At 69.2% G+C, this 55841-nt stretch carries 55 protein-coding genes (2 of these 55 cut by a window edge); 41 read left to right on the top strand and 14 right to left on the bottom strand.

The features are described 5' to 3' along the window. The 12 genes from ltnD to BLP95_RS00825 all read left to right on the top strand — a co-directional run. On the top strand, positions 1–107 hold the 3' portion of the coding sequence (gene ltnD, locus BLP95_RS00770) for an L-threonate dehydrogenase (protein ID WP_089676291.1). The gene continues 823 nt to the left of window position 1, outside the view; only the last 107 of its 930 coding nucleotides appear in the window; the start codon falls outside the window, past its left edge; it ends in the stop codon at positions 105–107. 2 nt (positions 108–109) lie between these two features. Beyond that, positions 110–1417 (top strand): 3-oxo-tetronate kinase, encoded by a 1308-nt coding sequence (otnK, locus tag BLP95_RS00775; protein ID WP_089676292.1) that lies wholly within the window; start codon positions 110–112, stop codon positions 1415–1417. Next, positions 1414–2061, top strand: coding sequence for a 3-oxo-tetronate 4-phosphate decarboxylase (gene otnC, locus BLP95_RS00780; protein WP_089676293.1), 648 nt, complete (start codon positions 1414–1416; stop codon positions 2059–2061). The genes otnK and otnC overlap by 4 nt, the downstream gene beginning before the upstream one ends. A gap of 10 nt (positions 2062–2071) precedes the next feature. After that, positions 2072–2869 (top strand): 2-oxo-tetronate isomerase, encoded by a 798-nt coding sequence (gene otnI, locus BLP95_RS00785; RefSeq protein WP_089676294.1) that lies wholly within the window; start codon positions 2072–2074, stop codon positions 2867–2869. 76 nt (positions 2870–2945) lie between these two features. Further along, positions 2946–3908, top strand: coding sequence for a D-erythronate dehydrogenase (gene denD / locus BLP95_RS00790; RefSeq protein ID WP_089676295.1), 963 nt, complete (start codon positions 2946–2948; stop codon positions 3906–3908). A gap of 46 nt (positions 3909–3954) precedes the next feature. Next, complete coding sequence (locus tag BLP95_RS00795) at positions 3955–4947, top strand: TRAP transporter substrate-binding protein (RefSeq protein ID WP_089676296.1); 993 nt, start codon at positions 3955–3957, stop codon at positions 4945–4947. A gap of 62 nt (positions 4948–5009) precedes the next feature. Further along, positions 5010–5558, top strand: coding sequence for a TRAP transporter small permease (locus BLP95_RS00800; RefSeq protein ID WP_089676297.1), 549 nt, complete (start codon positions 5010–5012; stop codon positions 5556–5558). Next, complete coding sequence (locus tag BLP95_RS00805) at positions 5555–6829, top strand: TRAP transporter large permease (protein WP_089676298.1); 1275 nt, start codon at positions 5555–5557, stop codon at positions 6827–6829. The genes BLP95_RS00800 and BLP95_RS00805 overlap by 4 nt, the downstream gene beginning before the upstream one ends. A 28-nt stretch (positions 6830–6857) precedes the next feature. Then, positions 6858–8318, top strand: coding sequence for an aldehyde dehydrogenase family protein (locus BLP95_RS00810; protein WP_089676299.1), 1461 nt, complete (start codon positions 6858–6860; stop codon positions 8316–8318). 26 nt (positions 8319–8344) lie between these two features. Continuing rightward, positions 8345–9223: an NAD(P)-dependent oxidoreductase gene (locus BLP95_RS00815; protein ID WP_089676300.1), complete on the top strand. Its 879-nt coding sequence runs from the start codon at positions 8345–8347 to the stop codon at positions 9221–9223. A gap of 74 nt (positions 9224–9297) precedes the next feature. Next, positions 9298–10149: a DMT family transporter gene (locus BLP95_RS00820; protein WP_245678643.1), complete on the top strand. Its 852-nt coding sequence runs from the start codon at positions 9298–9300 to the stop codon at positions 10147–10149. Between the two features lie 176 nt (positions 10150–10325). Then, complete coding sequence (locus BLP95_RS00825; RefSeq protein ID WP_245678644.1) at positions 10326–11630, top strand: glycosyltransferase; 1305 nt, start codon at positions 10326–10328, stop codon at positions 11628–11630. Here the strand turns inward: BLP95_RS00825 and BLP95_RS00830 are convergent, their stop codons facing one another. The 9 genes from BLP95_RS00830 to glcD form a co-directional block, all read right to left on the bottom strand. Continuing rightward, a complete protein-coding gene (locus tag BLP95_RS00830) occupies positions 11631–12323 on the bottom strand; it encodes a TVP38/TMEM64 family protein (protein ID WP_089676302.1) in 693 nt (230 codons plus the stop codon). Next, entirely contained in the window at positions 12320–13333 is a 1014-nt protein-coding gene (ltaE, locus tag BLP95_RS00835) for a low-specificity L-threonine aldolase (RefSeq protein ID WP_089676303.1), read from the bottom strand. The genes BLP95_RS00830 and ltaE overlap by 4 nt, the downstream gene beginning before the upstream one ends. Before the next feature lie 28 nt (positions 13334–13361). Beyond that, the gene (locus tag BLP95_RS00840) at positions 13362–14201 is read right to left on the bottom strand and encodes a M90 family metallopeptidase (RefSeq protein WP_089676304.1); all 840 of its coding nucleotides are present in this window, start codon (positions 14199–14201) and stop codon (positions 13362–13364) included. 15 nt (positions 14202–14216) lie between these two features. Next, entirely contained in the window at positions 14217–15788 is a 1572-nt protein-coding gene (locus BLP95_RS00845) for a bifunctional GNAT family N-acetyltransferase/carbon-nitrogen hydrolase family protein (protein ID WP_089676305.1), read from the bottom strand. A 37-nt stretch (positions 15789–15825) separates the two neighbouring features. After that, positions 15826–16740: a DMT family transporter gene (locus tag BLP95_RS00850; RefSeq protein ID WP_089676306.1), complete on the bottom strand. Its 915-nt coding sequence runs from the start codon at positions 16738–16740 to the stop codon at positions 15826–15828. A 96-nt stretch (positions 16741–16836) separates the two neighbouring features. Then, positions 16837–17238 (bottom strand): GlcG/HbpS family heme-binding protein, encoded by a 402-nt coding sequence (locus BLP95_RS00855; RefSeq protein ID WP_023004547.1) that lies wholly within the window; start codon positions 17236–17238, stop codon positions 16837–16839. A gap of 63 nt (positions 17239–17301) precedes the next feature. Continuing rightward, the gene (gene glcF, locus BLP95_RS00860) at positions 17302–18534 is read right to left on the bottom strand and encodes a glycolate oxidase subunit GlcF (protein WP_089676307.1); all 1233 of its coding nucleotides are present in this window, start codon (positions 18532–18534) and stop codon (positions 17302–17304) included. A 19-nt stretch (positions 18535–18553) separates the two neighbouring features. Further along, on the bottom strand, positions 18554–19657 hold the full coding sequence (glcE, locus tag BLP95_RS00865) for a glycolate oxidase subunit GlcE (protein WP_089676308.1): 1104 nt from the start codon (positions 19655–19657) through the stop codon (positions 18554–18556). A gap of 24 nt (positions 19658–19681) precedes the next feature. Further along, the gene (glcD, locus tag BLP95_RS00870) at positions 19682–21172 is read right to left on the bottom strand and encodes a glycolate oxidase subunit GlcD (RefSeq protein WP_089676309.1); all 1491 of its coding nucleotides are present in this window, start codon (positions 21170–21172) and stop codon (positions 19682–19684) included. A 254-nt stretch (positions 21173–21426) separates the two neighbouring features. On the opposite strand from glcD, the gene glcC reads away from it, so the two are divergent. Further along, positions 21427–22206 carry a transcriptional regulator GlcC gene (gene glcC, locus BLP95_RS00875; protein ID WP_089676310.1) on the top strand — a complete coding sequence of 260 codons (780 nt, stop codon included), beginning with the start codon at positions 21427–21429 and terminating at the stop codon, positions 22204–22206. A gap of 112 nt (positions 22207–22318) precedes the next feature. Here glcC and BLP95_RS00880 read toward each other — a convergent pair whose 3' ends face one another. Beyond that, positions 22319–24019, bottom strand: a complete 1701-nt coding sequence (locus tag BLP95_RS00880) for an L-lactate permease (protein ID WP_089676311.1) — start codon at positions 24017–24019, stop codon at positions 22319–22321. Positions 24020–24353: 334 nt separating this feature from the next. On the opposite strand from BLP95_RS00880, the gene BLP95_RS00885 reads away from it, so the two are divergent. Together BLP95_RS00885 and BLP95_RS00890 are read left to right on the top strand one after the other, a co-directional pair. Next, positions 24354–25061 carry a glutathione S-transferase family protein gene (locus BLP95_RS00885; protein ID WP_089676312.1) on the top strand — a complete coding sequence of 236 codons (708 nt, stop codon included), beginning with the start codon at positions 24354–24356 and terminating at the stop codon, positions 25059–25061. Positions 25062–25167: 106 nt separating this feature from the next. Continuing rightward, positions 25168–25521: a phasin family protein gene (locus tag BLP95_RS00890; RefSeq protein WP_089676313.1), complete on the top strand. Its 354-nt coding sequence runs from the start codon at positions 25168–25170 to the stop codon at positions 25519–25521. Positions 25522–25604: 83 nt separating this feature from the next. On the opposite strand, the gene BLP95_RS00895 is transcribed toward BLP95_RS00890, so the two are convergent. After that, positions 25605–26246 (bottom strand): phosphoribosyltransferase, encoded by a 642-nt coding sequence (locus tag BLP95_RS00895; RefSeq protein WP_089676314.1) that lies wholly within the window; start codon positions 26244–26246, stop codon positions 25605–25607. Between the two features lie 215 nt (positions 26247–26461). Between BLP95_RS00895 and BLP95_RS00900 the strand changes: the two genes are divergently transcribed. Together BLP95_RS00900 and BLP95_RS00905 are read left to right on the top strand one after the other, a co-directional pair. Continuing rightward, complete coding sequence (locus BLP95_RS00900; RefSeq protein WP_089676315.1) at positions 26462–27313, top strand: hypothetical protein; 852 nt, start codon at positions 26462–26464, stop codon at positions 27311–27313. A 119-nt stretch (positions 27314–27432) separates the two neighbouring features. After that, positions 27433–28884, top strand: coding sequence for a uracil-xanthine permease family protein (locus BLP95_RS00905; RefSeq protein ID WP_089676316.1), 1452 nt, complete (start codon positions 27433–27435; stop codon positions 28882–28884). Positions 28885–29075: 191 nt separating this feature from the next. Here BLP95_RS00905 and uraD read toward each other — a convergent pair whose 3' ends face one another. Continuing rightward, complete coding sequence (gene uraD, locus BLP95_RS00910; RefSeq protein WP_089676317.1) at positions 29076–29609, bottom strand: 2-oxo-4-hydroxy-4-carboxy-5-ureidoimidazoline decarboxylase; 534 nt, start codon at positions 29607–29609, stop codon at positions 29076–29078. 196 nt (positions 29610–29805) lie between these two features. Between uraD and uraH the strand changes: the two genes are divergently transcribed. The 20 genes from uraH to BLP95_RS01010 all read left to right on the top strand — a co-directional run bounded on the left by uraH (position 29806) and on the right by BLP95_RS01010 (position 50155). Then, positions 29806–30159 (top strand): hydroxyisourate hydrolase, encoded by a 354-nt coding sequence (uraH, locus tag BLP95_RS00915; RefSeq protein ID WP_089676318.1) that lies wholly within the window; start codon positions 29806–29808, stop codon positions 30157–30159. A gap of 52 nt (positions 30160–30211) precedes the next feature. After that, complete coding sequence (locus tag BLP95_RS00920) at positions 30212–31417, top strand: urate hydroxylase PuuD (protein ID WP_089676319.1); 1206 nt, start codon at positions 30212–30214, stop codon at positions 31415–31417. A 143-nt stretch (positions 31418–31560) separates the two neighbouring features. Beyond that, the gene (locus tag BLP95_RS00925; protein WP_089676320.1) at positions 31561–32277 is read left to right on the top strand and encodes a GntR family transcriptional regulator; all 717 of its coding nucleotides are present in this window, start codon (positions 31561–31563) and stop codon (positions 32275–32277) included. 118 nt (positions 32278–32395) lie between these two features. Further along, on the top strand, positions 32396–33325 hold the full coding sequence (puuE, locus tag BLP95_RS00930) for an allantoinase PuuE (RefSeq protein ID WP_089676321.1): 930 nt from the start codon (positions 32396–32398) through the stop codon (positions 33323–33325). 199 nt (positions 33326–33524) lie between these two features. After that, complete coding sequence (locus BLP95_RS00935; RefSeq protein ID WP_089676322.1) at positions 33525–34358, top strand: bifunctional allantoicase/(S)-ureidoglycine aminohydrolase; 834 nt, start codon at positions 33525–33527, stop codon at positions 34356–34358. A 172-nt stretch (positions 34359–34530) separates the two neighbouring features. Beyond that, the gene (locus BLP95_RS00940) at positions 34531–35016 is read left to right on the top strand and encodes an ureidoglycolate lyase (RefSeq protein ID WP_089676323.1); all 486 of its coding nucleotides are present in this window, start codon (positions 34531–34533) and stop codon (positions 35014–35016) included. A gap of 177 nt (positions 35017–35193) precedes the next feature. After that, positions 35194–36969 carry a glyoxylate carboligase gene (gene gcl / locus BLP95_RS00945; RefSeq protein WP_089676324.1) on the top strand — a complete coding sequence of 592 codons (1776 nt, stop codon included), beginning with the start codon at positions 35194–35196 and terminating at the stop codon, positions 36967–36969. Positions 36970–36995: 26 nt separating this feature from the next. Beyond that, entirely contained in the window at positions 36996–37775 is a 780-nt protein-coding gene (gene hyi / locus BLP95_RS00950) for a hydroxypyruvate isomerase (protein ID WP_089676325.1), read from the top strand. Positions 37776–37875: 100 nt separating this feature from the next. Next, the gene (locus tag BLP95_RS00955; protein ID WP_089676326.1) at positions 37876–38766 is read left to right on the top strand and encodes a 2-hydroxy-3-oxopropionate reductase; all 891 of its coding nucleotides are present in this window, start codon (positions 37876–37878) and stop codon (positions 38764–38766) included. Positions 38767–39033: 267 nt separating this feature from the next. Next, positions 39034–40374 carry a glycerate kinase type-2 family protein gene (locus tag BLP95_RS00960; RefSeq protein ID WP_089676327.1) on the top strand — a complete coding sequence of 447 codons (1341 nt, stop codon included), beginning with the start codon at positions 39034–39036 and terminating at the stop codon, positions 40372–40374. Beyond that, positions 40371–41855, top strand: coding sequence for a pyruvate kinase (pyk, locus tag BLP95_RS00965; protein WP_089676328.1), 1485 nt, complete (start codon positions 40371–40373; stop codon positions 41853–41855). Before BLP95_RS00960 ends, pyk begins: the two co-directional genes overlap by 4 nt. Next, the gene (locus BLP95_RS00970) at positions 41845–43071 is read left to right on the top strand and encodes an amino acid deaminase (protein ID WP_089676329.1); all 1227 of its coding nucleotides are present in this window, start codon (positions 41845–41847) and stop codon (positions 43069–43071) included. The genes pyk and BLP95_RS00970 overlap by 11 nt, the downstream gene beginning before the upstream one ends. Positions 43072–43165: 94 nt before the next feature. Next, positions 43166–43897, top strand: a complete 732-nt coding sequence (locus BLP95_RS00975; RefSeq protein ID WP_089676330.1) for a GntR family transcriptional regulator — start codon at positions 43166–43168, stop codon at positions 43895–43897. A 146-nt stretch (positions 43898–44043) separates the two neighbouring features. Continuing rightward, on the top strand, positions 44044–44874 hold the full coding sequence (gene modA / locus BLP95_RS00980; RefSeq protein WP_089676331.1) for a molybdate ABC transporter substrate-binding protein: 831 nt from the start codon (positions 44044–44046) through the stop codon (positions 44872–44874). Beyond that, entirely contained in the window at positions 44874–45542 is a 669-nt protein-coding gene (gene modB, locus BLP95_RS00985; RefSeq protein ID WP_023006648.1) for a molybdate ABC transporter permease subunit, read from the top strand. Before modA ends, modB begins: the two co-directional genes overlap by 1 nt. Continuing rightward, on the top strand, positions 45535–46680 hold the full coding sequence (locus BLP95_RS00990) for an ABC transporter ATP-binding protein (protein ID WP_089676332.1): 1146 nt from the start codon (positions 45535–45537) through the stop codon (positions 46678–46680). Before modB ends, BLP95_RS00990 begins: the two co-directional genes overlap by 8 nt. Beyond that, a complete protein-coding gene (locus BLP95_RS00995) occupies positions 46677–47183 on the top strand; it encodes a DUF192 domain-containing protein (RefSeq protein ID WP_089676333.1) in 507 nt (168 codons plus the stop codon). Before BLP95_RS00990 ends, BLP95_RS00995 begins: the two co-directional genes overlap by 4 nt. Positions 47184–47300: 117 nt before the next feature. Next, entirely contained in the window at positions 47301–48311 is a 1011-nt protein-coding gene (locus tag BLP95_RS01000; protein ID WP_089676334.1) for a DctP family TRAP transporter solute-binding subunit, read from the top strand. A gap of 67 nt (positions 48312–48378) precedes the next feature. Then, on the top strand, positions 48379–48858 hold the full coding sequence (locus BLP95_RS01005; protein ID WP_089676335.1) for a TRAP transporter small permease: 480 nt from the start codon (positions 48379–48381) through the stop codon (positions 48856–48858). Further along, positions 48848–50155 carry a TRAP transporter large permease gene (locus tag BLP95_RS01010; protein ID WP_089676336.1) on the top strand — a complete coding sequence of 436 codons (1308 nt, stop codon included), beginning with the start codon at positions 48848–48850 and terminating at the stop codon, positions 50153–50155. Before BLP95_RS01005 ends, BLP95_RS01010 begins: the two co-directional genes overlap by 11 nt. Before the next feature lie 81 nt (positions 50156–50236). Here BLP95_RS01010 and BLP95_RS01015 read toward each other — a convergent pair whose 3' ends face one another. Together BLP95_RS01015 and BLP95_RS01020 are read right to left on the bottom strand one after the other, a co-directional pair. Beyond that, entirely contained in the window at positions 50237–50749 is a 513-nt protein-coding gene (locus BLP95_RS01015; RefSeq protein ID WP_089676337.1) for a macro domain-containing protein, read from the bottom strand. An 11-nt stretch (positions 50750–50760) separates the two neighbouring features. After that, positions 50761–51597, bottom strand: a complete 837-nt coding sequence (locus tag BLP95_RS01020; protein ID WP_089676338.1) for a carbon-nitrogen hydrolase family protein — start codon at positions 51595–51597, stop codon at positions 50761–50763. A 101-nt stretch (positions 51598–51698) separates the two neighbouring features. Here BLP95_RS01020 and BLP95_RS01025 point away from each other — a divergent pair, with 101 nt between their 5' ends. The 4 genes from BLP95_RS01025 to BLP95_RS01040 all read left to right on the top strand — a co-directional run. Next, positions 51699–51941 carry a DUF2798 domain-containing protein gene (locus BLP95_RS01025; protein WP_089676339.1) on the top strand — a complete coding sequence of 81 codons (243 nt, stop codon included), beginning with the start codon at positions 51699–51701 and terminating at the stop codon, positions 51939–51941. A gap of 195 nt (positions 51942–52136) precedes the next feature. Then, positions 52137–53525, top strand: a complete 1389-nt coding sequence (locus BLP95_RS01030) for a KamA family radical SAM protein (RefSeq protein ID WP_089676340.1) — start codon at positions 52137–52139, stop codon at positions 53523–53525. 225 nt (positions 53526–53750) lie between these two features. Next, on the top strand, positions 53751–54728 hold the full coding sequence (locus tag BLP95_RS01035) for a TAXI family TRAP transporter solute-binding subunit (protein ID WP_089676341.1): 978 nt from the start codon (positions 53751–53753) through the stop codon (positions 54726–54728). A 133-nt stretch (positions 54729–54861) separates the two neighbouring features. Then, positions 54862–55841, top strand: partial view of a TRAP transporter permease gene (locus tag BLP95_RS01040; RefSeq protein ID WP_089676342.1) — the beginning only. The gene runs 1615 nt beyond the window's last position; the window shows 980 of its 2595 coding nt (coding positions 1–980); its start codon is at positions 54862–54864; its stop codon lies beyond the right edge, outside the window.

Raw genomic sequence — 55841 nt, forward strand, 5'->3', positions numbered from 1 at the left:
GGGGCGCCGGTTTCGGGCGCGAGGACGATGCCGCGGTGATCAAGGTCTACCAGCGCCTTTCGGGGATCGACCTGCCCGCCGCCGCCAATGATCCGGAGGGGGCCTGACCATGACACTGGTACTTGGCGCCATCGCCGACGACTTCACCGGCGCGACCGACCTGGCCAACAACCTGGTGAGGGCCGGCATGCGTTGCGTGCAGGTGCTGGGCGTTCCCGACGCCTCCGTCGAGCCGTCCGACGTCGATGCCGTGGTGGTCGCCCTGAAGTCACGCTCCACGCCGGCCAAGGAGGCTGTGGTGGAGTCTCTGTCCGCGCTGGAGTGGCTGCAGGCGCATGGTGCTCGACAGATCTTCTTCAAGTACTGCTCGACGTTCGATTCCACGGAGGCCGGCAACATCGGCCCCGTCGCCGATGCCTTGCTGGAGCGACTGGCGAGTGGCCAGACCGTCATGGTGCCCGCCTTTCCCGTCAACGGCCGCACCGTGTACCAGGGACACCTCTTTGTCGGTGACCGGCTGCTCAACGAGAGCGGCATGGAACATCACCCGCTCAATCCCATGACGGATGCGGACCTGGTGCGCTTCCTCGGGCATCAGACGCCCCATCCGGTCGGCCTCGCGTCACGTCATGTCCTGTCGCAGGGGGCTGGCGCCACGCGCGGCCATCTCGATGCCCTGGCCGAGCGGGGAGTCCGTCACGTGATCTGTGACACCCTGGATGAGCAGGATCTCGACGTGCTCGCCGAAGCCGTGGTGGACACCCCGCTGGTGACCGGTGGCTCCGGACTCGGCCAGGCACTGCCCGAGCAGTATCGCCGGCGCGGCTGGCTGGAACCGGTAGCCGACCCGGGTCGCCTGGCCAGGGCGACGGGCAGTGCCCTGGTGCTGTCGGGCAGTTGTTCCCGGGCCACGCTGTCTCAGGTGAAGCACTTCCTGGAACACCATCCCGGCATCTCACTGGACCCGCTGGCCCTGGCGGAGGGAGACGAACACCTGGCCCAGGCGCAGGCCTTTGCACGAGAGCATCTGGCCGCGGGTGGCCCCGTGCTGGTGTATGCCTCCGCCGATCCCGAACGCGTCAAGGCGGCTCAGGCGGCGCTGGGCGTGGCGAGGGCGGGCGAGCTGGTCGAGCACGCCATGGGACAGCTCGCCAGTCGCCTGGTGGCGGAAGGCGTCGGTCGCCTAGTGGTCGCCGGTGGCGAAACTTCCGGTGCGGTGGTGTCGGCGCTGAGGGTGCGCGAGCTTCGCATCGGCGGGCAGATCGACCCGGGGGTGCCCTGGACACAATCGCCGATGATAGACCGCGATGGGGTGCTGTCACTGGCGTTGAAATCCGGAAACTTCGGAGCGGAGGATTTCTTCATTCGTGCCTTCGAGGTATTGGATGCGCTGAGCGCCGGGGAGAGCAGGGCATGAGTCGTCATCACGAGACACGTCTGCGCGAACAGATCGCCACGCTGGGCAGGTCGCTGTTCGACCGAGGGCTCACCATGGGCTCGAGTGGCAACATCAGCGTGCGCCTGGAGGATGGTGGCTGGCTGATGACGCCCACCAATGCCTGCCTGGGGCGCCTGGATCCGGCCGAGATCTCTCGCCTGGGGGGGCAGGGCGAATGGCTGGATGGCCACAAGCCCACCAAGGAACATTTCCTGCACATGGCCATGTATGCCGAGCGGCCCCAATCCCAGGCGATAGTCCATCTGCACTCGACACACTCGGTGGCGGTCTCCTGTCTGCCCGATATCGATCCCTGCGACTGCATTCCCCCGCTGACGGCCTACTATGTGATGCGCGTGGGCAGGCTGCCGCTGGTGCCCTATCACGTGCCTGGCGATCCCACCCTGGGTGACGCGGTGCGCGGCCTGGCCGGCAAACACAGTGCCGTGCTGTTGGCGAACCACGGACCGGTCGTGGCGGGCAAGAGCCTTGAGGCAGCCGTCTATGCCACCGAGGAGCTGGAGGAGACCGCCAAGCTCTTCCTGCTGCTGCATGGCCGCAACCCTCGTGTATTGACGCCCGAGCAGGTGGCCGAGCTGGAAGCCCGTTTTCCCCGCGACTGAGGAGCCCGACATGATTCGCCTGGCGGCCAACCTGAGCATGCTGTTCACCGAACATGATTTCCTGGATCGCTTCACGGCGGCTTCCGAGGCGGGATTTCGTGGCGTGGAGTACCTCTTCCCCTATGACCACTCGCCGGACACCCTGCGGGATGCCCTGCAGGCGAGCCATCTGCAGCAGGTGCTGTTCAACCTGCCGCCGGGTGACTGGGAGGCCGGCGAGCGTGGCCTGGCCAGCCTGCCCGGTCGTGAAGCCGAGTTTCGCGACTCGGTGGTGGAAGCACTGCGCTACGCCGAGGCCCTCGACTGTCCTCGCGTCCATGCGATGGCGGGCCTGCTCCCGGAGGGCGCGGACGAGCCGACCCGTCAGGCGCACCACGCGACCTTTATCGAGAATCTCCGCTTTGCCGCCCGTGAGGCGGCCAGGGTCGGGCGCGAGGTGTTGATCGAGCCGATCAATACGTGCGACATGCCGGGGTTCTTCCTGTCGCGTCAGGCCCAGGCGATGGCGGTGCTGGAAGCGGTGGGTGAATCCAACCTGCGCCTGCAGTTCGACCTCTATCACTGCCAGATCATGGACGGTGACCTGATACGCCACCTCGAGCACCAGTTCGGTGACATCGGCCATGTCCAGATTGCCGGTGTTCCAGAGCGCCATGAGCCGGACCGCGGAGAGGTGCACTATCCCGCCCTCTTCGAGCGCCTGGAGGCGCTGGGCTATGCGGGGTGGATCGGCTGTGAGTATCGGCCCGCCGCCGATACCCGGTCCGGGCTGGCGTGGGGGGAGGCCTTCGGGCTGATGTCGCACTGAGTCCAACCCGACAGGGGCATGTGCCTGTCATCGGTTCTTTCAATCCTTACCACTTCCATCAGAGGACGAAACGGCCATGCATATCGCGGTTACCGGCGCCGCCGGTTTTCTCGGTCAACGCCTGATCCGGCAACTGCTCGATCAAGGAGAGCTGCGCGGGCAGGCCATCACGAGGCTCACGCTGCTTGACCAGGTGGAGGCCGAGGTGCCCGGTGGGTCGCGTGTCGAGGTGGTCAGCCAGGCACGCGACATCACCGCCGCCGGGGCCTTCGACGACATGCTCGATGCACGCCCGGATGTGATCTACCACCTGGCGGCCGTGGTTAGCTCGGCGGCCGAGGCCGATCTCGACCTGGGCCTTGCCGTCAATCTGGATGCCACTCGGGCCCTGCTCGAGGGATGCCGCCAGCGAGATCTGGGGAACACCCGGCTGATCATGGCGAGTTCGGTCGCGGCCTACGGCGGCGAGCTGCCGGAGACGCTCGACGACATGACGGCGCTCCACCCCCAGAACTCCTATGGCACCCAGAAGGCCATGTGCGAGCTGCTGATCAATGACTATAGCCGGCGCGGCCTGGTCGACGGCCTGGTGCTGCGGCTGCCGACCATCGTCATCCGTCCCGGCCGGCCCAATGCGGCCGCCTCAAGTTTCGCCTCCAGCATCATGCGCGAACCCTTGAACGGAGAGGAGGCCATCTGTCCGGTGCCCACCGACCTGGAGCTCTTCGTCATGTCGCCGGGCAAGGTGGTCGAGGCCCTGGTCCACGGCGCCGAGGTCGATGGCGAGGCGGTCGGCCCGTTTCGCGCCTTCATGCTGCCGGGGATCACCGTCAGCGTCGCCGAGATGATCGATGCTCTCCGGGAGGTGGCTGGCTCCCAGGCGGTCGAGCGGATTCGCCACGAGCCGGATACGAAGATCCAGGCCATCGTGGGCAGCTGGCCCACCCGATTCCATACCCGGCGCGCCGATGTGCTGGGCTTCGAGCGCGACAGGGACTTTCGCGACATCCTCCAGGCGTTCCAGGAAGAGCGCCACTGACCCCCGGGGTCACTCAAGCGTGTCCAACCCAACCGAGGTGATAACAATGACAGCTCACTTTGCACGCAAGACGCTTACCACCGCCATCACCGGCGCCAGCCTGGCCTTCCTGGCCCTGAATGCCCAGGCGGCGCAGACCGTCAACCTGGGGCATACCCTGTCGGACAGCTCCCACTACTCCGTGGGCGCCGATGCCTTCAAGGAGACCCTCGAGCGCCTGAGTGATGGCGAGTTCGAGGTGGTCGAGCATACCGCCGGGGCGCTGGGCGGCGAGCGCGCCATGATCGAGGGACTGCAGATCGGTACGGTGGATGTCGTGATCACCTCCACCGGGCCTCTCGGCAACTTCGTGCCGGAGACCTATGTGCTCGATCTGCCGTTCCTGTTCGAGGACTACGACCAGGCACGCTGTGTGCTGGACAGCGAGATCGGCCAGGAACTGCTCGACAAGATGAGCGATCACGACATCGTGGGGCTGGCCTGGTCGGAAAACGGTTTCCGCCACATGACCAACAGCCAGCGCTCCGTCAAGACGCCGGCGGATGCCGAAGGCCTCAAGGTGCGCACCATGGAGAACAAGGTGCATATGGCGGCCTTCGAGCAGATGGGCGTGCATCCGACGCCCATGGCGTTCCCGGAGGTGTTTACCGCGCTGCAGCAGGGCACCGTGGACGGCCAGGAGAACCCGATCACCGTCATCGTGGCCACCAAGTTCTGGGAAGTGCAGGACCACCTGTCACTGACCGGTCACGTCTACTCGCCGGCCGCCGTGCTGGGCTCGCCGATCCTGCTGGACGGTCTCTCCGACGAGGAGCGCGGCTGGTTCGTCGAGGCCGCCCAGGCCGCCGCCGAGGCGACCCGTGAAGAGGTCTCTCGCCTCGAGCGTGAAGGTGTCGCGCTGCTTCGCGAGAACGGCATGACCGTCGAGACCGATATCGACAAGGCTCCCTTCCAGGAGGCGGTGCAGCCGGCCTACGAGATCTACACCGAGCAGTACGGCAGCGAGATGCTGGACCGCATTCGTGCCAGCGACTGCTGACCCGCCATGACGAAAGCCCGGCCCGCCCAGGGCCGGGCGCCCCATAGCGAAAGGTGGCTGTAATGCTGCGACTCTTCCTGCGTCTCGAGCAGCAGACCACGCGTCTGGCGCTGCTCGGCGCTATCGTGATGTTGATCATCTCGGTCAGCCTGGGCTTCTACCAGGTGCTGACCCGTTTCGTGTTCGACGCGCCGTCGACCTGGTCCGAGGTGATCTCGCGTTCCACCATGATCTGGTGCGTCTTCCTCGGCGCGGCCGCCGGGTTTCGTGGTGGTTTCATGATGTCGGTGGAGGTCATCTATCGCCTGCTTCCCCGGCGCAGGCTGATCTGGCTCGAGGCTTTCATCGCGCTGTGCTGTGCCATCGTGCTGGTGGTGCTGATCGTGTTCGGCATCGCCATGATGCTGCGCGTGCGAAGCCAGATGCTCTCAGGCCTCGAGATCTCCATCGCCTGGGCCTATGCCGCCATGCCGGTGGGCTCCGCCTTCGCCCTGATCGCCGTGCTGGCCCGCCTCGTCGCCCAGGCGCTGGGCATCGACCAGATCGGCCCGGTGACAGAAGACACCCTGCAGGAAACGCCCATCGTGGCAGAGAGGAGTGATACCCCATGAATGCTGCCATCGGCCTGTCGCTGATCATCCTGTTTGCCCTGGGCGTGCCGATTGCCGTGTCGATCGTGCTGGCCTCGATCATCGGCATCGAGTTCTTCTCTCGCCTGCCCTTGCTGCTGGTCCCCCAGCAGATGTTTGTCGGCATCGACCACTTCCCGTTGATGGCGATCCCGTTCTTCATCCTGGCCGGTAACCTGATGGCGGCGGGGGGCATCTCCCGTCGGCTGGTCGACCTGGCCAAGTCCATCGTCGGTGGCCTGCAGGGCGGACTGGCCATGACCTGCGTGCTCACCTGCATGATGTTTGCCGCGGTGTCGGGCTCCAGCGTGGCGACGACCTTCGCCATCGGCTCCATCCTGATCCCGGCGATGGTCAAGCATGACTACCCCCGGCCGCTGGCGGCCTCGATCCAGGCCTCCTCGGCCGAGCTGGGCGTGCTGATCCCCCCGTCGATCCCGCTGATCCTCTACGGCGTCAGCACCGATACCTCCATCGGCAAGCTGTTCATCGCGGGTATCGGTCCCGGGCTTCTGATCGGCGGCGCGTTGCTGCTGTTCCTCTATCTGTTCTGCAAGGTCCGGGGCTACGGCCTCAAGGACCGGGAGGACCGGGAGGCCTTCCCGACCGCGTTCAAGCGAGCCTGGGCCGCGATGCTGATGCCGGTGGTGGTGATCGGCGGTATCTATGGTGGGGTGTTCACGCCCACCGAGGCGTCCGCCGTCGCCGTGGTCTACGCCCTGGTGGTGGGCGGGCTGGTCTACCGCGAGCTCAGCTGGGCGGAGCTGGTGCCCATCCTCAAGGAGAGCGTGATCTCCACCGCGGCGGTGATGCTGATCATCTCGGCCGCGGCGCTGTTCAGCTTCCTGATCAGCCGTTCGGGGTTGCCGACCCAGGTGGCGGGGTGGGTCACCCAGGTCTTCGAGAGCCCCTGGACCTTCCTGCTGGCGGTCAACGTCATGCTGCTGGTGATCGGTATGTTCATCGAGACCTCCGCCGCCATCCTGGTGCTCGCGCCCATCTTCACCCCGATCGCGATGCAGTACGGGATCGACCCGGTCCACTTCGGGCTGATCGTGGTGGTCAACCTGGCGCTCGGCATGTTCACCCCGCCGTTGGGCGTGAACCTGTTCGCCGCCTGCGCGGTGGCCAAGCTCTCCATCGACCAGCTGCTGCCCTGGCTGGTGAGGTTTGTGCTGGTGGTGCTGGCCTGTCTGCTGGCCATCACGTATATGCCCTGGATCTCCCTGGGGCTGGTGGATCTGCTCTATTGATATCGTCGACAACAACAAGGAGTGACACATGACGGAACCGCTCGAGTACCCCCGCCCGCAGGCACTGATCGGTGGCGAGTGGGTCACCACGCCGCATACCCTGGAGGTGGAGACGCCGTCCCGTGGCGAGGTCATCACCCGGATTGCCCGCTGCCAGGCCGCCGAGGTGGGGGCGGCCGTTCAGGCGGCGCGCCAGGCCTTCAGCGGTGAACTGGGCGAATGGGCGTCCTGGACGGCACGACGTCGCAGCGAATGGTTGCTGGGGTTCGCCGCCACCATCGAGGCGGATCATGAACGCCTGGCCCGCCTCGAGTGTGCCGACACCGGCAAGCCGATGACCCAGGCGCGGGGGGATATCACCGCCTGCGCGCGCTACTTCCGGTTCTACGGCGGTGCCGCCGACAAGCTGCATGGCGAGACCATCCCGTTCGAGAACGACTTCGCGGTGATGACCCTGCGTGAACCCTATGGGGTCTGTGCGCAGATCATCCCCTGGAACTACCCTGCCCAGATCTTCGGGCGCTGCGTGGCGGCGGCCCTGGCGGCCGGCAACACCGTGGTGCTCAAGCCGGCGGAGGATGCCTGCCTCAGCGTGCTGCGACTGGCGGAGCTGGCGGTGGAGCAGGGGTTGCCAGCGGGAGCACTCAACCTCGTGCCCGGCCTGGGACACGAGGCGGGCGCCGCGCTGTCGGCGCACCCGGACATCGACCACCTGTCGTTCACCGGATCGCCGGAGACGGGCACCCTGGTGACCCAGGCGGCCGCCGAGCACCATGTGCCGGTGACCATGGAGCTGGGGGGCAAGTCGCCCCAGCTGGTGTTCGACGATGCCGACCTCGACGCCGCGCTGCCCTTCCTGGTGCGCGGCATCATCCAGAATGCCGGTCAGACGTGCTCGGCGGGAAGCCGCCTCCTGGTGCAGCGGTCGGTCGCCGACCGGGTGCTGGAACGCCTTGCCGAGCGCTTCTCGGCGTTGCGCTGTGACGTGGGGGAGGCCGACGCCGATTGCGGTCCGCTGATCAACGCCCGGCAGAAGGCCAAGCTGGAGGCACGCCTGGAGGCGGCGGCCCGTGATGGCATCCGGACCCTGGCCCAGGGCCAGATGGCAGAACGTGCGCCGGCAGGGGGCCACTTCGTGATGCCCAGGGTGCTGACCGATATCCCCGCGGGTCACGAGGTATTACGTGAGGAGCTCTTCGGCCCGGTCCTGGCGGTCCAGGTCTTCGAGGACGAGGCCGAGGCGCTCGCGCTTGCCAACGCCACGGACTTCGGCCTCTGTGCCGGCATCTGGACACGCGATGGTGGCCGTCAGCTCCGACTGGCGAAGGGGATCCGCAGCGGTCAGGTCTTCGTCAACAACTATGGGGCCGCCGGCGGCATCGAGCTTCCCTTCGGCGGCGTGGGCCGTTCCGGGCATGGTCGCGAGAAGGGGTTTGAGGGTCTGCGCAGTTACACACGTATCAAGACGGTGGCACTGCACCACGGCTGAATTCACGGACAGGAAAGGAGAAACGCATGGAGAGTCGTCAGCGCATCGGCCTGATCGGAGCGGGCCTGATGGGGCACGGTATCGCCCGCAATATCCTGAAGGCCGGCTATCCCCTGGTCATTCTGGATCACCCCGGCAATCAGCCACTGGACGACCTGCTCTCGGCCGGTGGCACGTTGGCGGCCACACCCCGGGAGGTGGCCGAGCGCTCGGAGGTGGTGATCCTCTGCGTGACGGGCACCCCTCAGGTGGAGAGCGTGCTCTTCGATGCCGATGGCGTATCGGAGGGAGTGCGGCAAGGCACTCTGATCATCGACTGTTCGACGGCCATCCCGAGTGCCACCCGAGCCATCGCCGAGCGCATCGCCGAGGCGGGGGGCTGCTTCATGGATGCCGCCATGACCCGGACGCCGAAGGAAGCCGAGGAGGGAAGGCTGAACCTGATCGTCGGGGCCCCGGAGGCGCTGTTCACGGCGACCCGGCCCCTGCTCGAGACCTTCGCCGAGAACATCGCCCATGCCGGAGAGGTCAGCGCCGGTCATACCCTGAAGCTGCTGCACAACTTCGTCTCCCTGGGCTTCTCGGCGGTGCTCGCCGAGGCGGCCGCGGCCTCTCGCCAGGCAGGCATCGACGATGCCGCGCTGCTCGAGGTGCTGGGCAAGGGCGGGGGCGGCGGCGTGGTGTTCGAACGCCTGCGCCCCTTCATCGAAAGCGGCGACCCCTCCGGCTTCCGCTTCAGCGTGGCCAATGCCACCAAGGACCTGGGCTACTACCACGCCATGACGGAGGCGCTGGGGGCGCGGCGCGACGTCGCGCTGGCGGTGGAGGGGCTATATCGCGGCGTGGAGCCACAGGACCTGCTGGTGCCCGAGGTGATCGGCGTGCTGGCCGATACCCGCTCCTGATGGCGCCTGGGGCTTCATCGGGGCTCTCCCACCGGCAGCAGGGCCTGCTCCTGACCGGTGGCGGGGCCCTTGTCATGTCCCCCGATGCCTTGCTGATCAAGCTCGCCGCGCTGCCCGATGCCGAGATCCTGATGTGGCGAGGCTTCCTTTCCGGGCTGGGCTTCTTCCTGATCGCCCTGGCCCGTCATGGGCGAGGCATCCTGGGCGTCTACCGCCGATGTGGCGGCACCGGCATCGCCGTGGCGCTGCTGTTCAGCCTGACTACCTGCGGCTTTGTGCTGGGCAATCAGTACACCAAGGCCGGCAATGTCCTGATGATCCTTGCCGCCGCGCCCCTGATCGCGGCGCTGTTCTCGCGCCTCATCCTCAACGAGCGGTTGCCGCGGCGTACCTGGCTGGCGATCGGCGCCTGCATGCTGGGTATCGGCATGATCGTGATCGATGATGCCGGCGCGGGCAGCTGGCTCGGCAACGGCTTCGCCCTGATAGCGGCAACGACGCTTGCGCTCAACTTCACGCTTTGCCGACGCCGGCCGGGAATCGACATGAGCCCCATGCTGGTGTTCAACGGGCTGATCGTCGGTAGCGGAGCGTCGCTCGTTCTGCTGCTGGGCAGTGGGCATCTGCCACTGCCTGGTCTACAAAGTGGCGCTTATGTCGTGCTGCTGTGCCTGTTCATCGTGCCGGTCGGTGTCACCCTGCTGCAGCGCGGGCCGCTCTACTTGCCGGCGGCCGAGGTGGGCCTGCTGCTGTTGCTCGAGGTGGTGGTGGGCACGCTGTGGGCCTGGGGCATCCTGGGTGAGCGGCCCAGTGCCGTGGCGCTGTTGGGCGGCGCCCTGGTGCTGGGGACATTGACAGCGAAAGGGTTATACGAGCGGCAGTTGGAATACCAGGCGGCCCGCTCAGTGGGTCGTCCAGGCATTTGACCCTGAGTCGAGAGCCCGCGTGTTGGTCCCTGCTGGTGCGAACCGGATGACTTCCAGGGGACACACGCCATTTCTGTGGTGCGCCGGGCCATGCGGGTCTGCTGTGTCTGCGGTCGTGTGAACGGCTGGCGACGAGGGTTACACTGTCTTCATCCCGAGCAGCGGAGCCCCCGGCCGTGAACGTCATCATGTTTACCAACACCTACCTGCCGATCGTCGGCGGGGTCAGCGAGTCCGTGCAGCGCCTGGCGGTGAGCCTGCGCGAGCTCGGCCACCGGGTGCTGGTGGTGGCGCCGCGCCTGGATGGCCAGGCGGAGACGGAGGAGGGCGTGGTGCGGGTCGCGGCGGTGCAGCACTTCAACGGCAGCGACTTCTCGCTGCCGGTGCCGATTCCCGGCCAGCTCCATGAGGCGGTGGAGGCCTTCGACCCGGACATCGTGCACTCCCATCACCCCTTCCTGCTCGGCGACACCGCGGCACGCACCGCCGAGACCTACGGCCTGCCGCTGGTGTTCACCCACCACACCCTCTACGAGCACTACACCCACTACGTGCCCGGCGACTCGCCGCGCATGCAGCGCTTCGCCGTGGCGCTGGCCACCGAGTACACCCGGCTGTGCGACGAGGTGATCGCGCCCAGCGAGAGCATCCGTCGGCTGCTGATCGAGCGCGGCGCCAACGCGGCGATCAGCGTGGTGCCGAGCGGCGTGGACATGTCTCGCTTCGCCGCCGGCGACGGGCGAGCCTGGCGCGAGCGGCTGGGAATCCCCGAGGAGGCCTGCGTGGTCGGCCACCTGGGGCGGCTGGCCTTCGAGAAGAACCTCGACTTCCTGGCGCGCGCCGTCGGCCTGGCGCTGGAGCGCGACGAGCGCCTCCACTGCCTGGTGGTGGGGGAGGGGGAGGCGCGCCCGGCCATGGAGGCGTGCTTCGATGAGGCCGGCGTCGGCGCGCGGGTGCACTTCACCGGGCGGCTGCAGGGCCAGGCGCTGATCGATGCCTACCACGCCATGGACCTCTTCGCCTTCGCCTCCCACAGCGAGACCCAGGGCATGGTGGTGGCCGAGGCCATGGCCACCGGGTTGCCGGTGGTGGCCCTGGATGCCCCCGGGGTGCGAGAGGTGGTGCGGGACGGCGAGAACGGCTGCCTGCTGGAGGCCGACGATGCCGAGGCGATGGCCGCGGCCCTGGCGGCGCTGGTCGAGCCCGCGGCGCGTGCGCCCCTGGCAGAGGGGGCGGAGCGGACCGCGGCGGCCTTCGACGAGGCGCGTTGTGCCGAGCGCTGTCTCGAGGTCTATCGGCGTGCCATCGCCGCCGGCGGTCCCTTCACTCATGCCGAGGAGGGGGGCTGGGAGCGGGTGCGCCACCGCCTGGGGGCGGAGTGGCAGATGCTCCGCCACCGTGGCCGGGTGCTGGGCAAGCTGGTCCACGCCACCTGGGAGGAGGAGCGCCCCGACTGGTGGCCCGGCGGGCCGGCGAAGTGATCAGCGCCGGCGGCGGTCGGCCCAGCGCTTGAGCGCCACCAGCAGCAGCACCGCCAGCAGCAGGCCACCGGCCCCCCAGGCGAGCTCGCCGCGACTCTCGGCGGTGGCCAGCTCCCCCAGCTGGCTGCCCAGCAGCGTGACCCCGGCGAGCCCGGGGGCGATCCCCAGCGCCGAGCCCACCAGATAGTCGCGCAGGCGCAGGCGAAAGGCGCCGGCCATCATGTTGGTGAGGGTGAAGGGGGCCAGCGGCAGCAGGTTGACGACGGTCATGGTGCGGATGCCGCGCCCGGAGAGGTAGCGCGAGATCCCCTTAAGGCGCTTGCCGCCGTGGCGCAGCAGGGCTTCGCGGCCGATGCGCCGGCCCACCCACCAGGTGACCAGCGAGGCGCCGAGGGTGCCGGCCAGGGCGTAGCCGAAGCCCCACCAGGGGCCGAACAGCAGCCCGGTGGCCCCCACCAGCAGGCTCAGCGGGAACATCACCAGCGACGCCCCGGCGTAGACGGCCATCACCACCAGCAGCGTCCAGGGTGCGTCTCGCCAGCCGGGCGCCGAGGCGGCCAGCGCCCGCAGCGCCTCCAGGGTCAGCACCCCTTCTCGGGCCAGCCACTGCCAGCCCAGCGCCAGGAGCAGCAGCGTCAGCACCACCACCAGCGGCAGCCACAGCGCGGCGGGGGGGCGGCGCGACACCCTCATGCCCGTTGCCGGGCCAGGTAGTCGCCCAGCGCCTCGAGCACCCGCTCGATGGCGTCGTCATCGAGGTCGCGGTGCACCACCAGGCGGGTGGCGTAGAGCAGCTCGACGAGGATCCCGCGCTCGGCGAGCCAGGCGCGCAGCGGGGCGACGTGGCGCTCGGGCACGCGCAGGAACACCATGTTGGTGGCCTGGTAGGCCACCTCGAGCTCGGGCAGCGCGCGGATCCCCTCGGCCAGATGCGCGGCACGGCGGTGGTCGGCGGCAAGGTCGGCCACGTGGTGGTCCAGCGCATGGTGGCAGGCGGCGGCGATGATGCCGGACTGGCGCATGCCGCCGCCCAGCACCTTGCGCCAGCGCCGGGCGCTGTCGATCAGCTCGCGGGAGCCCGCCAGGGCCGAGCCCACCGGGGCGCCGAGCCCCTTGGAGAAGCACAGCGAGACCGAGTCGAAGGGCGCGCAGAGCGCGGCAAGCGGGGTGTCGCTTGCCACCGCGGCATTGAACAGCCGGGCGCCGTCGAGGTGGGTGGCCAGGCCGTGCTCCCGGGCCAGCGCGGTGGCCGCCGCCACGTAGTCGGGGTCGAGGACCTTGCCGCCGATGGTGTTCTCCAGCGCCAGCAGGCGGGTGCGGGCGAAGTGGAAGTCGTCGGGCTTGATCGCCGCGCGGATGCGCTCCAGCGGCAGCGAGCCGTCCTCGGCGTGCTCAAGCGGCTGGGGCTGGATGCCGCCGAGCACCGCGGCACCGCCGCCCTCGTACTTGTAGGTGTGGGCCTGCTGGCCGGCGAGGTATTCGTCGCCGCGCTGGCAGTGGGCGAGCAGGGCGGCCAGGTTGCTCTGGGTGCCGCTGGGGAAGAGCAGGGCGGCGGCCTTGCCGGCGCGTTCGGCCACCGCGGCCTCGAAGCGCGCCACGCTGGGGTCGTCGCCCCAGACGTCGTCGCCCACCGGGGCGGCATGCATGGCGTCGCGCATGGCGGCGCTGGGGCGGGTGACGGTGTCGCTGCGCAGGTCGATCATCGGCGCCTCCTGGGGAACGGGCGGTGGGTCAGTGGCGCTCGGGGTGGGCCGTCAGGGGCCGCAGCTGATACTCGGCCGGCAGGCGGGCCAGCGGGGCCTGGCGGAAGTAGCGGCCGAGCAGTTCGAAGAGCGCCGGGTAGGCATCATGCAACAGGTCGGGGGCGGTGAAGAAGGCCTCGCAGCACACCGCGAAGCACTCGCCGGGATGGGTGGCGGCGTAGTCGTCGATGGGCGTGGCCTCGCCGCGTTCGAGCCGCGCCTGGAGGTCGTCCCACACCGCCATGAACAGCCGGTGCCACTCCCGCGGGTCGATCTCGGCGGGCAGCGGCGGGAAGCCGTCGACGTCCAGCGAGTTGCCCAGGTCGAGCTTGTGGGCGAACTCGTGGATCAGCACGTTGAAGCCCGAGAAGTCGCCGCTCTCCATCAGGTCGGGGAAGGCCACCACCACCGGCCCCTGGTGGGAGGTCTCGCCGGCACGTTCGTCGTCGTACTCGTGCATCACGCCGAACTCGTCCATCTCCTCCACCCGGCGCTGGAAGGCATCGGGCAGCACCAGCACCTCGTGGACGTTGGCGAAGGCCTCATGGTGCTCTTCCTCGGACCAGCCCAGGGTCAGCAGGCCGGCCTGGGCGGCCAGCGCCAGCCGCGCGGGCAGGTCGAAGGGCGTGACCTCGGCGAGCTCGGGGTGCAGGGTGACCCGCTTGGCGTGCAGGAAGCGCCAGGCGCGCCGGCCCAGGCATGCGGCCTCCTCCTCGGCCAGGGCGGCCAGCAGCGGCACGCGCCCACGGGCCTCGGCCCAGGCCGCCTCGGGGAAGGGGTGGCGCGCCGCGAAGCGCTGCTCGCGCCAGCGGCGCAGGCGATCCAGCATCGCTTAGGCGCCTCCTCAGTTCTCGTCGAGGTCGGCCCCGGACTTCCACGACCAGTCGCGCCAGCGCAGGTCGAAGAGGTCCTTGCGGCGATCCTTGAGGTTGGTCACCGAGCCCTCGTTGCGCACCATGGTCAGCCGCGTCAGGTCGAGGTCCGAGAACATGATCATCTCGGTGTTGGGCGTGGTCTCGGAGAGCACGGCGTCGTGGGGGAAGGCGAAGTCCGAGGGCGAGAAGACCGATGACTGAGCGTACTGGATCTCCATGTTCTCGATGGAGGGCACGTTGCCCACGCTGCCACACAGCACCACGTAGCACTCGTTCTCGATGGCCCGGGCCTGGGCGCAGTGACGCACCCGCAGGTAGCCGTTCTTGGTATCGGTCCAGAAGGGCACGAAGAGGATGTCCATCTCCTGCTCGGCCAGCAGCCGCGGCAGCTCCGGGAACTCCACGTCGTAGCAGATCAGGATGCCGATGCGCCCGGCGTCGGTGTCGAACACCTGGAGGTCGTCGCCGCCCTCGATCACCCAGTCGCGGCGCTCCTGGGGGGTGATGTGCAGCTTGGCCTGGCGCTCCAGGGTGCCGTCGCGGTGGCACAGGTAGGCGACGTTGTAGAGGCGGTCGTCCTCGCCCACCTCGATCATCGAGCCGGCGATGATGTTGATGTTGCAGGAGACCGCCATGCGCGAGAGCTCGGTCTTGAACTGCTCGGTGAAGCTGGCCAGGAAGCGGATGGCGGCCATCTGGTCCTGCTGGGCGGCGCGGTCCTGCAGGCCCATCAGCGGCGCGTTGAACAGCTCCGGGAAGACCGCGAAGTCGCTCTTGTAGTCGGCGAGGGCATCGACGAAGTACTCCACCTGCTGCAGCACCGCCTCCACCGAGTCGAACTCGCGCATCTGCCACTGCACGGCGCCGACCCGCACCTGGGTCTTGCGGGTGTCGAGCACCAGTTCGGCGGGCTCGTAGAGGAAGTTGTTCCACTCCAGCAGGGTGGCATAGCCCTGGGAGCGCTCGTCTTCGGGCAGGTAGTCGCGCAGCAGGCGCTTGACCTGGAAGTCGTTGGCCAGCTGGAAGGAGAGGATGGGGTCGTGGATCTCCTTGCGCGCCACCTGGTCGATGTACTGGGTGGGGGTGAGCGCCTCGGCGTGCTGGTGGTACTCGGGGATGCGGCCGCCGGCGAGGATCGCGCGCAGGTTCAGCGAGCGGCACAGCTCCTTGCGCGCGTCGTAGAGGCGCCGGCCCAGGCGGTAGCCGCGATAGTCGGGGTGGATCAGCACGTCCAGCCCATACATGGCGTCGCCCTCGGGGTCGTCGAGGATCACCTCGCGCTTGCCGATCAGGTCGTCGTACTTGTGGGGGTTGGTGAACTCGTCGTAGTCGACCCGCACGGTCAGGGCGATGCCCACCAGGCGGCCGTCGTCCTCGATGACCACCTGGCCGTCCGGGAAGGACTCGATCAGCTTCTCGATGGTATGCCGTGACCAGGCGCCACCGATGTCGTGGTAGACGGCATCCATCAGCGACTCGAGCTGGGGGTAGTCCGCAAGCGTCAGGTTGCGCAGCGTGAGGTGCAGGTCGTCGAGGGACATGGTGCATCCTTGTCTGTCGGAGGGCAGAGCGAGAAGTCTAGCACGTGGGGTCGGGGTCCCGGCTGGCGCGGGGGCGGACCAGCGGCCGGGTCAGGGTCTGGGCCATGATCACGCCGGCGAGGATCAGCGCGCCGCCCAGGAAGTGGAAGGCCGCGATGGTCTCGCCCAGGGCGAGCATGGCGATGATGGCGCTGAACAGCGGCATCAGGTTGATGAAGATGCTGGCCTGGCTGGCACCGATGCGGCGGATCGCCAGCATCCACAGGAAGGTGGTGACGATGGAGGCGGGGATGCCGGCGTAGAGGATCAGGCCGACGTTGCCGGCGTCCACCGGGGTCATGGGGCCCAGCAGGTAGGGCGGCAGCAGGAAGAGCACCGCGAAGATCACCTGGCCGTAGAGCAGTACCCAGGGCGGCAGGTCGATGGGCCAGCGCTTGAGCATCACCCCGTAGAGGGCGTAGCAGGTGGCGGCCACCAGCATCAGGGCGTCGCCCTTCGCCACCGTCAGCTCCAGCAGCGAGAGCGGGTTGCCGCGCCCCAGCAGGACACTTACGCCCACAAGCGCCAGGACGCCGCCGGCCACGCCGCCCAGGCTCGGCGGCTCGCGCAGCACCAGGGCGCTGAGCAGCACGGTGAGCAGCGGCACCATGGCGGCCAGGATGCCCATGTTGGTGGCGCTGGTGGTCTCGGCGGCGACGTAGGCGAGCCCCTGCCACAGCCCCATGCCGAGCAGGCCCAGCACGGCGAGCTTCGGCCACTCGCGGCAGATCGCCGCGCGATGGCGCCAGGCCGCCGGGGCCAGGAAGGGCGTCAGCACGGCCAGCGCCAGCACCCAGCGCAGGAAGGCGATGCTGCTGGGGGCGATGGCGCCGACGGTGAGCTGGTTGATGGTCATGTTGCCCGACCAGATCAGCACGGCGCCGAGCGGCGCCAGGAAGGCAAGCAGTGGCATCCTTATCCTCTTCTCCAACGCAAGGGCCCCCGCATGGCGGGGGCCCTGTAGCTTACTGCAGCGCCTGCGCACAGGCGATGGCGGGTGGCGATGGCCTCAGCCGATGGCGGCCACGCCGGCGCGGGCGACCTGCACGTCCTGGTCGGGCTTGACGCCGGAGATGCCGACGGTGCCGGCGACCTCGCCGTCCACCAGCACCGGCACGCCGCCGGCCAGCAGCGATTGCATGGGGGCGGTGACGAAGGCGGTGCGACCGCCGTTGATCATCTCCTCGAAGGCCTGGGTCTCGCGGCGACCGATGGCGGCGTTGCGGGCCTTCTGGGCGGCCACCTCGGCGCTGAAGGGCGGCGCGCCATCCAGGCGGCGCAGGCCGAGCAGGTGGCCGCCGTCGTCGGCCACGGCGATGGTCACGCCCCAGCCGTTGGCCTCGGCCTCCTGCTGGGCGGCATCGAGGATGGCGTTGACGTCGGTCAGGGTCAGGGCTGGCTTGGTCTTCATGAGTAGTCTTCCTCTTGATGATGGAACGCTGTTGCAGGGGGTGAGCAGGCTCGGAGGCGGTTGCTAGGCGAGCGCCTCGTCCACGATCTCGATCCAGTGTCGCACCTCGGTGCGGTTGGCGCCGGCCAGGTGGGTCTGGCAGCCGATGTTGGCGGTGACGATCACCTCGGGGTTGCCGGCCTCGAGGTTGTCGAGCTTGTTGTCGCGCAGCTGCTTCGAGAGCTCCGGCTGGGTGATGGAGTAGGTGCCCGCCGAGCCGCAGCAGAGGTGGGCGTCGGCCACCGGGGTCAGCGCGAAGCCGAGCCGGGTCAGCACGCCCTCCACGGCGCCACCAAGCTTCTGGGCGTGCTGCAGGGTGCAGGGGCAGTGGAAGGCGAGCCGGCGACCCTGCTTCACCTCGAGGTCGTCCAGGGCCTCGTCACGCAGCACCTCGACCAGGTCCTTCGCCAGCTCGCTCACCCGGGCGGCCTTGTCGGCGTAGTCGGGGTCGTCGGCGAGGATCTCGGCGTACTCCTTGACGAAGGCGCCGCAGCCGCTGGCGGTCTGCACGATGGCCTCGGCACCGGCCTCGATCTGCGGCCACCAGGCGTCGATGTTGGCCCGCGCCCGCGCGCGCCCCTCGTCCTGGGCATTGAGGTGGAAGTCGATGGCGCCGCAGCAGCCGGCCTCGGCCACCGGGGTGAGGCCGATGCCGAGGCGATCCAGCACACGGGCGGTGGCGGCGTTGGTGTTGGGCGAGAGGCCCGGCTGCACGCAGCCCTCTAGGATCAGCATGCGGCGGGCATGCTGCCTGCCCTCGGGGCGCCTTCCGGCATCCACCGGGGCGGGCGGCATCTTGTCCCTGAGCACGCCCGGCACCAGCGGCCTGAAGGTCAGCCCCAGCTTGAGCAGCGCCTGGAAGCGCTTGGGCTCCACCAGCGCCTTGCGCAGGCCATAGCGCAGTGCGCGCTCCGAGGCCTTGCGGGGCACCCGGCGCTCGACCTCGGCGCGGCCGATGTTGATCAGCTTGTGGTACTCCACCCCCGAGGGGCAGGTAGTCTCGCAGTTGAGGCAGGTGAGGCAGCGATCGAGGTGGAGGCGGGTCTCCTCGGTCACCTTGTCGCTGCCCTCGGGGGCCTCGAGCATCTCCTTGATCAGGTAGATGCGCCCGCGCGGGCCGTCGCGCTCGTCCCCCAGCAGCTGGTAGGTGGGGCAGGTGGCGTTGCAGAAGCCGCAGTGCACGCAGGTGCGCAGCACCCGATCGGCCTCGCGGATATGCGGCTTCTGGAGGTCTTCCGCGGTGAAGTGCGTCTGCATGGTGGCGTCTCCCCGTGTCTCAGAATGCCGCGTAGAGCCGGCCCGGGTTGAAGATCCCCTTGGGGTCCAGCTGGGTCTTGAGGTTGCGGTGGTACTTCTCGACCACCGGCTCGAGCGGGGTGAAGGGCGTGTCCACCGCCGCGCCGCCGGTGCCGCGCCAGCAGGTGGCGTGGCCACCGGCCTGGCGTGCCACCGCGCGGATCGCCTCGGCGTCGGCGTCGCTGCGCACCCAGCGCTGGCAGCCGGCCCAGTCGTAGAGCACGTCGGTCTCGGCGGTGACGCCCGGGATCTCCAGCGCCGGGGTGTGGTGGGGCAGCGAGAGCCGCCACAGCGCGCGTGGGTCTTCGGCGGTGAAGAAGTCCAGCCGCTGCTCACGCAGGGCCTCCCAGAAGCCGTCGAGCAGCTCGTCGCCGCCGAGGCGCTCGGCGGTGGCGGCCACCGAGCTGGGGCCGCCCTCCAGGCGCAGGTGCAGGGCGCCCTCCAGCCAGGCGGCGGCGGTGATCGGCATGGGCTGGCGACCCCACTCGGCGAGCCGCTCCAGGGCGTCGGCCAGCGGCATGTCCAGGTGCAGGCTGCGGCTGGCGCCGGGCAGCGGCAGCACCTTCATGGAGACCTCGGTGATCAGCCCCAGGGTGCCCTGGGCACCCACCATGAGGCGCGAGAGGTCATAGCCGGCGACGTTCTTCATCACCTGGCCACCGAAGCGCTGCTCGCTGCCCTGGCGCATGATCACGCGCGTGCCCAGCACGAAGTCGCGCACGCTACCGGCCCAGGGGCGGCGGGGGCCGGAGAGCCCGGTGGCGATCATGCCGCCCACGGTGGCGTCATCGCCGAAGTGGGGGGGCTCGCAGGGCAGCATCTGCCCCTCGGCGGCCAGCGCGGCCTCGAGCTCGCGCAGCGGCGTCCCGGCGCGCACCGAGACGATCAGCTCCACCGGGTCGTACTCGGTGATGCCGCGGTGCTCGCGGGTGGAGAGGCTCTCGCCGTCCACGGCGCGACCATAGAAGGCCTTGGTGTCGCCGCCGACGAGGCGCAGGGGGCTGCCCTCGGCCTCGGCGCGGCGGATGCGGTCGGCCAGCGCCTCGCTGGCGTCCTGGCTTGGGATGTCGTTCATGGTCACCATGTTGTCCTGTCTCCTGGCCGGCGCTCAGGCGTGGGTCGGCGCGGGCGCGTCGCCGGCGCTCTTGGTCAGGCGGAACTCGGAGCAGCGCGCCGGCGTGGGAATGTTCTTGCCCGGATTGAGCAGGCCGTCCGGGTCGAAGGCTGCCTTGGCGGCGCGGAAGGTGGTGAGCTCGCCGGGGCTGAATTGCACGCACATCTGATGGATCTTCTCGCGCCCCACGCCGTGCTCGCCGGTGATGGTGCCGCCGACCTCGACGCACAGCTCCAGGATGCGCCCGCCGAGCTCCTCGGCGCGCTCGAATTCGCCGGGCTGGTTGGCATCGAAGAGGATCAGCGGGTGCATGTTGCCGTCGCCGGCGTGGAAGACGTTGGCGACGCGTAGGCCGTACGCCTCGCCGAGGTCGCCGATGCCCTTGAGTACCCGGGCCAGCTCGCGGCGGGGGATGGTGCCGTCCATGCAGTAGTAGTCGGGCGACATGCGGCCCACCGCGGGGAAGGCGTTCTTGCGTCCGGCCCAGAATAGCGCGCGCTCGGCCTCGTCGCGGGCCTGCTGGATGTCGGTGGCGCCGGCCTGCTCCAGCACGCGGCGCACGGTCTGGCAGTCGTCGTCGACGTCGGCCTCCACGCCGTCCAGCTCGCAGAGCAGGATCGCCTCGGCCTCCACCGGGTAGCCGGCGCCGATGAAGTCCTCGGCGGCGCGGATCGCCAGGTTGTCCATCATCTCCAGGCCGCCGGGGATGATGCCCGCGGCGATGATGGCGCCGACGGCGTCGCCGGCCTTCTCGATGTCATCGAAGCTCGCCATCAGCACCTTGGCGGTCTCCGGCTTGGGCAGCAGCTTGACGGTGATCTCGGTGACCACCCCGAGCATCCCCTCGGAGCCGTTGAACAGCGCCAGCAGGTCGAAGCCGGGGGCGTCCAGGGCGTCCGATCCCAGGGTCATGTGCTCGCCCTCGATGGTGAGCACCTCGACCCGGATGACGTTGTGCACGGTGAGGCCGTACTTGAGGCAGTGCACCCCGCCGGCGTTCTCGGCGACGTTGCCGCCGATGGAGCAGGCGATCTGCGAGGAGGGGTCCGGCGCATAGTAGAGCCCGTGGGGGGCGGCGGCCTCGGAGATCGCCAGGTTGCGCACCCCCGGCTGGACCCGTGCGGTGCGCGCCTCGGGGTCGATCTCGAGGATGCGGTTGAAGCGCGACAGCACCAGCAGCACGCCGTGCTCCAGCGGCATGGCGCCGCCGGAGAGGCCGGTGCCGGCGCCGCGGGTCACCACCGGCACGCCCAGGACATGGCAGCGCTTGAGCAGGGTCTCGACCTGCTCCAGGGTCTCGGGCAGCGCGACCAGCATCGGCAGGGCGCGATAGGCGGAGAGGCCGTCGCACTCGAAGGGGCGCAGGTCCTCCTCGCGGTGCAGCAGCGTCATGCCGGGCAGCGCCTGGCGCAGGTCGGCGAGGACCTCGGCCTGGGCGATGCGGGGCGGCTCGCCATCGAGCCGGGCGTCGTAGTGGGTGCTCATGTGGACTCCCCATGCGTCTCGTCAGGGCGGAACGGCCATCGCGAGGCGCGTCCCGGTCACGGCGGTGGGCGCGCCTTGCGGCACATCTATGGCACTATCGTGGCAGCGCTGGCGCTGCTGTCCAGTCTGTGGTGCACTGGTCAGACCAGTAATTGGTCTACTATATGGAAGGATTTTCCAGTGTATCCTCGCAGCCTAGCCGTTCGTCGCTGCGACGGCCACGACCGTGACGCCGCACCGGCAGGAGAGAGCCCATGACGCCAAGCCCCGATGACGCCTATGGCGGCCAGCGAACCCCGGAGGGGGTGGCCGCGCGCCTCGAGCGCCTGATCCTCGACGGCATCTTCCGCACCGGGCAGCTGCTGCCCTCCGAGCGGCGGCTGTGCGAACGGCTGGGGGTGTCGCGCGCCTCGCTGCGTGAGGGGCTGCGCATCCTGCGCAGCAAGGGCATCATCGAGACCCGCCAGGGGCGGGGTTCCACGGTGGCCTCGCTGCTGCCGGCCCGGGAGCAGAGCCCGCTGATGCACCTCTTCCGTGACCATCCGCGCACCCTGTTCGACCTGCTCGAGGTGCGCGCCCTGCTGGAAGGGGAGTCGGCGCGGCTGGCCGCCAGCCGCGGCAACCCGGCGGACCGGGTGCTGATCACCCGGCGCTACCGCGAGATGGCCGACTACGTGGCCAGCGCCGACCCCATCGACGTCGAGCGCCTGGCGCGCCTCGACCACGCCTTCCACCTGGCGATCTCCCAGGCCTCCCACAACCCGGTGCTGGTGCATACCCTGCAGAGCCTCACCGACCTGCTGCTGAGCTCGGTGTTCGCCTCGGTGAAGAACCTCTACCACCGCCCGGAGCCCCGGGAGATGATCAACCGCCAGCACGCCCGGCTCCACGACGCCGTGGTCAAGGGCAAGCCGGAGCAGGCCCGCCGCGTGGCGCTGGAGCACCTCAACGGCCTCGGCGAGGCGTTGCGCGAGATCGAGGCCGAGGACGAGCGGCTGGAGCGCTCGGCGATGCGGCTGGATGGGTGGGAGTAGCGCCTCTGGCCCGGCTCTGGCCAGTCGTTTCTCTCCACCGGTCTTGCTGTCCCATGAAACGCATCGCCCCCGGCAATGCCGGGGGCGATGTGTTCGCGACGGGGGGACCCGGTCAGCCGAGGCCGAGCAGCGGGTCGCCGATGCCCAGCACGTAGAAGGCGATCAGCGCGATGATCCCGGTGGCGACGAGGTAGTAGATCGTCGGCAGGATCGTCTTGCGGATGGTCTCGCCTTCGCGGCCGAGCAGGCCCACGGTGGCCGAGGCCGCCACCACGTTGTGGATGGCGATCATGTTGCCGGCGGCGGCCCCCACGGCCTGCAGCGCCACCATGAAGGCGGTGGAGAGGCCGAGCTGCTGGGCGACGTTGAACTGGAAGTCGGACAGCATCAGGTTGGAGACGGTGTTGGAGCCGGCGATGAAGGCGCCCAGCGCGCCCACGGCCGGGGCGAAGAACGGGTAGATGCCGCCCACGCTGTCGGCCACCAGCTGTGCCATGGCCACCGGCATGGAGACCAGGTCGGCGGCGTTGACACCGGAGTTGATCAGGATCCGCACCATGGGAATGGTGAAGATCAGCACGAAGCCGGCGCCGAGGATGGTCTTGGAGGACTCGCCGAAGGCCGCCTTCAGCTCACCCAGGCGCATGCGGTGGAGCAGGGCGGTGAGCAGCACCACCATCAGCAGGATCCCGCCGGGCAGGTAGAGCGGCTGGATGGCGCCCGAGACGCCCGCCTCGCCGAGGATGTCGCTCCAGCCGAAGGCGAAGGAGGTCAGCGCATTCTTGAACGGCTCGACGGTGCGCGAGGCGACCAGGATCACCGCCAGCAGCACGTAGGGCACCCAGCCCATCAGGGTGGAGATCGGCGCCTTGCCGGTGACGTCGTCCAGTTTGATCTCGAGCTTGCCGATCCACTGGTCGGGCCAGGCGGAGGACTCGGGGAAGTCCCAGCTGTCCCTGGGAATCAGGAAGCCGCGGCGGGCCGCCGGGACGACGATGGCCAGGCCGACCATGGCGCCGATCATCGACGGGAACTCCGGCCCCAGCAGCACGCCGGCCAGCATGTAGGGCACCACGAAGCTGACGCCGGCGAAGATCGCGAAGGGGGCGATGGAGAGGCCTTCCTTCCAGGAGCGGTTGGCGCCGAAGAAGCGCACCATGATCACCACCATGATCAGCGGCATCAGGATGCCGACGATGCCGTGGATGACGGCCACCTCACCGGCGATCAGGCGGAAGTACTCCATCCAGGTGGCGCCACCGGCCTCGAGGGTCTCGGTGATGCCGGCGCGGTCGAGGCCGCCGGAGACGCCGACCACGATGGGGGTGCCCACGGCGCCGAAGGAGACCGGGGTGGACTGGATCATCATGCCCACCACCACGGCGGCCAGCGCCGGGAAGCCCAGCGCCACCATCAGCGGGGCGGCCACGGCGGCGGGGGTGCCGAAGCCCGAGGCGCCCTCGATGAAGCAGCCGAACAGCCAGGCGACGATGATCGCCTGCACGCGGCGGTCCGGGCTGATGCCTGAGAAGCCGTTGCGGATCGCCTTGATGCCGCCGGAGTGCTTGAGGGTATTGAGCAGCAGGATGGCGCCGAAGATGATCCACAGGATCGAGACCGTGAGGATCAGGCCCTGGAAGGTGGAAGCCAGCACGCGGGTGGCGCTCATCTCCCAGGCGAACAGGGCAATCAGGGCGGTGACCACGAACACGATCGGCATGGCGGTCCTGGCCGCCATGCGCAGACCGATCAGCAGCACACCGGCCAGCACCAGGGGCACGAAGGCCAGCAGTGCAAGGAGGGTGTCATTCATGGAACGGGTATCCTCGATCAGCAGTCAGCAGGGTGCCCGGGCGGCGAAGCGCCGGCCGGGGGTGTTGGACTGCAGGACCTTAAGGCCTGGCCCACGTGCTTTCCATAGATGGGAAATTGGTATGACCAAAAGCCTGAAGCCGGCGCTTGTGCTGCTTCGCCATCTAACTGCTTGTCACGCTTGGGGAAAGGCCCTGTTGCCGGCCAGGCGTCGACGGTCGCATGACGATGGTTATTAGACTAATGGACAGGCGCCGGCCGCTATTGGCGGGGGTGGCAATCGCTGCCAGACTGCACCGGTATCACCCTGACGGTTACCCGAACGAGGAGATGGCATGACACGAGTGCTCTATGACCTGTGTGGCATCGACGAGGGGCTGCGCTTCTCGCCCTATTGCTGGCGCGTGCGCTATGCCCTGGCCCACAAGGGTCTGGAGGTGGAGACTCGCCCCTGGCGCTTCACCGACAAGGCGGCACTGGCGTTCGCCGACCATGACAAGGTGCCGGTGCTGGTGGACGGCGAGACGGTGGTCACCGACAGCTACGAGATCCTGCGCTACCTGGATCGCGCCTACCCCGAGGCGCCGCTGCTGGGGGACGACCTGGCCGAGGGGCGCGCGCGCTTCCTGCGCCACTATGCCGAGCGCACCCTGCAGCCGGCCATCATGCGCACCATCATCATGGACCTGTTCAACGCCATCCACCCCGACGACCGGGCCTACTTCCGCGAGAGCCGCGAGAAGCGCTTCGGCCGCACCCTGGAGGAGTTCCACTCGCCGGCGAAGGGACTCTCCCAGCTGGATGCCGGCCTCGAGCCGCTGCGTGGTCGCCTCAAGGAGGCCGCCTTCCTGGATGGCGACGCCCCGGCGGGGGCCGACTACCTGGTATTCGGTTGCTTCATGTGGGCGCGCTGCGTCTCCAGCGCCGACCTGGTCTCCAACGCCGACCCGGTCCACGCCTGGCTCGAGCGCATGCTGGACCTCTACGCCGGCCTGGGTCGCCAGGCGATGCGCATCACCGACGTTGAGGGGGCCTATCGCTGAGGGGCTGGCCGAGGAATTCGATGTTGCAGCGCACAAAAACGCCTGCTATGTTGCATTGCAGCACAGGACATATCGTCCTGTTTGGCCACAGAGACGGAGGTGTTCCATGACCACCAAGGCTACCCAGCAGAAAGCGACCGAACAGTTTGAAGGGCTCTTCGTCGAGCCGGCCCGTGCCTACGGCTCGCTGGCCCTCGAGTACACCGAGAAGCTCGTCGGTGCCCAGCTCGACGCCGCACGTCGCTACAGCGACCTGAGCCTGGCCCAGGCCCGCGCCTGGATCGCGGTTCGCGATGCCGATGGCTTCAAGCAGGCCTTCGAGGGCCAGCAGAAGGCCGCCCAGGACCTCGGTGACCATGTCAAGGCCGACGTCGAGAAGCTCTCCACCCTCAACCAGGACTACCTACAGAAGGGTCAGAAGCTGGTCGAGGAGAGCCTGAAGGCCGTCGGCAGCAAGTAAGCCGCCATCCTTCCAGGCAGTGACAGCGGGCCGCCCCTCGGGGCGGCCCGCTGTCGTCGTATGGCCAGGCGGTGTGTCGAGGGTCAGGCACGTGAGCCGTCGCCGGCAGGCCCGGCGCCGAGCAGTGCCACCACCTCGTCGTCGCCGACCTGGTCGAAGTCGGCGAAGAACTGGCCCACGGCGCCGAAGCGTTCGGGGACCTCGCCGCACACCACCTCGTCGGCCAGCGTCTCCAGGCGTGCAACGGTGTCCGGTGGGGCCACCCCCAGCGCGGCCACCAGACGGGCGGGCCCGCGCTGGCGCAGGGTCGCCAGGGCCGCTGCCATGGTCGCCCCGGTGGCGCTACCGTCGTCCACCACCACGACGAGGCGCCCGGCCGGGTCGATCGGTGAGCGCACTGGCGTGTAGCGCCGGCGGCGCTCGGCGATCAGTTCCCGCTGGCGCTCGACCTCCCCGGCCAGCCATGCCTCCCGGCAGCCGCGTGCCGCCTCCTCGAGGTGCACGCTGCCATCCTCGCTCACCGCGCCGATGGCGTACTCCGGATTGCCTGGTGCGCCGATCTTGCGCACCAGCACCACGTCCAGCTCGCCCTGGAGGGTATCGGCGATGACCCGGCCCATGGGCACCCCGCCGCGGGGGATGGCGAGCACCAGCGGGTGCTCTCCCTTTAGGTGGGCAAGGGCCTCGGCGAGCCTTTCAGCCGCGGCGTGACGGTTGCGGAACATGCGGGGTCTCCTTGGGTACCTTTCTCTCTTCAGTCTAGAAGAGCGGGCGCTTCTGCTCGACGCCTCGGCGACCGCCGTCTCGCGTGGCGGCGGGAGCGTCCCTGTGCGGGAAAAGAAAATGGAAGGGTTTTCCGAATATGTCTTGTTGGGCTATTGTGTACACAGCGAGCGCGCTCGCTTGTATCCAATAAACACAACAAGCGGAGATCTTCTCCATGCGAGAGCCCACCCCCAAGCGGCGCCTTGGCGCCGTCCTGCTGCTCGGCGGCCTGGTCACCGGCAGCGCCCAGGCGGCGACCTGGAGCGACACCTTCCTCGGCTACCGCTACGGCACCCAGTTCACCGAGCCCGGCAATCCACAGGATATCGAGAAGCACGTGCTGCAGTTCACCCATGTGAGCGGCTACGCCCTGGGCCAGAACTTCCTCAACCTGGACCTGCTGCAGTCGGACAGCGCCGACCCGGCCAGCGGCGGGGACAGCGGCGCCACCGAGGCCTACCTGACCTATCGCCACCAGCTGTACCTCGGCAAGCTTGCCGGCGAGCCGATGACCTTCGGGCCGGTCAGGGAGGTGGCGCTGACCGGCGGCGTCGATCTCAACACCAAGAACACCGCGTTCGCGCCCCGCAAGCGCCTGGTGGTGGCGGGGCCGACGCTCAAGTTCGACGTGCCCCGGGGCTTCGTCGACCTCAGCCTCTTCTATGCTCACGAGTGGAACCACTGCGGGGCGGGCTTCTGCGACGTCAACGAGATCGAGTTCGACCCCTACGTCCAGCTCAACCTGGCCTGGGGGCTGCCCTTCGAGATCGGCGCCGCGGCGCTCAAGTTCCAGGGGTTCTACAACTACAACGGCGAGAAAGGCGCGGACTACCAGGGTGCCGACACCGAGCCAGAGCAGCTGCTGCGCACCTCGCTGATGCTCGATGTGGGCCGGCTGGCCTGGGGCGGGGAGAACCAGTTGTGGGCCGGGGTCGGCTACGAGTTCTGGCGCAACAAGTTCGGTAACCACGACAAGCCCGGCGTGGACACCGACGCACCGACCCTGCAGCTCGAGTGGCACTTCTGAACGCCGTCAGGCGACAATAATGTATACAACTTTGTGTCTAATCGATGTCAGATACATGGCCATCGGTGTCGACATACGGTATGCATGGACGACGGACAACAACAGCCCCGGATAGCCCCATGACAACCAAGACACACAACACCTCGCTGTTCGACTTCGACGGGCGGCCGCCGGTCTACAAGGCGCTGCCCATCTCGTTGCAGCACGTGCTGGCGATGATCGCCGGGGTGATCACGCCTCCCATCATCATCGCCGGCGTGGTCGGCTCGACGCCCCAGGAGAAGCTGCTGCTGATCCAGGTGGCGGTGCTCGCCTCGGGCCTCTGCACCCTGTTCCACCTCTATGGCGTCTGGAAGTTCGGCGCGCGCCTGCCGGCCATCTTCGGCGTCGGCTTCGCCTATGTGCCGACCCTGATCGCCGTGGGCGGACAGTTCGGCATCGAGGGGATCCTTGGTGCCCAGCTGATCGGCGGCATCACCATGATGGTGGTCGGCTACTTCATCCAGTACATCCGTCACCTCTTTCCGCCCATCGTGGCGGGCACCGTGGTGCTGGTGATCGGCCTATCGCTCTACGACATCGCCATCCGCTACATGGCGGGCAGCGGCAACGTCAACGCCGAGGGCTTCGGCGACCCCGCCAACTGGATGGTGGGCATCATCACCCTGCTGGCCGTGCTCGGCGCCTCCCAGTTCGGTCGCGGCGTGGTGCGGCTCTCGGCGATCATCGTCGGGATCCTGGTGGGCTATGCGGTGGCCCTGCCCATGGGCATGGTGGACTTCGGCGCGGTGGCCGAGGCGAGCTGGCTTTCGGTGCCGCGGTTCATGCCCTTCGAGCTGGAGTTCCACTCCGCGGCGATCGTCTCCATGGTGGTGATCTGCGTGATCAACTCGGTGCAGACCATCGGCGACCTCTCCGCCACCAGCGTGGCGGGCATGAACCGCGAGCTGAAGACCCGCGAGCTCACCGGCGGCCTGCTCGGCAACGGCCTGACCACCGCGGTGAGCGCGCTGTTCGCGGCGCTGCCCACCTCCACCTTCAGCCAGAACGTGGGCATCGTGGCCATGACCAAGGTGATCAGCCGCTCGGTGCTGGCCATCGCCGGCATCTTCATGCTGCTGGCCGGGCTGAGCCCCAAGTTCAGCGCCATCATGACCACCATTCCCTACCCGGTGCTGGGTGGTGCCACCATCACGGTGTTCGGGATGATCACCATGACCGGCATCCAGCTGCTCATCAAGGACGAGCTCTCGGCCCGCAACGTGACCATCGTCGGCCTCTCCCTGGCCCTGGCACTGGGCATCTCCCAGGTGCCGGCGGCCATCGCGCAGTTCCCCGAGATGGTGCGGAACGTCATCGGCGGCGCGCCCATCGTGGTGGCGGCGATCACCTCCTTCGTGCTCAACCTGGTGTTGCCGCATCGCTCCCTGGCCGACGAACGACGCGAGCGCGAGGAGATCGCCCGTGCCGACGCCGAGGCCGCGGGTCAGGACCCGGATGTCCAGCCGCTCCCCGAGACGGACAGCCGCGGCAGGGATGGCGCCGAGGGCTCGCCGCAGGCCTGCCGCTGACTCGCGTCTCGGGTCCCGACATCTGGCCCCGAAGGAGGCCGCCGCCCGGTCCGGTGCCAGGCGGCGGCTTGGCGGTTCGGCGCACCTTGCCGGCCTGCCTGGCCCAGACGACAAGCGGGGCGCCGGCTCGCCGGCGCCCCGCCCTCGGGTCCGCTTGGGGTCGACGGGGGCAGGTGCCGCCCCTGTCGGCGTCACTGCCCGGCGTCGGCCCTGGCCTCCAGGCGAAAGCGGGCGATGCGGTTGATCTGCGCCACCGCCGTGCGGCGCTCCTCGGCGGGGTCGTTCTCCAGGCGTGTCTCGAAGGCGTCGAGGATGGCGTAGCGGTCGCTGCCCTTCACCGCCATCACGAAGGGGAAGCCGAACTTCGCCTTGTAAGCGGCGTTGAGCCGTTCGAAGCGGGCCATCTCCTCCGGGGAGCACTGGTCGAGGCCGGCGCCGGCCTGCTCGCGGGTGGAGTCGTCGGTGAGCTCGCCGGCCACCGCTGCCTTGCCGGCGAGATCCGGGTGGGCGCGGATCACCTCCAGCTGGCGCTCGGCGGGAGCGGAAGCGAGCACCTCGCCCATCGCCTCGGCGAGTCCCTCGGGAGTGTCCTGTGCCGCCGTGAGACCCTTCTCCCAGGTCAGTTCGGCGACCCAGGGGGAGTGCTCATAAATCTCGCCGTAGGCGGCCACGAAGGCGGCCTTGTCCAGCTGGCTGGGTCGCGGGCTCAGGGTTCTGTCGCTCATGGTCATGCTCCTTCAGGGGCGGTCGGTTAGTTCTTGCGAGTGCTCCGAATAAATGTATACAAAAATTGTTTTGAAATGTACTGCAAAAATGTCTAAAACTGTTTTCAAAGAGTGAGGGTAGCCTCGGGCACCTGCACCGACAAGCGAAACCCGGTTCCATCACGACAATCCACAACACGACACGAGGAGCACCACCATGGGACGCCTGACCACCCACGTACTCGACACCGCTCAGGGTCGCCCGGGAGAGGGCATCCGCATCGAGGTCTATCGCCTGGAGGGCGAGTGCCGCACCCGCCTGAAGGAGGTGGTAACCAACGACGACGGGCGCTGTGACGCGCCGATCCTCGAGGGCGAGGCGTTCGCTGCCGGCCAGTACGAACTGGTCTTCCATGCCGGGGACTACCTGCGTGCCCAGGGTGTCGAGGCCGAGGAGCCGCGTTTCCTGGACGTGATCCCGCTGCGCTTCGGCGTGGCCGATGCCGGCGCGCACTACCATGTGCCGCTGCTGCTCTCGCCCTATGGCTACTCCACCTACCGCGGAAGCTGAGGGGCTTCCCCCGCCGAGATGCCCATAACAAGACGCTAGACGAGGCCCCCCTATGCAAGCCTATCTGCTGGATTTCGGAAACTTCATGCTGCGCTGGCTGCACGTCATCGCGGCCATCGCCTGGATCGGTGAATCCATCTACTTCGTGATGCTGGACAACGGCCTGCGCACGCCGAAGGCCGCCGAGGACCGCGACAAGGGCGTGTTCGGCGAGATGTGGGCCGTGCACGGCGGCGGCTTCTACCACAACCAGAAGTACGCCACGGCACCGGCCAAGCTGCCCGAGGACCTGCACTGGTCGTTCTGGAAGGCCTACACCACCTGGCTGTCGGGCTTTGCGCTGTTCATCCTGCTCTATATGGCCAACCCCAGCTTCTACCTGGTCAACCCCAATGCCAGCTGGGCGTGGGCCGCCAACATGAGCGGCTGGCAGGCCAACGTGGTGGCGCTGCTGTTCCTGCTCGGCGGCTGGGTGGTCTACAACGAGCTGTGCAAGCGCATCAGCCCGAACATGACCCGCGATGGCCTGCTCAGCGTCGCGGTGGCGGTGATGATGGTGGTGGTCTCCTACCTGAGCACCCAGCTCTTTTCCGGCCGCGCGGCCTTCCTGCTCACCGGCGCGGTGATGGCCACCGCCATGTCGGCCAACGTCTTCTTCTGGATCATCCCGGGGCAACGCCGCATGGTGAAGGCCATGAAGGCGGGCGAGGCCCCCAACCCGCTGGATGGCAAGCGCGGCAAGCAGCGCTCGGTACACAACACCTACTTCACCCTGCCGGTGGTGCTGCTGATGATCAGCAACCACTACTCCTTCGCCTACTCCCACGAGCAGGCGTGGGTGATCATGTCGCTGTTCATCTTCGGTGGCGCGCTGATCCGCCAGTTCTTCGTGCTGATGCACGCCGGCAAGATACAGCCCGCCTATCCGGTGGCCGGCACCGTGCTGATCGCGGTGGCCTTCTGGGTCGCCATGCCCAGCGTCGGCGGCAATACCGGCCAAGCCCAGGCGTCGGTGTCCGTGGGCATGGCCGAGGTGCAGCCGATCATCGAGACCCGTTGCGCCGCCTGCCATGCCAGCGAGCCTACCCAGCAGGGCTTCAATGCGCCCCCCGCCGGGCTGGCCTACGACACCCACGCGCAGATCCTGCAGCAGCGCGACAGGATCCAGGAGGTCGTGGCGAGCGGCTACATGCCACTGGGCAACATCACCGGCATGACCGAGGAGGAGCGCGAGACCATCGCCGCCTGGTCGCCATGATCCCTGAGCCTCCCGCGTGATGACCCGCTTGACCCGCCCTGGTGGCGGGTCCTTTTGTCTCGGGCCTTGTCTCGGGTCAGGGGCAGGATTTTACGGGCGTCACGTATACAATGAGCAAAGCCAACCACAGGGAGCCAGGCCACATGAACCAGCGTCAGGAGGTCCCCAGCCGCCGCGGCAAGAACGGCGACGGCGCCGAGCGCCATGAGGCGATCCACCGGGCGATCAGCGATGCCATCATCGAACACCGCCTCAAGCCCGGCGCACGCCTGCGCGAGGACGCCCTGGCCGAGGTGTTCGGGGTGAGCCGCACCGGCATCCGCAAGATCCTGCAGCGCCTGGCCCTGGAGCAGCTCGTCACCCTGACCCCGCGGCGCGGCGCCAGCGTCACCCGGCCCACCGCCGACGAGGCCAAGGACGTCTTCGACGCCCGCCAGATGGTGGAGTGCGGGCTGATGCCCGAGGTGGCAAGGCGGATCGGTGCACAGGATGCCGAAGTGCTGCGTGGGCTCTCCGCCCAGGAGCAGCAGGCCCTGCGGGAGGGCGATCACAGCGCGGCGATCCGCCTCTCGGCCGACTTACATACGCACCTGGCGCGTCTCGCCGGCAACGCCACCCTGGCCGACTTCGTCGAGCGGCTCTGCTTCCGCTCCTCGCTGATCCTGGCGGTCTACGGCATGCCGGGCCACCTGGGATGCGAGACCCATGACCACGAGGCGTTGATCGCGCTGCTTGAGAAGGGCAGGGGGGAGGAGGCCGCCATACGGATGGGCGAGCACCTGCGTGCCGTGGAGGCCACCCTGGCGATCGTCGAGGAGGAGCAGGAGACGCCGGATCTGCAGCGCATCTTCCAGGTCTGACACCCGGGGCAGCGGCGGGCTTGCACCGCCGCATGGGCAGGAGTACATTCTTGTTGTATACAAAAATTATCCGGCATTGGTCTCAATGTCGTCATCCCGGTAACAACAAGGTGATGGAATGAGCGCTTCCTCCTACCCCCGCGACCTGATCGGCTACGGCCGCACGCCGCCCCATGCCAACTGGCCCGGCAATGCCCGGATCGCCGTACAGTTCGTGCTCAACTACGAGGAGGGCGGCGAGAACTGCGTGCTCCATGGGGACGAGGGCTCCGAGCAGTTCCTCTCCGAGATCATCGGCGCGGCCAGCTACCCGGATCGCCACCTGAGCATGGAGTCGATCTACGAGTACGGCTCGCGGGCGGGGGTGTGGCGCATCCTGCGCGAGTTCGAGCGCCGCGGCCTGCCGCTCACCGTGTTCGGCGTGGCCATGGCGCTGGAGCGCCACCCCGAGGTGGCCCACGCCTTCCGGGAGCTGGGCCATGAGGTCGCCTGCCACGGCTACCGCTGGATCCACTACCAGGAGGTGCCCGAACACGTCGAGCGCGAGCACCTTAAGAAGGCGATGGCGATCTTCCAGCGCCTCTACGGCGAGAAGCCGCTGGGCTGGTACACCGGCCGTGACAGCCCCAACACCCGCCGGCTGGTGCTCGACGAGGGCGGCTTCCTCTACGACAGCGACTACTACGGCGACGACCTGCCGTTCTGGACCCGCGAGCAGGACAGTCAGGGCGTCGAGCACGACCACCTGGTGGTGCCCTACACCCTGGACACCAACGACATGCGCTTCGCCGCGCCCCAAGGCTTCAACACCGCCGACCACTTCTTCACCTACCTGCGCGACGCCTTCGACGTGCTCTACGCGGAAGGGGAGGCGTCGCCGAAGATGCTCTCCATCGGCATGCACTGCCGCCTGATGGGGCGCCCCGGCCGCTTCCGCGCCCTGCAGCGCTTCCTCGACCATATCGAGGTCCACGACCGGGTGTGGGTGGCGCGCCGCGTGGATATCGCCCGGCACTGGGCGGAGCATCATCCGGCTCCGGGTAGCTGACCCCTTGAACACCCGTAACGCTCGAGGCTGATCCGGCGACAGGCTTGCGAGGGGGCGCTGTGAACCCCTCCCTGGGCGCTACCGATGCCTTCCCTGGCATAGGACCCCCTCTTCAGCTTGTCCCCGGTGCCTCTCGCGCTGACCTTTGCGGGTCATTCGAACAACCCGGGCTTCGGCCCCGAGTCTTTCAGGACACACCATGAACCAACGCACCTACTATGCCCCGCACGGCGGGCATCCGCCCCAGACCCAGCTGCTCTCCGACAGGGCGGTGTTCACCGAGGCCTACGCCTTCATCCCCCGGGGGGTGATGCGCGATATCGTCACCAGCAACCTGCCGTTCTGGGAGAACACCCGGCTGTGGGTGCTGGCGCGCCCGCTCTCCGGCTTCGCCGAGACCTTCTCCCAGTACATCATGGAGGTCTCCCCCGGCGGCGGCAGCGAGCGCCCCGAGCCCGATCCCGAGGCCGAGGGGGTGCTCTTCGTGGTGGAGGGCGAGATGACCCTGACCCTGGCCGGCGAGCGCCACCGCATGGTGCCCGGCGGCTACGCCTTCCTGCCGCCGGGCAGCAAGTGGCAGCTGCGCAACGAATCCGACGCCCCGGTGCGCTTCCACTGGGTGCGCAAGGCCTACGAGCGGGTCGCGGGCATCGAGGTGCCGGAGCCCTTCGTGGTCAACGAGAACGATATCGCCCCCAACGAGATGCCGGGCACCGAGGGACGCTGGGCCACCACCCGCTTCGTCGACCCCGAGGACGTGCGTCACGACATGCACGTCAATATCGTCACCTTCCAGCCCGGCGCGGTGATCCCCTTCGACGAGACCCACGTCATGGAGCATGGCCTCTACGTGCTCGAGGGCAAGGCGGTCTACCACCTCAACCAGGAGTGGGTGGAGGTCGAGGCCGGCGACTTCATGTGGCTGCGCGCCTTCTGTCCCCAGGCCTGCTATGCCGGTGGCCCTGGCCCGTTCCGCTACCTGCTCTACAAGGACGTCAACCGCCACGCCGCGCTGCGGCTGGCGATACGCTGAGATAGCGACGCAATCCGAGCATAGAGGTAACGCTCGAGGCTGATCCGGCGACAGGGCTGCGAGGGGGCGCTGTGAACCCCTCCCTGGGCGCTACCGATGCCATCCCTGGCATAGGACCCCCTCTTCGCCCTGTCCCCGGCGCCTCTCGCTCAGCACACATAGGTACCCGATCATGCTGGAACTCAAAGCCGAGACGCTGACCGCCGAGGCCTTCGCCCCCTTCGGCGACGTCATCGACGCCCGCACCGCCGACTGGTTTCCAATCAATGCCGGGCGCACCCGACGCCACCATGACCTGGCCAAGGTCGAGACCCTGGGGGAGGGCGCGCGGACGCTGATCAGCGTCTTCGTCAGCCAGCCCGTCGAGATCCCGCTGGAACTCGACTTCCTGGAGCGCCATCCGCTGGGCAGCCAGGCCTTCATGCCGCTCCATGAAGAACGGTTCGTGGTGGTGGTGGCGCCACCGGGCGACGAGATCGATCCTGCCGAGGTGCGTGCCTTCGTCACCGACGGGCGCCAGGGGGTCAACTACCGCGCCGGCACCTGGCATGCCATCCAGTCGGTGCTGGAGCGGGAAGGGGAGTTCTTGGTCGTCGATCGCGGCGGCGAGGGGAACAACTGCGATGAATACCCCCTGTCGATACAGGTCGTCCTGTAACGCAGGGTTCACGGCCTCCCTACAGGTACCCAAGCCCCTGAACGGCTTGGGTATTTTTTGGATACAAGAATATTTGAAAATATTTTCCACTTAGTCTTGACGCTCCGTTGTGACGGGCCTAGTCTCGGTATACAGAAAATGTTTCCACAAAAATAAATCCCTCAGGAGGAAGCCGTCATGGCTCGCATGACCGCTGCAGAAGCCGCCGTTCACGTGCTCCGCAAGGAAGGTATCGAGGTCGCCTTCGGCGTGCCCGGCGCCGCCATCAACCCCTTCTATGCCGCCCTGCGCAAGGTGGGAGGCGTCGACCACATCCTCGCCCGCCATGTCGAGGGCGCTTCGCACATGGCCGAGGGTTACACCCGCACCAAAGCCGGCAACATCGGGGTCTGCATCGGGACCTCGGGTCCCGCCGGCACTGACATGATCACCGGCCTCTACTCCGCCTCCGCGGACTCCATCCCGATCCTCTGCATCACCGGTCAGGCGCCCCGCGCCAAGCTGCACCAGGAGGACTTCCAGGCGGTGGACATCCGCGAGATCGCCGGGCCCGTCACCAAGTGGGCCGTCACCGTGCTGGAGCCGGCCCAGGTGCCGCGTGCCTTCCAGCAGGCCTTCCACCTGATGCGCTCGGCCCGCCCCGGCCCGGTGCTGATCGACCTGCCCATCGACGTGCAGATGAGCGAGATCGAGTTCGACCCGGAGACCTACGAGCCGCTGCCGGTCTACAGGCCGGCAGCCACCCGTGCCCAGGCCGAGAAGGCCATCGCCATGCTGCAGCAGGCCGAGCGGCCGCTGATCGTCGCCGGGGGCGGCATCATCAATGCCGACGCCAGCGATCGCCTGGTGGCGTTCGCCGAGTTGGTCGGGGTGCCGGTGATCCCCACCCTGATGGGCTGGGGCGCGATCCCCGACGATCACCCGCTGATGGCCGGCATGGTGGGGTTGCAGACCTCCCACCGCTACGGCAATGCCACCCTGCTGGAGTCGGACTTCGTGATGGGTATCGGCAACCGTTGGGCCAACCGCCACACCGGCAACGTCGAGACCTATACCCGGGGCCGCACCTTCGTCCACGTGGATATCGAGCCGACCCAGATCGGGCGCATCTTCGGTCCCGACTTCGGTATCGTTTCCGACGCCGGGGCGGCGCTCGACCTCTTCCTCGAGGTGGCCCGCGAGCTCGAGGCCGAGGGGCGGCTGCGCCAGCGCAGCCGCTGGATCGAGTCCTGCCAGGAGCGCAAGCGCACCCTGCTGCGCAAGACCCACTTCGATGAGGTGCCGGTCAAGCCGCAGCGGGTCTACGAGGAGATGAACCGGGTCTTCGGCCGCAACACCCGATATGTCAGCACCATCGGCCTGTCGCAGATCGCCGGCGCCCAGTTCCTGCACGTCTACCAGCCGCGCCACTGGATCAATTGCGGTCAGGCCGGCCCGCTGGGTTGGACCATTCCCGCTGCCCTGGGGGTGCGCCGCGCCGATCCCGAGGCCGAGGTAGTGGCACTCTCCGGCGACTATGATTTCCAGTTCATGGTCGAGGAGCTGGCCGCCGGCGCCCAGTTCAAGCTGCCCTGGGTGCACGTGCTGGTGAACAACTCCTACCTGGGGCTGATCCGCCAGGCCCAGCGCGGCTTCGACATGGACTACTGCGTGCAGCTCGCCTTCGAGAATATCAACTGCCCCGAGATCAACGGCTACGGCGTGGACCATGTCTCGGTGGCGGAGGGGCTGGGCTGCAAGGCGCTGCGGGTCACCGAGCCCGACGCCATCGCCCCGGCCCTGGAGGAGGCCCGCCGCCTGGCCGCCGAGCACCGCGTGCCGGTGGTGGTGGAGGTGATCCTCGAGCGGGTGACCAATATCGCCATGGGCACCGACTTGGACGGCGTCAACGAGTTCGAGGCCCTGGCCGAGAACGTCCAGGACGCGCCGACCTCCATCGCCTCCCTGACCTGAATCGACAACGACCCAAGGAGTTCAAGATGCCCAAGTTTGCCGCCAACCTCAGCATGCTGTTCACCGAGGTGGACTTCCTCGACCGCTTCGCGGCCGCCGCCCGGGCGGGCTTCAAGGGCGTGGAGTACCTCTTCCCCTACGACCATCCGGCCGAGGAGATCAGGCGGCGCCTGGAGGACAACGGCCTCGAGCAGGTGCTGTTCAACCTGCCCGCGGGCGACTGGGCCGCCGGTGAGCGCGGCATCGCCTGCCACCCGGATCGCGTCGAGGAGTTCCGCGAGGGCGTCGAGCGCGCCATCGCCTACGCCAGGGTGCTGGGCAATACCCAGGTCAACTGCCTGGCCGGCATCCAGCCCGAGGGCGTCGGCGACGATCAGGCACGCCAGACCCTGGTCGAGAACCTGCGATTCGCCGCCGACAGGCTCGCGGCCGAGGGCATCCTGCTGATCGCCGAGCCGATCAATACCCGCGACATCCCGGGCTTCTTCCTCAACCGCACCGAGCAGGCACTGGCGATCTTCGACGAGGTGGGCAGCGACAACCTCAAGCTGCAGTACGACATCTACCACATGCAGATCATGGAGGGGGATCTGGCCCCGACCATCGAGAAGTACTTCGATCGCATCGCCCATGTGCAGATCGCCGACAACCCGGGGCGTCACGAACCGGGCACGGGCGAGATCCACTACCCCTTCCTGTTCGCCCACCTGGACCGCCTGGGCTACCAGGGCTGGGTCGGCGCCGAGTACAAGCCCGCCGGCCGCACTGAGGAGGGCCTTGGCTGGCTGGACGCCGCGCGGGGCTGAGCGCGCCCTACATGGCGAGAGGCCTGCTGACGGGTCAGCCTCGAGCGACGAGGCCTTCTACTCAGGACTACAACGACAAGACAGACAAAGGAGAGAGACCATGAGCAAGATCGGATTTATTGGCCTCGGCATCATGGGCCGCCCCATGGCGGGCCACCTGCTGGACGCCGGCCACGAGCTCACCACCGTCAAGCGCGGCAAGCCGCTGGCTTCCGAGCTGGCCGACAAGGGCATGCAGGAGCTCGCCAGCCCCAGGGCGGTCGCCGAGCAGGCCGAGGTGATCATCACCATGGTGCCGGACACCCCCGACGTCGAGCAGGTGCTGTTCGGCGAGCAGGGAGTCATCGAGGGCCTGAAGCCCGGCACCCTGGTGATCGACATGAGCTCCATCGCGCCGATCCCCACCCAGGACTTCGCCAGGCGCATCCATGAGGCCGGCGGCGAGTACGTCGACGCCCCGGTCTCCGGCGGGGAGGGCGGTGCCATCAACGCCGCCCTGACCATCATGGTGGGCGCCACCGACGAGGGCTTCACCCGGGCCAGGCCGGTCCTCGAGGTGATGGGCAAGACCATCACCCATATCGGCGGCCACGGCGCCGGCCAGACCTGCAAGGTGGCCAACCAGATCGTCGTCGCCCTGACCATCGAGGCGGTGGCCGAGGGCCTGCTGTTCGCCTCCAAAGCGGGGGCCGACGTGGCCAAGGTGCGCGAGTCGCTGCTCGGCGGCCTGGCCCAGTCGAAGATCCTCGACGTGCACGGCGAGCGCATGATCCAGCGGACCTTCGACCCCGGCTTCAAGATCAAGCTGCACCAGAAGGACCTCAACCTGGCGCTGGAAGGCGCGCGCAGCCTCGACCTGGCGCTGCCCGGCACCGCCAACGCCCAGCAGCTGTTCCAGGCCTGTGCCGCCAACGGCGGCGCCGAGTGGGACCATGCCGGCATCCTGCGTGCCCTGGAGACCCTGGCCAACCACGCGGTGGGCCAGGCATGAGTTCCGCCGTCGACCCGGTGCTGGGCCGGCGCGGACAGGGGAGGTGACTGCTCCCCGAGGGGCCTGCCGGACAACGCTGTTCGGCGACGAGCGGCAGAATCCGGTAGGCTCCGGAAGGCGGGCGTCGGGTCGTCGCACGCCTTCCGGCCGCCCCGGCGGCCTTTCCCGGTGGCAGGCGCGACCTGTCGCCGGGTCCTTTTTACAGAGTCTCGACCCACGACTTCCATGATGGCCCCTGGCGAGGCCATCGGCGCAGAGGAGAATCCCATGGTCGCCACGCCGTCCCCATCCTCCCCCGAGGCCATCGCCGCGCTGTCGGCGCCGGAGGCCCTGCGCTGGCTGCGCGGCCTGGCCGAGACCGCCGTGCGCGCCGTGCACCCCGCAAGCCTGTTGCCCGGCGAACTGCCGCCGCCCCCCGCCGGCCGCACCCTGGTGGTAGGCGCCGGCAAGGCCGCCGCCGCCATGGCCGCGAGCCTGGAGCGCGCCTGGCTGGCCCATCAGCCCGAGGCCCCTCTCGAGGGGCTGGTGGTGACCCGCTACGGGCACGGTATCGAGGAGCACGAGGCGCCCTGCCGGCGCATCGAGGTGCTCGAGGCCTCCCACCCCATGCCCGACGGCCTGAGCGAGGAGGCCGCCCGGCGCATGCTCGAGGCGGTCGAGCCGCTGGGCGAGGAGGACCTGGTGATCGCGCTGATCTCCGGTGGCGGCTCGGCGCTGATGAGCCTGCCTGCCCCCGGCATCACCCTGGCCGACAAGCAGGCGCTCAACCGCGAGCTGCTGCGCTGCGGGGCGCCGATCCGCGAGATCAACACCGTGCGCCGCCACCTCTCGGCGATCAAGGGCGGGCGCCTGGCCGCCGCGGCCCATCCGGCGCCGGTGCTGACCTGGGTGATCTCCGACGTGCCCGGCGACGACCCGACCCTGGTCGCCTCCGGGCCGACCCTGCCCGACGCCACCACCCCGGCGGATGCGCTGGCGATCCTCGAGCGCCACGGCATCGCCATCCCCGAGGCGGTCCGGCGTCACCTCGAGGGGCCCGGCCAGGCCCCGGCGCCGGAGGATCCCGGCTTCGCCCGCGACCGCGCCCGGGTGCTGGCCCGCGCCGAGGATGCCCTGGAGGCCGCCCAGGCCGCCGCCGCGGCGACCGGCGTGGAGGTGCGCCTGCTCGGCGACGACCTCGAGGGCGAGGCCCGCGAGCTGGGGCGTGCCCAGGCGCGCCTGGCACGCTCGAGTCAGGAGGGACTCACCCGGCCGCTGCTGCTGCTCTCCGGCGGCGAGACCAGCGTCACGGTGCGTGGCGATGGCCGTGGCGGGCGTAACGTCGAGTACCTGCTGGGGCTCTTCGAGGCCCTCGAGGGGGCGCCTGGCATCCACGCCCTGGCCATCGACACCGATGGCATCGACGGCTCCGAGGACAACGCCGGGGCGCTGTTCGCCGATACCGACCGGGAGCGCGCCCGGGAGCTGGGGCTTGACCCCGCCACCTATCTGTCACGCAATGACGCCTACACTTTCTTCCAGGCGCTGGAGCGGCTGATCGTCACCGGTCCCACCCGCACCAACGTCAACGATTTCCGTGCCATCCTGGTCTTGCCGAGGACGCCATGACGCATCTCCCCCACGCCCCCATCCATGACCCCATCCGGCGCACCAAGATCGTCGCCACCCTGGGCCCCGCCAGCGACCGCGAGGGGGTGCTCGAGGCGATGATCGCCGCCGGCGTCGACGTGGTGCGCCTCAACTTCTCCCACGGCTCGGCCGACGACCACCGCCAGCGCCTGACCCGCGTCCGCGAGATCGCCGCCCGCCAGGGGCGCAGCGTCGCCGCCCTGGGTGACCTGCAGGGGCCCAAGATCCGTATCGCCCGCTTCGCCGAGGGGGCCGTGGAACTGGTCGAGGGTGAACCCTTTATCCTCGATATGGCGCTCGCCAGCGACGCCGGCACCCGCGAGCGCGTGGGTTGCGACTACAAGCAACTGATCGACGATGTCGCCCCCGGCGACCGCCTGCTGCTCGACGACGGCCGGGTGGTGCTCGACGTCAGCGGCGTCGAGGGCCGCGAGATCCACACCACCGTGACGGTGGGCGGGCGGCTCTCCAACAACAAGGGCATCAACAAGCAGGGCGGCGGCCTCTCGGCCCCGGCGCTCACCGACAAGGACCGCGCCGACCTCGCCACCGCGGTCGAGATCGGCGTCGACTACCTGGCCGTCTCCTTCCCGCGCAGCGCCGCCGACATGGCCGAGGCCCGCGACCTGCTCGGCGAGGCCGGCCGCGAGATCGGCCTGGTGGCCAAGCTCGAGCGCGCCGAGGCGGTGGCCGACGCGGCGACCCTGGACGGCATCATCCAGTCCTGCGAGGCGGTGATGGTGGCGCGCGGCGATCTCGGCGTGGAGATCGGCGACGAGAAGCTGATCGGCATGCAGAAGCGCATCATCAAGCGCGCCCGCACCCTGAACCGCGCGGTGATCACCGCCACCCAGATGATGGAGTCGATGATCGAGGCGCCGCTGCCCACCCGCGCCGAGGTGTTCGACGTCGCCAACGCCGTGCTCGACGGCACCGATGCGGTGATGCTCTCCGCCGAGACCGCCGCCGGCGACTTCCCGGTGGAGACCGTGGAGGCCATGGACCGGGTCTGCCTGGGCGCCGAGCGCGAGAAGGTCGCCCAGGAGTCGGGCCACCGCATCCACGAGGGCTTCACCCAGATCGACGAGACCATCGCGCTCTCCGCCATGTACGCCGCCAACCACCTCGCCGGGGTGGCGGCCATCGCCTGCATGACCTCCACCGGCTACACGCCGCTGATCGCCTCGCGCATCCGCTCGGGGCTGCCCATCGTCGGGCTGGCCCACAGCGCCATCGCCCAGCGGCGCATGGCGCTCTACCGCGGGGTGGTCTCGCTGCCCTTCGACACCAGCGAGATGACGGCCGAGGAGCTCAACGACCGCGCCCTGGCGATGCTGGTGGAGAAGGGCATCGCCGAGCCGGGCGACCATGTGATCCTCACCCGCGGCGACGAGATGAACGCCCATGGCGGCACCAACACCATGAAGATCCTCGACGTCAACGCCGGCCATGCGCGCTGAGCCCGGCGCGGAGCGCCGCCACAAGGGCTGTCCGGAGACCGGGCGGCGCCTGCTCGAAGGCGTCAGCCTGCCGGCGGCGGTGGTCCGCGAGGCACCCTTGGCCCACAACCTCGCCTGGATGCAGCGCTTCGCCCAACGGCGCGGCGCCTGGCTGGCGCCCCATGGCAAGACCAGCATGGCCCCGGCGCTCTTCCATCGCCAGCTGGCGGCCGGGGCCTGGGGCATCACCCTGGCCACGGCCCCCCAGTGCCGCGCCGCCTTCGCGGCCGGGGTGACGCGGCTGCTGCTCGCTAACCAGCTGGTGGGGGAGGCCAACATGGCCATCGTCGCCGACCTGCTGGAGGCCGGGGCCGAGCTCATCTGCCTGGTGGACAGCGAGGCCAATGCCGTCGCCCTGGATCGCCACTTCACTGCCCGCGGCCTGCGCCTGACGGTACTGATCGAGCTGGGCGTGCCCGGCGGGCGCTGTGGCTGCCGCGGCGAGGACCAGGCGCTGACCCTGGCCGAGCGCATCGCCGCCCTGCCGGGGCTCTCGCTGGTCGGCCTGGAGGGCTACGAGGGGCTGGCCGGCGACGACGGCGAGCGCCGGGTGGCGGACTACCTCGACGAGATGGTGGGAGTGGCCCAGGCGCTCAGCGCCGCGGGGCGCTTCGAGTCCCCCACCCCGCTGATCACCGCCGCGGGCTCGGCCTGGTACGACCGGGTCGCCACGGCCTTCCAGGCGCTGGAGCGGCCCTTCCAGCCCGTGCTGCGTCCCGGCTGCTATGTGGTCCATGACCATGGCCTCTACGCCGAGGCGCAGCGCGGGGTGCTGGCCCGCGAGGGGTTGGACGAGGGGCTGCGCCCGGCGCTGGAGGTGTTCGCCCAGGTGCAATCGCTCCCCGAGCCGGGGCTGGCGATCGTCGCCATGGGGCGGCGCGACGTGGGCGGCGACCGCCTGCCGCTGCCCCTGCGCCGCTACCGGGAGGGGGGCGCGGCGACCGAGCCCCTGACGGTGGCGGGCTGGGAGGTGACCAGGCTGATGGACCAGCACGCCTTCGTGCGCCTGCCCGAGCCGGTGGCCGGGGAGGACGAGGTGCGCGTGGGCGACGTACGCGTAGGCGACGTGGTGGCCTTCGGCATCTCCCACCCCTGCCTCACCTTCGATCGCTGGCAACGGGTGCTGCGGGTGGACGAGGCGCTGGAGGTGCAGGAGGTGATGGAGACGCGCTTCTGAGCCCCTTCCTGTATACAGAAGGTGGGCAGGATGTGGCCATTTGCCCCGAAAAGTGCGAAGGTGCGGCCAGGAAGATCACCATGAGCGAGAGAGCATGAGCCACTCCTGGAAGGCCGGCGTCGAGGCCGCCATCCGCGCCGGCGAGCGCATCAGCGACCCCTATATCGTCGAGCAGGTACGCCAGGCGGTCCTCAGCCAGCGCCTGCCGCCGGGTACCCGCCTGCCGGAGGTGGCGCTGGGCGAGATCTTTGGCGTCAGCCGCTCGGTGGTGCGGCGTGCCCTGACCCGTCTGGCCGCCGAGCATGTCATCGACCAGCGTCCCAACCAGGTGGCCCGGGTGCGCTCGCCGAGCGTCGAGGAGACCCGCGAGACCTTCGCCGCCCGCCGCCTGGTGGAGGGGGAGGTGGCGGCCCTGCTGGCGGGCCGCGGACTCCAGCCCGGGGTGCTCGACGAGCTGGAGCGGGAGGCGCAGGCCGAGGTCGAGGCCCACGGCCGCGGCGACGAGACGGCGCGCATCGCCCACTCCCTGGCCATCCACCATCGCCTGGCGGCGCTCTCGCCCAATCGCGTGCTGGGCGCCATGCTCACCGACCTGGTGCTGCGTACCTCCATCGTCATCGCCCTCTACAAGCGGCCGACGCTGGCCTCCTGCTTCCTCGAGGGAGACCACCCGCGGCTGCTGGCGGCCCTGGCGGGAGGCGACGCCGAGGGGGCGCGACGCGCCATCGAGGCGCACCTGGCGAGCCTCGAGGCATTGCTGGATCTGGGCCCTCGCGAGGAGGAGGCCGACCTGCGCGCCATCTTCGCCGGCGTCACCACCAGCTGAACGGCAGCGGGAGTCGCCCGCGCCCGAATCCCTCGACCGGTCCGGGACCTCTCCCCGGCGTCGCCCGCACTGGGACCCTCCGGCGGGTTGAGGGCATCGACGGGGTGACGGACAATGCGCCCAACCACGCCTTGCGGAGCCTTGCCATGCCCTCCCTGATCCGCCCGGGATGCCGCGCCCTGCTGCTGGGCCTGGCGCTGCTGCTGACCACGCCGGCCCTGGCCCAGCCGCCCATCGTGGCGGCCGCCTCCTCCCTGCAGGCGGTCTTCCCGCGGCTGGTCGAGGCCTTCCGGGCCGAGACGGGGGCCTCGCTGCGGGTCAACTTCGGCTCGTCCGGCAACTTCCGGCGCCAGATCGGCCAGGGCGCCCCCTTCGAGCTCTTCCTCTCCGCCGATGAGGCGTATGTGCTGGCGCTTCATGAGGCGGGCCTCCTGGAGGATGCCGGCGTGGTCTACGCGGTGGGGCGGCTGGTATGGCTGCAGGGCCCGGGGCAGGGGCCCTTGCCGCCCGACGACGAGCCGCTGGCCGCCGTGCGCGAGGCGCTGGCGGCGCACGCCGCCGGGGAGGGACGGGCGCGGATCGCGCTGGCCAACCCCGAGCATGCCCCCTACGGCGTGGCCGCCCGCGAGGCCCTGAGCCACGCCGGCCTGTGGCAGGCGAGCGAGCCGCTGCGGGTGATGGGCGAGAACGTCGCCCAGGCCACCCGCTTCGCCCTTTCCGCCGATACCCGCGGCGGGCTGGTGGCCTGGTCCCAGGCGCTGGCGCCGCCGGTGGCGGCGCGCAGCGACTTCGTGATGGTGCCAGCCGACTGGCACCGCCCGCTGGTGCAGCGCATGGCGCTGGTCAAGGGTGCCGGGGAGACCGCCAGGGCCTTCTACGCCTGGCTGCAGCAGGAGGAGGCCCGCGAGCTCCTTGCCGCCTATGGTTTCCGCGCCCCTGGCGATGGCCTCCGCCTCGATGAGGCGGCGTCACGCTGATGGAGTGGACGGCGCTCTCGGTCTCGCTGCACCTGGCGGCCTTCACGGCGCTGCTGCTGCTGCCGGTGGGGTTGTGGCTGGGGCGCACCCTGGCCGCCAGCCGCTCGCGGGCCAAGCCGCTCTGGGAGGCGCTGATCGCCCTGCCGCTGGTGATGCCGCCCACGGTGCTGGGCTTCTACCTGATGCAGGCCTTCGGCGTGGAGGCTCCCTTCGGCGGGCTCTGGGAGCGTCTCTTCGGCACCGGGCTCAACTTCACCTTCGAGGGCATCCTGCTCGCCTCCCTGGTGGCCAACCTGCCCTTCGCGGTGCAGCCGGTGCAGCGCGCCTTCGAGGCGGTGCCCGCCAACCTGCGCGAGGCGGCCTGGTGCAGCGGCCTCTCGCCGCTGCACACCCTGTGGCGCATCGAGCTGCCGCTGGTGTGGCCGGGGCTGGTCTCGGCGCTGGCGCTCACCTTCGCCCATACCCTGGGGGAGTTCGGCGTCATCCTGATGGTGGGCGGGGCCATCGACGGCGAGACCCGTACCCTGGCTATCGCCATCTACGACCGGGTGCAGGCCTTCGACGAGAGCGGCGCGGCCAGCATGTCGGCGATGCTGCTGCTGGTCTCCTTCGTCACCATCGGCGTGGTCTACGGCCTCGCCGGCCGGCGGAGGTGGCGCCGTGCCTGAGCCCGTCGCGAGCCCCGCTCCCCTGGAGGTCAGCCTGCACCAGTCGGGGCCGATCCCCCTGGCGGCGGAGTTCCGCTGCGAGGCCGGCGAGCTGCTGGCCCTGGTGGGCCCCTCCGGCAGCGGCAAGACCACCCTGCTGCGCAGCATCGCCGGGCTCTACCGGCCGGCCGCCGGACGCATCGCCTGCGGCGAGGCGCTGTGGTTCGATGCCGGCCGGCGCCTGGCGCTGGCGCCCCAGCGCCGCCGCCTGGGCCTGGTGTTCCAGGACTACGCCCTGTTTCCGCACCTGACGGCGCTGGGCAACGTCATGGTGGCGCTGCACCACCTGCCGGTGGCCGAGCGGCGGCGTCGCGGCGAGGCGTGGCTCGCTCGGGTGCGTCTGGAGGGGCTGGCCGGGCGCCACCCGGCCGAGCTCTCCGGTGGCCAGCGCCAGCGCGTGGCGCTGGCCCGGGCACTGGCCCGCGAGCCGCGGGTGCTGCTGCTTGACGAGCCCTTCTCGGCGGTGGACCAGGTCACCCGGCGCCGCCTGCAGCGCGAGCTGGCGCTGCTGCGCGAGGAGATCGCCATCCCCATCGTGCTGGTGACCCATGACCTCGACGAGGCGGCGGCCCTGGCCGACCGCCTCTGCGTGCTGCACGCCGGGCGCACCCTGCAGGCCGGCCCGCCGGAGTCGCTCTTCCGGCGCCCGGCCTCGCCCCAGGTGGCGCGGCTGCTCGATCGCCACAATGTCTTCGCGGGCGAGGTGGTGGAGGAGGGCGGTGAGCGCCGCCTGGCGTGGGGTCCCTGGCGGCTGGAGGTGGCCGAGGGGCTGGCGGCGTTGGCGCCGGGGTCCCGGGTGGCCTGGTACCTGCCGCCCTCCGACGTGGTGCTGCATCGGCGTGGCCGCCCGTCCCTCGGCGAACGCGAGAACCCGGTGAGCGCCCGGGTCGAGGAGCTGGTGGTGCTGGGCGGCATGGCCTCGGTCACCCTGGCCTTCGCGCATACCCCGCGGCGCCTCGGCTTCGAGATCGCCACCCATGCCGCCCGCCGCAACGGCCTGGCCCGGGGCGAGGCGGTGCACGTCTCGCTGCTCGCCGCGGGCATCCACCTGATGCCGGACGCCTCGCCGCCCGGCGATGACGCCAGGAGTGACCCATGACCCGATTCTTTCGCCTTGCCGCCCTCGCCACCCTGGCGCTGCCCCTGGCCACGCCGGGCCTCGCCGAGGAGGCGGTGCCGGAGCCCTGGCCGCTGCGCATCCATGCCGGGGAGGCCAGCCACGCCTTCCGGGTCGAGGTGGCGGACGCGCCCGCCGAGCGCAGCCGCGGCCTGATGGGGCGCGAGCAACTCGCCGAGGGCGCCGGCATGCTCTTCCTCTACGCCACCGAGCAGCCCGGTGGCAGCGGCTTCTGGATGTACAACACCCTGATCCCGCTGGATATCGCCTTCATCGATGGGGCGGGGCGCATCGTCTCGACCCACACCATGGTGCCCTGCGGCTCTAACGCCCCCGGTGACTGCCCGGTGACGCGACCGGGGGTGCCCTATCGGGCCGCGCTGGAGGTTCCCGCCGGCACCTTCGCGTCGCTGGGCGTCGAGGTGGGCGACTGCGTCGCCTGGCCGGGGGTGGCGTCCCGCTGCGAGTCGCCCTCCCCGGGCTGATATTCAACGCTTGCGGCCCTAGAATGGGGCGAGGTGGACGGCCACGCCGGTCCATCGCCCGACCCATAACCATAATCGCGCCCCGAGGGCTTCGGGGCGCCGCTGCAAGGACACGCCATGACCCTCCATCGACCGCTTGCCAAGCTGGCCGCCGCCCTGGCCGGTGCCGCCGTGCTCTTCGCCTCGCTCTCCGCCCAGGCCCGCGAGCTCTCCGTCTCCACCGTGCTCTCCGACGCCTTCCCCTGGGGCCAGGCGGCCGAGAAGTGGGCCGAGCTGGTGGAGGAGCGCACCGAGGGGCGCATCACCCTGCGCGTCTACCCCAACTCCCAGCTGGTAAACGGCGACCAGACCCGCGAGTTCTCCGCCATGCGCTCCGGCCTGATCGACGCCGCGGTGGGCTCCACCATCAACTGGTCGCCCCAGGTGCCGGAGCTCAACCTCTTCTCGCTGCCCTTCTTCCTGCCCGACGAGGCGGCGGTGGATGCCGTGACCGGCGGCGAGGCCGGCGAGATGATCTTCGCGGCCATCGAGTCCCGCGATGTCATCCCGTTGGGCTGGGGCGAGAACGGCTTCCGCCAGCTCTCCAACTCCCAGGGGGCGATCGATGAGCCCGCCGACCTCGAGGGGCTGAAGATCCGCGTGGTGGGCTCCCCGCTGTTCCAGGACACCTTCGACGCCCTGGGCGCCGACCCCACCCAGATGAGCTGGGCCGACGCCAAGCCAGCGCTGACCACCGGCGCCGTGGACGGCCAGGAGAACCCGCTCTCGGTATTCGACGTGGCGCGCATCGACCAGGTGGGCCAGGAGCACCTGACCCTGTGGAACTACATGAACGATCCGCTGATCTTCGCCGTCAATCGCCAGGTGTGGGAGTCCCTGGACGAGGGCGACCGCGAGATCCTGCGCGAGGCCGCCGTGGAGGCCGGGCAGTGGGAGATCGCGATGACCCGCGAGCAGGAGAGCGAGCGCCTGGCCGCCATCCAGGAGCGCGGCGTCACCGTCACCGAACTGACCGACGCCCAGTACCAGGCCTTCGTGGCGGCCACCGAGAGCGTGCATGACGAGTGGGTGCCGCAGATCGGCGAGGCGATCGTCGAGGCCGCCAGGTCCGCCGTCGAGTCCCGCTGAGCGTTCGCCCTACCATCGTTCGACCGGCCGGCCCTCGTGGCCGGCCGCTGCCGTGTGAGGTTCCCCCATGACGCCATCCCCCGATGCCCGGCCGGAGCGCTGGCTGGCCGCCCTGGCCCTGGTGATCATCGCCCTGATCAGCCTCGGCAACGTGATCACCCGCTACATCACCGGCGGTTCGCTCGCCTTCACCGAGGAGCTCTCGGTGTTCCTGCTGGTGGTGCTGACCTTCGCCGGCGCCGCCGTGGCGCTGCGCCGCAACGGCCATATCCGCATCGGCATGCTGGAGCGGGCCCTGCCCCACGGCCCACGGCGGGCCCTGGTGCTCCTCCAGGGCCTCTGCGGCGTGCTCCTGCTGGGGCTGATCGTCTGGTTCGGCGCCAAGCTGGCCTGGCAGGAGTACCGCTGGGAGACCACCTCGCCGGGGCTGGGGCTGCCCCAGTGGTGGTACATCGTCTGGTTGCCGCTGCTGGCGGCGGTGATGCTGGTGCGCCAGCTGCAGCAGACCCTCGACCGGCTGCGCGGGAGGCTCGACGATGAGTCCTGACCTGTGGATGCTGCTGGCCTTCGCGGGCCTGTTGATCGCCGGGGTGCCGGTGGCCTTCTCGCTGGGGCTGGCCGGGGCGGCGGGGATCCTCGCGGGGCTGTCGCCGGCGATGCTGGCGACCCTGGGCACCAACACCTACAACAGCATCGCCAAGTACCCGCTGATCGCCATCCCCCTGTTCATCCTCACCGGGCTGATCTTCGAGCGCTCCGGGGTGGCGCTGCGCCTGGTGCGCTTTGCCCAGGCGCTGATCGGCCCGCGCCACGGCGGCCTGGCCCTGGTGGCGGTGCTGGTGTGCATGATCATGGGTGGCATGAGCGGCTCCGGCCCGGCGGACGCCGCGGCGGTGGCCATGGTGATGCTGCCCAGCATGACCAGGGCGGGCTACCCGAAGCCCTTCTCGGCGACCCTGATCGCCGCCTCGGCCTCCACGGCGATCCTGATCCCGCCCTCGGTGGCGCTGATCCTCTACTCCATCGTGGTGCCTGGGGTCGACCTGCGCGCGCTCTTCGCCGCCGGGCTCTTCCCCGGGATCCTGGCCGGCCTGGCGCTGCTGGTGCCGGCGCTGATCGTCTCGAAGCGCCATGGCTGGGAGGGCGGCACGCCGGCCGCCGGCGCCGAGCGCCTCCGGGTGGGAGAGACCTTCAGGCAGGCGCTGCCGGCGCTGTTCGCCCCGGTGCTGATCCTCGGCGGGCTGCGCTCGGGACTCTTCACCCCCACCGAGGCGGCGGTGGTGGCGGTGGCCTACGGCGTGGTGGTGGGGCTCTTCGTCACCCGCGAGCTCGGAGTCAAGGACCTCTGGGCGCTGTTCGGCGAGGCCGCGGTGATCTCCGGGGTGGTGATGCTGATCATCGCCCTGGCCGGCATCTTCGCCTGGGCGGGCACCATGCTCGGCACCTTCCGCCACCTGGCGGAGTGGATCATCTCGCTCTCCGACAGCGGGGTGCTGCTGTTGGTGCTGATCATGCTGGCGGTGCTGGCCGCCGGCATGCTGCTCGATGCCATCTCCATCTACCTGATCATGATGCCGATCCTGATCCCGGTGATGCAGCACTTCGAGTGGAACCCGGTTTGGTTCGGCATCCTGCTGGCGATGAATATCGCCATCGGCCAGTTCACGCCACCGGTGGCGGTGAACCTGATGGTGACCACCGAGGTGGCGAAGATCCGCCTCGAGCAGACCCTGGGCTGGGCGCTGCTCTTCGTCGTCGCCATGGCCGGCGCCCTGGCGCTGGTGGCGGTGTTCCCGGAGATCGCCCTGTGGCTGCCGCGGACCCTCGGCTACAACGTGGGGTAAGGCCCTGATGGCGCCCTTGATGCTGGCCGGAGATCGCCCTGTGGCTGCCGCGGATCCACGGCTACGACGTGGGGTGGGTCGCTACCCTGCCGGCTGCTCGTCGAGCAGGCGCTGGAAGAGTGCGGCGGTCTCGGCGTCGAAGAGCACGAAGCGCACCCGCTCCAGGTGCGGGCAGCGGGGCAGGGTGGCGGACACCGTCTCCAGCGCCACCCGTGCGGCCTCCTCCAGCGGGTAGCCGAAGGCGCCCGCCGAGAGGGCCGGGAAGGCGACGCTGCGCAGCCCCTCGCGCTCGGCAAGCGCCAGGGCGTGGAGATAGCAGTCGGCCAGCAGCTCGTCGGCGGGCTCGTCGACGCCGTAGACCGGCCCCAGGCAGTGGATGACGTGGCGGTTGGGCAGGCCGAAGGCCGCGGTGATCACCGCCTCGCCGGGGCAGATCGGCGCCAGGGGGCGGCAGGCGCGGTCGAGCTCGGGGCCGGCGGCGCGGTGCAGGGCACCGGCCACGCCGCCGCCGGGGCGAAGCTGGGCATTGGCGGCGTTGACCACCGCCTCCATGTCGGGCTGATGGGCGATATCGCCCTGGACACACTCGATCATCTTGCCTCCTGTCAGGCGTCTCGAGGGCCGTGCCGCCAAAGCGGCAGCCCGGCCAGGTCGTCGCGTCGGTCGGCAGCCAGCGGCAGGCGCTCCCGCGCCTCGGCCAGCGCCGCCTTCGACAGCGTCAGCCGCTGCCACCTCTCCTGTGGGCCGAAGTCCAGCGTGGGGTGAGCCTCGTCCATCAGCGGCGGGCAGAGCAGCGAATGGCCCCAGGCCTCGCCGGCGCGATTCAGGCTCAGCCACCACTGCTGATGCTCCATGGCGCGGGTGGTGACGAAGGCGTGCCAGCTGGCGAAGGAGAAGTCGCGGGTGAAGGCCACCGGGTGCAGCACCAGCTCTACCCCCTCGGCGGCCAGCCGGCCGGCAAGCGCGGGGAAGCGCAGGTCGTAGCAGATCATCACGCCCACCCGCCAGCCGGCGATGTCCACGACCAGCAGGGTCTCGCCCGGGGTGAAGTGGGCGGCCTCGGCGGAGGCGCCGAACTGGGCACAGTGCAGCTTGTCGTAGACCCCCGCCAGGGCGCCATCCGGCCCCACCAGCACCTGGCTGATATGGCGTCCCCGGTCGCCGCGACGGGCCGTGCCGTAGGCGATGGTGCAACCCAGCCGCCTTGCCAGCTCGGCGAAGCGCTCGAACACCGGCCCCTTGAGGTCGTCGTCCAGGTCCCCCAGGCAGGCGAAGGCGCCGCCGCCGTACTCCATGCTGGCGAGCTCCGGCAGCACCACCAGGTCGGGGGGCTCCTCGGCGCAGCGTGCCTCGACCTCTCGGGTGAGGCGCCCGAGCCAGGCGAGCTGGTCGCCGCGACAGCGGGTGGGCGGGATGACGGGCTGGCAGGCGAGCAGTTCCATGGGGCCTCCAGGGGCATGCGACCATCGGGCGCGGGTACCATTCGGCGAGGGCGGCCTATAATCGGCCGTTCACCTCCTTCCTCAGGCTATCAGGAGTTCCGATGTTCTTCCCGCCGCGCCTCGCGCCCCTGGTCTTCGCCGTGCTGATGTCGCTCTACATGGTGAGCCTGATGACCTTCGTGATCACCTGGGTCAACACCGGGCTTTCCGAGGGGTTCACCGGCCGCTGGTGGCGTGCCTTCTATATCGCCTGGCCGATCGCCTTCGCCCTGATCCTGGTGGGCGCACCGCGCCTTCAGCGCCTGGCGGCGATGCTGATCCGGCGGCCGCCCGGGCAGGGGTGATGACGCTCGGCAGGAGTGTTGCGGTTTCTAGCGATTTTCGTGACATTCGTTGCAAATCGGCACAGAAAGTTGCAACCCGGGCCTCGTCCCTGTACCAATAGCCTCCCCCCGATAACCGATGCCGGCACCGCCTCCCGTGGCGGCAGCCCCGAGCCCCCTGCCCGGGCGCCGGACGCGACAACAGGAGGAGGCGAGATGAACCAGAGCGTCAACATCGCGCTCGGCAGCCCCGCAGCCGAGGCCTTCGAGGCCCGCCAGTTCAAGGTCTACACCCACCGTCAGCTCGACAGGATCGAGGCGATCCAGAACCTGCCTGACGACCTGCGCTTCGACATGCGGGTCGTCAGCCAGGTGCTGCCGTTTCGGGTCAACGAGTACGTGATCGAGGAGCTGATCGACTGGGACAAGGTGCCCGAGGACCCGGTCTTCCAGCTCACCTTCCCCCAGCGCGGCATGCTGCTTCCCGAGCACTTCGAGGAGGTGGCCGAGCTGATGCGCCGCGAGGCCTCGGCCGCCGAGATGAAGCCTGCGATCGAGCGAATCCGCGCCGAGCTCAACCCCCATCCGGCGGGGCAGATGGACCTCAACCTGCCGCTGCTCGATGGCGAGCCGCTGCCCGGCATGCAGCACAAGTACCGCGAGACGGTGCTGTTCTTCCCGAGCCAGGGGCAGGTGTGCCACAGCTACTGCACCTTCTGCTTCCGCTGGGCGCAGTTCGTCGGCGACAAGGACCTCAAGTTCGCCTCCAGCGAAGCGGACTCGCTGCACCGCTACCTGGCCGAGCACACCGAGGTCACCGACCTCTTGATGACCGGCGGCGACCCCATGGTGATGAAGGCCAAGCACCTGCGTCAGTATCTGGAGGGGCTGATGGCGCCGGAGCTGGACCACGTCCAGGACATCCGCATCGGCACCAAGAGCCTGACCTTCTGGCCCTATCGCTTCGTCACCGACCCCGACGCCGAGGATATCCTCGCGCTGTTCCGCGAGCTGACGGCGGCCGGCAAGCATGTCGCCTTCATGGCGCACTTCAACCACTGGAAGGAGATGGACACCCCCATCTGCCGCGAGGCGATCCGCCGCATCCGCGCCACCGGGGCCGAGATCCGCACCCAGGCGCCGCTCCTCAAGCACATCAACGACGATGCCGACCAGTGGGCGAGGATGTGGACCACCCAGGTGCGCCTGGGGATGATCCCCTACTACATGTTCGTGGAGCGTGACACCGGTGCCCGCCACTACTTCGAGGTGCCGCTGGTGCGTGCCTGGGAGATCTACCGCGAGGCGATGAAGCAGGTGCCGGGCCTGGCCCGTACCGCCCGTGGACCCTCCATGTCCGCCGACCCCGGCAAGGTGGAGATCCAGGGGGTCACCGAGATCCAGGGGGAGAAGGTCTTCGTCCTGCGTTTCATCCAGGGCCGCGACGGCGACTGGGTGCAGCGTCCGTTCTTCGCCAAGTACGACGAGGCCGCCACCTGGCTCAACCACCTGGAACCGGCGCTGGGGGAGAGCGAGTTCTTCTTCGAGGCCGAGTTCGCCGCCATGAAGGACGCGAAGCAGGCGCTGATCATGAAGGCGTCGTAGGGCCCGGCCTCCTTGCTGTGGTGCAGCATAAGATAAACGCCTCGTAAACGCTCGGCCTGACTAGAATGAGGAGTGAAGGTCTGCCGGTCCCTGCCCAGGCGATGCGTGTCCGGCATTACCCCGAGGAAGGATTTTTCGCTAAAGTAGGAGGGAGTGGTAAGTCAGGCGACCTGCGCGGCAGGGCCGCTGCCACTCGTCTGCCGACAACGTCAAAGAGGTGTGTTCATGAAACGCCATGCTTTCTCAGCTGCCGCCTTCACCGGCGCGCTCCTCGGCGCCGCGATGGTCGCATCGCCCGCCGTGGCCCAGGAAGAGAAGTTCATCACCATCGGGACCGGTGGTCAGACCGGCGTCTACTACGTGGTCGGCCAGTCCGTCTGCCGCCTGGTGAACCGTCTGGAAGACGCCAACATCAAGTGCAACGCGCCCTCCACCGGCGGCTCCGTGGCCAACGTCAACGGCATCAAGTCCGGCGAGCTGGACATGGGTGTGGTGCAGTCCGACGTCCAGTACCAGGCCTACAACGGTACCGGCAACTTCGAAGGCGAACCCTACGAGGACCTGCGTGCGGTGTTCCGCGTCCACGGCGAGCCGCTGACCCTTCTGGCCCGCGCCGATTCCGGCATCGAGACCCTCGACGACCTGGAAGGCAAGCGCGTCAACATCGGCAACCCGGGCTCCGGCCAGCGCAACACCATGGAAGTGGTGATGGAGGCCAAGGGCTGGGACATGGACACCTTCTCGCTGGCCTCCCAGCTGGATGCTGCCGAGCAGGCCGCCGCCCTGGCCGATAACAACATCGACGCCATGGTCTATGTGGTGGGCCACCCCAACGGCTCCATCCAGGAGGCCACCACCACCGTCGACTCGCGCCTGATCCCGCTCAACGATGAGGCCATCGACGGCATCGTCGAGGAGTATCCCTACTACTCCAAGTCGGTGATCCCCGGCGGCCTCTACAAGGGCAACGACGAGGACGTCGAGACCTTCGGCGTTGCGGCCACCTTCGTGACCACCGCCGAGGCCGACGAGGAGGTCGTCTACCAGACCGTCAAGGCGATCTTCGACAACTTCGATCGCTTCACCCAGCTGCATCCGGCCTTCCAGAACCTGGATCCGGAAGAGATGGTCAGCCAGGGTCTCTCTGCGCCACTGCACGACGGCGCCGCTCGCTACTATCGTGAGCAGGGCTGGATCGAGTGATCCGGTGATCTGAGGTGATGACACCTCGGTGAAGAATGCGCGGTCACCCGAGGGGGCCGCGCATTCTGTTTGAGGGATGCCGCCCGGCATCGCGGATGGACGCTACACCCAACACTCAGGGCAGGGTACGCTTATGACCGAGGACAACAAGAGGGCCGCCGGGCACGAGGTCGACTTGGAGGATATGGTCGCCTCCAGTGACTCCGGGGCGAGGAAGCCGGCGGGCACGCCCGGCAAGCTGCTGGTGGGGATCGCCGCCGTCTGGTCGCTGTTCCAGCTGTGGATCGCCTCGCCGCTGCCGTTCATGCTGGGCTTCGGTGTGTTCAATGCCACCGAGTCCCGCTCCATCCACCTGGCCTTCGCGCTCTTCCTGGCGTTCATGGCCTACCCGGCGCTCAAGCGCTCGCCGCGGGACCGCATCCCCATCCAGGACTGGGTCTTCGCCGCCGTCGCCGCCTTCTGCGGCGCCTACATGTTCCTCTTCTACGAGCAGCTCGCCCAGCGCCCGGGGGCACCGATCCTGCAGGACGTGATCATCGGTGTGGTCGGCATCCTGCTGCTGCTGGAAGCGACTCGCCGGGCCCTCGGTCCGCCGCTGATGATCGTGGCCAGCGTCTTCCTGGCCTACTCCCTTGCCGGCCCCTGGATGCCGGGCATCCTCGCCCACGGCGGGGTGAGCCTCTACGGCCTGGTCAACCACCAGTGGCTGACCACCCAGGGGGTCTTCGGCATCGCGCTGGGGGTCTCCACCAGCTTCGTCTTCCTGTTCGTGCTGTTCGGTGCCCTGCTCGACAAGGCCGGGGCCGGCAACTACTTCATCAAGGTCGCCTTCTCGCTGCTGGGGCACTACAAGGGCGGGCCGGCCAAGGCCGCCGTGGTGGCCTCGGGCATGACCGGCCTGATCTCCGGTTCCTCCATCGCCAATACCGTGACCACCGGCACCTTCACCATCCCGATGATGAAGCGCGTCGGCTTCCCCTCTGAGAAGGCTGGCGCCGTGGAGGTGGCCTCCTCGGTCAACGGCCAGATCATGCCGCCGGTGATGGGGGCCGCGGCCTTCCTGATGGTGGAGTACGTCGGCATCTCCTATGTGCAGGTGATCAAGCACGCCTT

This window comes from Halomonas shengliensis, from assembly GCF_900104135.1.
Lineage (GTDB): Bacteria > Pseudomonadota > Gammaproteobacteria > Pseudomonadales > Halomonadaceae > Halomonas > Halomonas shengliensis.

What these genes read in the sequence shown, in the direction of transcription:
- otnK (WP_089676292.1), top strand. Translation starts at nt 110, where the DNA reads ATGACACTGGTACTTGGCGCCATCGCCGACGACTTCACCGGCGCGACC.
- otnC (WP_089676293.1), top strand. Translation starts at nt 1,414, where the DNA reads ATGAGTCGTCATCACGAGACACGTCTGCGCGAACAGATCGCCACGCTG.
- otnI (WP_089676294.1), top strand. Translation starts at nt 2,072, where the DNA reads ATGATTCGCCTGGCGGCCAACCTGAGCATGCTGTTCACCGAACATGAT.
- denD (WP_089676295.1), top strand. Translation starts at nt 2,946, where the DNA reads ATGCATATCGCGGTTACCGGCGCCGCCGGTTTTCTCGGTCAACGCCTG.
- BLP95_RS00795 (WP_089676296.1), top strand. Translation starts at nt 3,955, where the DNA reads ATGACAGCTCACTTTGCACGCAAGACGCTTACCACCGCCATCACCGGC.
- BLP95_RS00800 (WP_089676297.1), top strand. Translation starts at nt 5,010, where the DNA reads ATGCTGCGACTCTTCCTGCGTCTCGAGCAGCAGACCACGCGTCTGGCG.
- BLP95_RS00805 (WP_089676298.1), top strand. Translation starts at nt 5,555, where the DNA reads ATGAATGCTGCCATCGGCCTGTCGCTGATCATCCTGTTTGCCCTGGGC.
- BLP95_RS00810 (WP_089676299.1), top strand. Translation starts at nt 6,858, where the DNA reads ATGACGGAACCGCTCGAGTACCCCCGCCCGCAGGCACTGATCGGTGGC.
- BLP95_RS00815 (WP_089676300.1), top strand. Translation starts at nt 8,345, where the DNA reads ATGGAGAGTCGTCAGCGCATCGGCCTGATCGGAGCGGGCCTGATGGGG.
- BLP95_RS00820 (WP_245678643.1), top strand. Translation starts at nt 9,298, where the DNA reads ATGTCCCCCGATGCCTTGCTGATCAAGCTCGCCGCGCTGCCCGATGCC.
- BLP95_RS00830 (WP_089676302.1), bottom strand. Translation starts at nt 12,323, where the DNA reads ATGAGGGTGTCGCGCCGCCCCCCCGCCGCGCTGTGGCTGCCGCTGGTG.
- ltaE (WP_089676303.1), bottom strand. Translation starts at nt 13,333, where the DNA reads ATGATCGACCTGCGCAGCGACACCGTCACCCGCCCCAGCGCCGCCATG.
- BLP95_RS00840 (WP_089676304.1), bottom strand. Translation starts at nt 14,201, where the DNA reads ATGCTGGATCGCCTGCGCCGCTGGCGCGAGCAGCGCTTCGCGGCGCGC.
- BLP95_RS00845 (WP_089676305.1), bottom strand. Translation starts at nt 15,788, where the DNA reads ATGTCCCTCGACGACCTGCACCTCACGCTGCGCAACCTGACGCTTGCG.
- BLP95_RS00850 (WP_089676306.1), bottom strand. Translation starts at nt 16,740, where the DNA reads ATGCCACTGCTTGCCTTCCTGGCGCCGCTCGGCGCCGTGCTGATCTGG.
- BLP95_RS00855 (WP_023004547.1), bottom strand. Translation starts at nt 17,238, where the DNA reads ATGAAGACCAAGCCAGCCCTGACCCTGACCGACGTCAACGCCATCCTC.
- glcF (WP_089676307.1), bottom strand. Translation starts at nt 18,534, where the DNA reads ATGCAGACGCACTTCACCGCGGAAGACCTCCAGAAGCCGCATATCCGC.
- glcE (WP_089676308.1), bottom strand. Translation starts at nt 19,657, where the DNA reads ATGGTGACCATGAACGACATCCCAAGCCAGGACGCCAGCGAGGCGCTG.
- glcD (WP_089676309.1), bottom strand. Translation starts at nt 21,172, where the DNA reads ATGAGCACCCACTACGACGCCCGGCTCGATGGCGAGCCGCCCCGCATC.
- glcC (WP_089676310.1), top strand. Translation starts at nt 21,427, where the DNA reads ATGACGCCAAGCCCCGATGACGCCTATGGCGGCCAGCGAACCCCGGAG.
- BLP95_RS00880 (WP_089676311.1), bottom strand. Translation starts at nt 24,019, where the DNA reads ATGAATGACACCCTCCTTGCACTGCTGGCCTTCGTGCCCCTGGTGCTG.
- BLP95_RS00885 (WP_089676312.1), top strand. Translation starts at nt 24,354, where the DNA reads ATGACACGAGTGCTCTATGACCTGTGTGGCATCGACGAGGGGCTGCGC.
- BLP95_RS00890 (WP_089676313.1), top strand. Translation starts at nt 25,168, where the DNA reads ATGACCACCAAGGCTACCCAGCAGAAAGCGACCGAACAGTTTGAAGGG.
- BLP95_RS00895 (WP_089676314.1), bottom strand. Translation starts at nt 26,246, where the DNA reads ATGTTCCGCAACCGTCACGCCGCGGCTGAAAGGCTCGCCGAGGCCCTT.
- BLP95_RS00900 (WP_089676315.1), top strand. Translation starts at nt 26,462, where the DNA reads ATGCGAGAGCCCACCCCCAAGCGGCGCCTTGGCGCCGTCCTGCTGCTC.
- BLP95_RS00905 (WP_089676316.1), top strand. Translation starts at nt 27,433, where the DNA reads ATGACAACCAAGACACACAACACCTCGCTGTTCGACTTCGACGGGCGG.
- uraD (WP_089676317.1), bottom strand. Translation starts at nt 29,609, where the DNA reads ATGAGCGACAGAACCCTGAGCCCGCGACCCAGCCAGCTGGACAAGGCC.
- uraH (WP_089676318.1), top strand. Translation starts at nt 29,806, where the DNA reads ATGGGACGCCTGACCACCCACGTACTCGACACCGCTCAGGGTCGCCCG.
- BLP95_RS00920 (WP_089676319.1), top strand. Translation starts at nt 30,212, where the DNA reads ATGCAAGCCTATCTGCTGGATTTCGGAAACTTCATGCTGCGCTGGCTG.
- BLP95_RS00925 (WP_089676320.1), top strand. Translation starts at nt 31,561, where the DNA reads ATGAACCAGCGTCAGGAGGTCCCCAGCCGCCGCGGCAAGAACGGCGAC.
- puuE (WP_089676321.1), top strand. Translation starts at nt 32,396, where the DNA reads ATGAGCGCTTCCTCCTACCCCCGCGACCTGATCGGCTACGGCCGCACG.
- BLP95_RS00935 (WP_089676322.1), top strand. Translation starts at nt 33,525, where the DNA reads ATGAACCAACGCACCTACTATGCCCCGCACGGCGGGCATCCGCCCCAG.
- BLP95_RS00940 (WP_089676323.1), top strand. Translation starts at nt 34,531, where the DNA reads ATGCTGGAACTCAAAGCCGAGACGCTGACCGCCGAGGCCTTCGCCCCC.
- gcl (WP_089676324.1), top strand. Translation starts at nt 35,194, where the DNA reads ATGGCTCGCATGACCGCTGCAGAAGCCGCCGTTCACGTGCTCCGCAAG.
- hyi (WP_089676325.1), top strand. Translation starts at nt 36,996, where the DNA reads ATGCCCAAGTTTGCCGCCAACCTCAGCATGCTGTTCACCGAGGTGGAC.
- BLP95_RS00955 (WP_089676326.1), top strand. Translation starts at nt 37,876, where the DNA reads ATGAGCAAGATCGGATTTATTGGCCTCGGCATCATGGGCCGCCCCATG.
- BLP95_RS00960 (WP_089676327.1), top strand. Translation starts at nt 39,034, where the DNA reads ATGGTCGCCACGCCGTCCCCATCCTCCCCCGAGGCCATCGCCGCGCTG.
- pyk (WP_089676328.1), top strand. Translation starts at nt 40,371, where the DNA reads ATGACGCATCTCCCCCACGCCCCCATCCATGACCCCATCCGGCGCACC.
- BLP95_RS00970 (WP_089676329.1), top strand. Translation starts at nt 41,845, where the DNA reads ATGCGCGCTGAGCCCGGCGCGGAGCGCCGCCACAAGGGCTGTCCGGAG.
- BLP95_RS00975 (WP_089676330.1), top strand. Translation starts at nt 43,166, where the DNA reads ATGAGCCACTCCTGGAAGGCCGGCGTCGAGGCCGCCATCCGCGCCGGC.
- modA (WP_089676331.1), top strand. Translation starts at nt 44,044, where the DNA reads ATGCCCTCCCTGATCCGCCCGGGATGCCGCGCCCTGCTGCTGGGCCTG.
- modB (WP_023006648.1), top strand. Translation starts at nt 44,874, where the DNA reads ATGGAGTGGACGGCGCTCTCGGTCTCGCTGCACCTGGCGGCCTTCACG.
- BLP95_RS00995 (WP_089676333.1), top strand. Translation starts at nt 46,677, where the DNA reads ATGACCCGATTCTTTCGCCTTGCCGCCCTCGCCACCCTGGCGCTGCCC.
- BLP95_RS01000 (WP_089676334.1), top strand. Translation starts at nt 47,301, where the DNA reads ATGACCCTCCATCGACCGCTTGCCAAGCTGGCCGCCGCCCTGGCCGGT.
- BLP95_RS01005 (WP_089676335.1), top strand. Translation starts at nt 48,379, where the DNA reads ATGACGCCATCCCCCGATGCCCGGCCGGAGCGCTGGCTGGCCGCCCTG.
- BLP95_RS01010 (WP_089676336.1), top strand. Translation starts at nt 48,848, where the DNA reads ATGAGTCCTGACCTGTGGATGCTGCTGGCCTTCGCGGGCCTGTTGATC.
- BLP95_RS01015 (WP_089676337.1), bottom strand. Translation starts at nt 50,749, where the DNA reads ATGATCGAGTGTGTCCAGGGCGATATCGCCCATCAGCCCGACATGGAG.
- BLP95_RS01020 (WP_089676338.1), bottom strand. Translation starts at nt 51,597, where the DNA reads ATGGAACTGCTCGCCTGCCAGCCCGTCATCCCGCCCACCCGCTGTCGC.
- BLP95_RS01025 (WP_089676339.1), top strand. Translation starts at nt 51,699, where the DNA reads ATGTTCTTCCCGCCGCGCCTCGCGCCCCTGGTCTTCGCCGTGCTGATG.
- BLP95_RS01030 (WP_089676340.1), top strand. Translation starts at nt 52,137, where the DNA reads ATGAACCAGAGCGTCAACATCGCGCTCGGCAGCCCCGCAGCCGAGGCC.
- BLP95_RS01035 (WP_089676341.1), top strand. Translation starts at nt 53,751, where the DNA reads ATGAAACGCCATGCTTTCTCAGCTGCCGCCTTCACCGGCGCGCTCCTC.